Raw genomic sequence first — 57,671 nt, forward strand, 5'->3', positions numbered from 1 at the left:
GCTGTAACGGTCGACTTTGAGTAAGTCAGCCACGTGGCGAGTGCCTGCCTGAGAGATACGTGCTACGTCGTTACGTGCCAGGTCAACTAGCATCATGTGTTCGGCGTTCTCTTTCATGTCGGTACGCAGTTCAAGTTCGATACGGCTGTCGAGATCGAAATCGATTTCTCCATTCGGGCGTTTGCCACGACGGCGAGTACCGGCGATTGGGTATATCTCAACCTGGTTAGTGTCGGTTTCGTATTTCAATGCGCTTTCCGGAGAGGCACCAAACAGCGTGAATAGCTCGTCTTGCATGTAGAACATGTATGGGCTCGGGTTACTCTTCTTCAGCTCTTTGTATGCCGCTAGTGGGGAAGGGCAAGGAAGCGTGAAACGGCGTGAAGGAACAACCTGGAAAATATCCCCTTTCACTACGTACTCTTTTAAATCACTGACAATCTGGCAGAAGTCTTCATCCGAGATGCTTGGTTGAGCTGTCACATCGGTCAGTTTGGCCGCACTAGGCAGATGCTTAGGCGCGCTACACTGTGCACTGATCTCTGCAATACGAGTTTCTAATGTTGCTCGTTGTGAATCATCGACAAACAGCGTGGCTTGCAGGTGGCAAGACTCAGTCTGATGGTCAACTACAAGCAGGGTCTCAGCGACGTAAAAAACGTAATCTGGACATTGATTGGTTGCATCTGCATGGCCTAAAGGTTCGAAGCTTGCCACTAAGTCGTAAGCGAATAAACCACCGAGGAAAATCGCGTGCTTATCTTTATCTTCTAGATCAAAACTGTGTTGAACTAAGCGCAGTGCATCGAATGAAGAAGCTTCACGTAAGCGAGAGTCTTCATCCAGAGTGTCGCATGGCTGGGAAAATTCAAGTGTGAAAGTCTCACCATCAAATTGAGAAGTGACGTCACTACGTACGTTCTTATTGAGATGAGCAAGCAAGTTTTTACCATTGTCTGTTAATGCCTGCATGGTGACGGTATGGTCAAAACAAACGATGCGAACCGCAGAGTCAACGATCAAAAGTGACTTCAGGTCCTGTTTCGAATCAATTTCCGCAGATTCCAGAAGTAAGCTATCCGTCTTATTTTCACACAGAGTGTGAAACAAGCGGGTTGGGTCTTGAGTGTAAGGAACAGAAGCAGATAACACTTCCAGTTGTCCAAGATTCTTTATTTCAATGGCCTTGTTCACAAGACCTCCTTATAGCTATTTTAATCTTCCTGCTGAACATAGTGGCATAAACCAGGCGCAGTCCCAATCAAGAGTTTATGATATCCGATTAATGTTTGAGCAGTTGAACGTAAAAGGGCGACAAAATAAAAAGCCCGCTTTGGCAGCGGGCTTAATAACGTTTGAATTTCTATACTAGAAGTACACGTCCGCCCACCAAGAACTTGTCCAAGTGCGCCACCAAGCAATATCTGTCGAGCTTGTCTTATTCAGACAAACTGCAACTTTCGCTTTTTGGTTTTGGTTCAATTCTTGTAACATAGTGAGCCTTGAATGAAGTGTTCTGTATTTGTGTACTAGTTAACTAGTGCGGAGATAAAAAGTCAACCCCAAAACAGCATTAAAACGATAAAAATATGAGAATTGATTTACATAGCCATACCACAGCTTCTGATGGCCGACTGGAACCGAAAGATTTAGTGGATAGGGCACTGAGTTTTGATATCGAAGTTTTGGCGATTACAGACCATGATACCGTTGACGGTTTAGTGCCAGCGAAACAGTATGTAGAAGATAATCAGTTGCCGATCAAAATTATTAACGGCATCGAAATCTCAACCGTTTGGCAAAATAAAGATATCCATATCGTGGGTCTGAATATTGACCCTGATAATCCAGCATTGAAGACACTTATTGAACAACAAAAACAGCATCGAATCACTCGTTCAGAGCTGATCGCATCGCGTCTGCAAAAAGCAACTCGTGAAGGCGTTCTGGAAGAGGTACAGCAGATTGCAGGTGATGCGCCAATTACACGTGCCCATTTCGCGAAATGGTTGGTGGACAATGGCTTCGCTAAAAACATGCAAATGGTGTTCAAAAAGTTCCTTACGCGTAACAACCCTGGTTATGTGCCGCCGAATTGGTGTTCGATGAAAGATGCGATAGATGCTATTCACGCTGCTGGTGGCCACGCGGTGTTAGCTCATCCGGGTAGATATCAGTTGACAGCAAAGTGGATTAAGCGTCTTCTTGCGGCATTCGCGGAAGCAAATGGTGACGCGATGGAAGTCGCTCAGCCACAACAAGCACAACAAGAAAGACGCAATCTGGCGGATTATGCTATACAATACAAACTATTAGCGTCCCAAGGTAGCGACTTTCACTATCCGTCTCCTTGGATGGAGTTGGGTCGAAACCTCTGGTTGCCGTCAGGCGTAGAACCAGTTTGGAAAGATTGGGGCATTGACCCTTCGTTGGATCGCAACGAAGTCCACGCTCCATAAGGATATAGAGCCGAGAGGCTCGATAATGAGGAATTACAATGAGCCAGTTTTTTTACGTTCATCCAGAAAACCCACAGGCTCGCTTGATTAATCAAGCAGTAGCAATCATTCGTAACGGCGGTGTCGTGGTTTACCCAACCGATTCGGGTTACGCACTTGGCTGTCAACTGGAAAACAAACAGGCGTTAGAACGTATCTGTCAAATTCGTCGCTTGGACGATAAGCACAACTTCACGTTGTTATGTAGAGATTTATCCGAGATTTCGCTGTACGCACGCGTAGACAACGGCGCATTTCGATTACTGAAAAACAATACACCGGGGCCTTACACATTCATCTTCAAAGGTACAAAAGAAGTGCCTCGTCGTTTAATGAATGCAAAGCGTAAAACTATAGGTATCCGTGTTCCTGATAACCAAATCGCGCTTGATCTTTTGGAAGCATTGGGTGAGCCATTGATGTCTACGTCGTTGATTTTACCTAACAGTGACGTAGCTGAATCTGATCCAGAAGATATCCGTGACAAGTTAGAACATGCGGTTGACGTAATACTTAACGGCGGTTATTTGGGTGAACAACCGTCAACGGTTATCGACTTTAGTGAAGGTGACCCTGTCGTGGTTCGTCTTGGATCGGGTGACCCTGCGCCATTTGAATAAGTGTGGTGCTAGCTTGATGTGATAAAGGAGGCTGAGATGCCTCCTTTTTTGTATCTGGCGTATCGATTCGAAAACGAAGTACATTCTTTAAGCGAACTCGAAAAGATCGATGCCTTTGTGATCCGCATAATCGATGTAACTCGATGTGACGCCATTAAGTGTCACTTCAACATTGTACTCATCGCTGGAGAATACCGCCCAGCCACACTCATTGTATGAAAGGTCAAGATCTTCTGCTGAGTCAAGAAACGTATCGCGAATCCCATCCCCGTTAGTATCTCTTCCAAAGTCGAAAACCAACTTATCCGAGAAAATACTGAAATCCAGTACTTCTGCTCTCACTTCGATTTCATTAGAAGAAACAGGTTGATCAGGAACACCAATCGCCATTCTGTTGGTGAACACGAATGAATCTGCGCCAAAGCCACCACTTAATACGGACTCACCATCACCGATAACAATGGTGTCATTGCCCCAACCGCCACTAATAAAATTGTTGCCTGAATAATCGAAAATGATGTCGTCTCCGAATCCGCCGTACAGCGAGTCATTTCCTAAACCACCAGACAGATAATCATTACCGAAGCCACCAGAGATGAAGTCGTTTCCCCGCCCGCCGAACAAGCTGTCTTCACCCCAGCCACCGAAAACATAATCGTTCCCGTCGAATCCGACGAAATTATCTTTACCGCCAAAACCGAAGAAGATATCGGTTGTGTCTGTGCCTTTGGTACCAGTCATATTGTCATCGTCGCAGGTGCCAAATATCCAATTGAGAGTAAGCGCTGTGTTTGACATTTCATTGTCCTTTTTATCTGATTATCTTAGCGGGCAAGTCAGTAAGTTGTTGTTGTAACAACCGTGATAATTTTATCAGCTGAAGTTGGAACGCAGCGGGCGAGAGAGTTCTAAATTAGTACGGTTCTTCGCCAGAATATTGATGCCTAGTAGGAAAAAAGTGGTATATCGGAGTTCAATCAGGTTACAAGCAGAAGGCGGAGAATAGAGAGGATTTCTCTTACATTAAACCAGAAAGTTACGTATAATGACCGACTGAAAAAATCCCGTGAAGATGGGTAATTGCATAATACAGACCAATCCTGGTCTAGACGTCTGTGAAGACGACACATAGGTAGATAAATGAGCGAAAAGTTACAAAAAGTATTAGCACGTGCTGGTCACGGTTCTCGTCGTGAGATTGAATCGTTAATTAAATCTGGTCGCGTAAGCGTGAACGGTAATGTTGCTAAGCTTGGTGAAAGACTTGAAGATGAGAACAGCGTGGTTCGTATCGATGGTCACATTGTATCTGCGAAGATACAAGAAGAAGTGATCTGTCGTGTACTAGCGTACTACAAGCCTGAAGGTGAACTGTGTACTCGTCATGATCCGGAAGGTCGCCGTACTGTTTTTGATCGCCTGCCAAAGATTCGTGGCTCGCGTTGGATTTCGGTAGGTCGTCTGGACGCGAACACATCAGGTCTGTTGCTTTTCACTACGGATGGTGAATTGGCAAACCGCCTAATGCACCCAAGTCGCCAGGTTGAGCGTGAATATCTAGTACGTGTGTTCGGTGAAGTAACTGAACAAAAAGTTCGTAATCTAGTAAAAGGCGTAGAGCTGGAAGACGGTATGGCTCGCTTTGAAGACGTTGTTTACGCTGGTGGTGAAGGCATGAACCACACCTTCTATGTAGTAATCAACGAAGGTCGTAACCGAGAAGTCCGTCGTCTATGGGAATCTCAAGATTGTACGGTAAGCCGCCTGAAACGTGTTCGTTACGGTGATATCTTCCTGGACAAGAAACTGCCACGCGGCGGTTGGATGGAACTTGATCTGAAAGAAGTAAACTACCTGCGTGAGCTAGTAGAACTTCGTCCAGAGAAAGAAACCATGCTTGATCTGAACAAAGATAACACTTCACGTAAGCGTGAACGTGCACGTAGCCAAAAAATTCGTCGTGCAGTTAAGCGCCACGAAGAACGTGTAAATACGCCGAAAGGCCGCAGCAATAATCCTGCTCGTCGTAAGACAAAGAAAAGTGCGGGTGAGCAAGGCGTACGTAACAAACATCGTTAAGCGTTATTAAAAAATCAGAAAGGCTTGCCCATTGGCAAGCCTTTTTCTTATCTGAACATCGAGAGATGGAAGCTTCTCTGGTAGATAAGAAGTTAGATAAAAAAACACCAGCATAAAGCTGGTGTTTTTATTCATGATAGGGGAAGCGTTAGTCGCGCTTCCAAAGCATATGACAGAACTTATGGTCTGGGTCTCGGCTGATTAGCATACGAGCAAATACGTCATCAAGTACGTCATTTTCCTCGTTCACCAGGCCGATACGCACTTCTGCATACACTTCTTTGTCGATCTCGAAGCCTACATGTTCAACCCAGTCTTCACCGGTTTCGACAAGTTCTGCGGCACCACGATCTTCAAACTGTGCAGTAAACAGAATGACATCAGCTGGCTCAAGGTTATCTGGAGCCATTTCAAGAAAAATGTCGTACGCAGCGTCGATAACGTCGTCGTAAGAAATCAAATCAGACATGCTTATGCTCGGCTCATGTATTTGCGTTCTGCAGTGTTAATCACCACTCGGTCACCCGTTGCGATGTATTCTGGAACTTGAACAGTAAGACCAGAAGCAAAGCGGGCAGGTTTAGTACGTGCAGAAGCTGACGCACCTTTGATTGAAGGGTCAGTTTCTTCAATCACTAGCTCAACAGAAGATGGCAGTTCAAGGCCAACCGCTGAACCGTCTACCAAGATAACGTGAATACCTTGTGTGTCTTCGTTAATGAATAGCATCTCATCAGCTACGTCACTTTCTTTAAATGTGTATTGTGAGTAGTCTTCGTTATCCATGAAGATGTGTTCATCGCCATCTGCGTATGAGTACACAACGGCACGCTTGTTCATTTCTACCGTTTCAACAACATCATCAGACTTGTAACGCTCGTCTACACGTGCACCTGTTGTTAGATCTGTACAACGCATCTTGTAGATTTTCGCGCCGCCACGACCGCCTGGAGTCGTCACTTCGATGTCTTTAACTAGAAGAGTTTTACCATTAGACTCGATTGCGAAGCCTTTCTTGATTTCACTTGCCTTTGGCATTGTATTTTCCTATTGATACTTATTACGCAAAACTTGATGATTATAGCGTTAAGTTGTCTTGCTGGCATCAAAATTCATCGCTGAAATTGGCTTCATCTCTCATGAATAAACGCGTTATTAAGCTTGATCCAAATTCAGTGCTGGTAGATCATAATGTTCTTGAATCTTAAGCTTTAGATCGCGTTACTTTCAATGTCTCTTCCTGTTATCGACTCAAAACAACCTTTTCAAACCGAATTCGAACCTCTGATCAGAGAAGTTCTTACGTGCCTTAAAAGTGGGCTAGGGCAAAACTTACATAGTGTGTATGTCTATGGCAGTGTTGCGCGTAAAACGGCGGTGGCTGGTAAGTCGAACCTCGATTTAGTGGTTGTAACTAAAGTGGCATTTGAGTCTAACCGAGCCACGTTATTGAACACGATCAAGTGGCGTGCACAGCAAGGCTACCCGCAAGTAAACGGCGTTTTAGTCCGAACCGCACTGGTTAGTGATGTGGCGAACCTCGACAGTATTTTCACCTGGGGCTTTATGCTTAAACATTGCTGTGTCTGTATTTATGGTGATGATTTAGCGGACTGCTTTGGCGATTATGTTCCAAGCTGGGAGATTGCTAAACATTGGAACATGGATGTGGAAGAGTGGCTCTCTGTCTATCGTGCGAAAATTGCGCAGGCAAAAAGTATTGAAGAGCAAATTCAAGCTCAATCGGTAATAGCCAAAAAGTTGTTGCGGGCGTCGTATTCTCTGATTATGTACCGCGATAAACGCTGGTTTGACGAGCCTGTGGAGTGTGGTCAGGTATTTTTGACCTACCATCCAGAAATGCACTTGGAGATCGAACGTCTGGGTATATTGCTTGCGGGACGGGCTATCCCAAAACGCTCGGTGATAGGGCTTTTAGATAGTTTTGGCAACTGGCTGGTCAAGCAGTATCAAAAAACAGAGTTTCGCATCGGTTAGCTAAAGCCGGTTGTTAAAACAAGCCCATCTGCGGCGCGGACAGCGTTTCAAAATCAGTGCCGATAAAAGGTAGAATGGCATCAGCGACGGGCTTCAACTGCTTATCGATATAGTGTTGATAGTCAATTAAGCTACTGCGGTATTCATGTGGCTCTGGCCCATTAACGGTAATCACATACTCAATTCGACCTCGGTTTTGGTACTGTAATGGTCGACCAAGCTTGGCATTGATTTCGTCTGCCATTCGAGCGGCACGCACTTGGGGCGGAATGTTCTTTTGGTATTCGTGCAGTTTACGGCGCAGTCGCTTCTGATAAATCAATTGGTCATCGAATTCGCCGTTATTGGTTTTCTCAACCACTTCGCGCACATAGTCACTTGGATCTTCACCATGGAAGATCATGCCATAAAGTGTGTTTTGGAATCTTTGCGCCAGCGGTGTCCAGTCTGTGCGTGCGCTTTCTAGTCCTTTGAAAATAATCCGCTCGTTTGCACCTTCACCAATTAATCCTGCGTACCGCTTCTTTGAGCCAGTTTCCGCCCCGCGGATGGTAGGCATCAAAAATTTACGATAGTGGGTCTCGTATTCGATTTCTAGCATTGAAGTGAGATTGTATTCAGAACGAAGATGCTCCTGCCACCAGTTGTTAATGTGGTCGACTAATTGATTGCCGACTTTATCGGCCTCTGCCTGACTGTAGGTGCGGTTTAATGACACAAAGGTGGAGTCCGTATCCCCATAAATGACCTGATAACCTTGTTCTTCAATCAGCACTTTGGTCTGCTTCATGATCTCGTGTCCGCGCATGGTGATACTGGATGCCAGTCGGGTATCAAAAAATCGGCAACCGGAGGAGCCTAATACGCCATAAAATGAGTTCATGATGATCTTAATCGCCTGAGAAAAGGCTTTTTCATTGTTCTTTTTGGCAACGTCACGTGCTGCCCAGAGCTTTTCAATCATCTCGGGCAAAAAGTGTTTTGTGCGATGGAATTGGCCACCACGAAATCCGGGTACCGCTTGATTGTCTTGTTTGCCGATCTCAAGTTGTAGCCCTTCAACAAGCCCCATCGGATCTATCAAGAAGGAACGAATGATGGACGGGTACAGGCTTTTAAAATCCAGCACTAAAACGGAGTCGTAAAGGTTCGGAATTGAATCCATTACGTATCCGCCGGGACTGGCTATCCAGTTTTCTGGGTGTAAATTTGGCGCTACATAACCCGCGCGGTGAATTTGCGGCAGATAGAGATTAGTAAATGCAGCGACCGAGCCACCGACTCGATCCAGCTCTACGCCTGTTAATCGTGATCGTTCAATCGCGAAAGCGAGCAGGTGAGTGTGATCGAAGATCTTATTTACCAGCACACAATCCTGAAGATTATACTTTGCTAACGAAGGCTTATCAGAGCGATACATGCGATTGATCTCATCCATACGATCATGCACGTTGTGGATCTCTTTGCCTTCACCGAGTAATTCCTGAGAAACGGATTCCAGAGACCAGGAGCGAAAGTGGTATGCCGCGGTTTTTAGCGTGTCGATACCGTCCATCACCACGCGGCCGGGAATAGAAATGAACCCCTGTTGGCTTTGTGAGGAACTGCGGAAGAAACTCGCTTGATCCGCTCTGCCTAACTTGAGCTTCATGTTGTGCCATTCCGCTCTTTTGTGTAGTAAGCGGAAATCGAAGTCAATGACATTCCAGCCGACCACCACATCAGGGTCAAACTGCTTAAACCAAGCGACTAAAGCATCCAGTAAGGCTTTCTCGTTTTGTACCCACTCGATTGGGGTATCTGCAGGTTCAGGATCGCCTATCATAATGACGCGCGAGTCCATTGGACTGTCCAGACCAATAGAGTAGAGAATGCCTTTTTCCGAACACTCGATATCTAAAGAGACAACTTGCAGCTTCGGCTCATAGTCGCCAGAACGGCATTTTGCATGTTGAATGCGTTGGTATCTGTTGTAAGTTTGCTGGTTACCTGTAAATTCGATGCCACCTCTGATGAAGCGCTCCATCAAATAGCGGTCAGCAAGCCGAATGTCGCCTTCGTACGTGATAATGTCGTGATGTGTAAAGTGACCTTGTAACGACATGGCGTCTCGAGTAAGTCGTGTATAACAAGCCACAAGAGGGGTAAGCTCGAACGTTTTAATCTCTAACAAACGAAATTCGACGTGAATTTTGTTTGATTGGGCGAGCTCTCTCGCTTGCTCTAAGTCAGATTGAGCAATAAAGAACACTGGCTTTTCGCCATGAATCAGCAACTGAGTTGGTCCAGCTTCGGTTGATACCCATAGCTCTATCTGAGTCTGACCTTGGATATCTCGCGCCTGACGAGTGAGTAGGAAGCCTTGCTGGATGTTCAAGTGAGAAAAACCTTATCGATAATTTAAGCCGGATATTCTAGCACTAAGAGATAAGAAGGAAACGCGTAGTGATGGCTGTTGCTGGTTTTGTCGCCGAATCAGTTCAGGCATCGAGTCTGTATGCTAAAAATGTTCTGTTGCTAAGAATAGCGGTGAATTCAAACGATGACATTCCTGCATGATGGCACTTCGGCTCTGACCTGAGAGCATGGTATCTCGTTTATAGATTGACCATTTGGCCCTGATATTGAGTTGCGTTGGGCAATATAAAATCTAGTTGCTTGATTTATTACGATTAATGTTGTTAATTATCTTCAATTATATTTCGGTTCTGCGCAGTACGCTCTGAAATAACAGAGTGGTTTATGAATAAGTTCTTGCTAAAGTTTGCGTTTGAGCACATATTCATAGAAAGCAATTTTTCGTCAAATACGTTAGTATTAGGCGTCATACTGATATCCACATAGAACATCATGTGGGTGCAGAACCAATAGAAAGTGTGGAGATACAAGTTTGATAAATGTTTTCCTTGTAGATGATCACGAGCTGGTTCGCACAGGGATACGACGTATTATTGAAGACGTCCGTGGAATGAACGTAGCAGGAGAAGCTGACAGCGGTGAAGAGGCAGTAAAATGGTGTCGCAGTAATCATGCTGACGTCGTTTTAATGGACATGAACATGCCAGGAATCGGTGGCTTAGAAGCGACTAAAAAGATTCTTCGCGTGAATCCTGATGTAAAAATCATCGTACTTACCGTTCATACAGAAAATCCGTTTCCAACCAAAGTAATGCAGGCGGGTGCTTCTGGTTATTTAACCAAAGGTGCAGGCCCAGACGAGATGGTTAACGCGATTCGTGTGGTAAATAGTGGGCAGCGTTACATCTCTCCAGAGATCGCGCAGCAGATGGCATTGAGTCAATTCTCACCTGCCTCTGAAAACCCGTTTAAAGATTTATCTGAACGTGAATTGCAAATCATGTTGATGATTACTAAGGGTCAGAAAGTCACGGATATTTCTGAACAACTTAACTTGAGTCCAAAAACAGTTAACAGTTACCGCTATAGACTGTTTAGCAAATTGGACATTAATGGCGACGTTGAGTTAACACACTTAGCGATTCGTCACGGAATGCTGGACACTGAGACGCTTTAGTGTGAATCCTCCTTTTGATTCGGCTTCCTTTCTCAAGACAGTAACTCATCAGCCCGGCGTGTACAGAATGTACAACGCCGAGGCTGTTGTTATTTACGTCGGAAAAGCCAAAGACCTCCAAAAGCGCCTTTCGAGTTACTTTCGTAAAAAAGTCGACAGTGAAAAGACACGCGCACTCGTTCGCAATATTGCCAAAATCGACGTTACGGTCACTCATACCGAGACCGAAGCGCTGATCCTTGAACACAATTACATCAAGCAGTATTTACCGAAATACAACGTACTGTTGCGTGATGATAAATCCTATCCTTACATCTTTATCAGCGGACATAAACATCCGCGCTTATCGATGCATCGAGGTGCTAAAAAGCGCAAAGGCGAGTACTTTGGCCCGTATCCGGACTCCGGTGCAGTGCGCGAAACGTTACATCTACTGCAAAAGATATTTCCCGTTCGCCAGTGCGAAGATACTGTCTATTCAAACCGTACTCGTCCATGTCTGATGTATCAAATTGGGCGTTGCGCAGGGCCGTGTGTCAGCTCAATCATTTCAGACGACGAATATGCGGAGCTGGTGGGTTTTGTTCGCCTATTCTTGCAAGGCAAAGACCAGCAAGTACTTAAGATGCTAATTGAGAAAATGGAGCATGCTAGCCAGCAGCTACGCTTTGAAGATGCGGCAAAGTTTCGTGATCAGATTCAGGCAATCCGCCGTGTTCAGGAACAACAGTACGTTTCCGAAGACAGTATGGACGATATGGATGTACTTGGCTTTGCTCAGGAAAGCGGAATAGCGTGTATCCATATTCTGATGATTCGTCAGGGGAAGGTTTTGGGTAGTCGAAGCCACTTCCCTAAAATACCGCAAAATACCAGTCAGCAAGAAGTGTTTGATAGCTTCTTAACTCAGTATTATTTGAGTCACAACGAAGCGCGTACCATTCCCGCCCGGATTATTCTCAATCAGGAGCTGGCAGAGGATATTGAGCCGATTCAAAAAGCACTCTCCGAAGTCGCGGGACGTAAGGTTCGTTTTCATACATCACCCACTGGTGTCAGAGGGCGCTACCTCAAACTGTCGAATACCAATGCACTAACGGCAATTACCACTAAAATTAATCATAAGATGACCATCAATCAGCGCTTTCACGCCCTACGTGAAGTGCTGGATATGGAGTCGATAACGCGCATGGAATGTTTTGATATCTCTCATACGATGGGAGAGAGCACAATCGCGTCGTGTGTGGTTTTCAATAATGAAGGTCCGGTTAAACAAGAATATCGCCGTTACAACATTACGGGTATTACTGGTGGTGATGATTATGCCGCGATGGGGCAGGTATTGGATCGCCGATATTCAAAGCAACTGGATGTGGAGAAGATCCCAGACATCATTTTCATCGATGGTGGTAAAGGTCAGCTAAACCGTGCCCATGAAATCATTTCACAACACTGGGGAGATTGGCCAAAACGACCAATTTTGATCGGTATTGCGAAAGGAGTAACGCGTAAACCCGGGCTGGAAACGTTAATCACGGTAGATGGCCATGAGTTTAATCTGCCAAGTGACGCCCCGGCGCTTCACCTTATTCAGCATATTCGAGACGAAAGCCATAATCATGCGATTGCAGGACATCGGGCTAAACGCGGCAAAACACGACGCACGAGTGCGCTAGAAGGGATAGAAGGTGTTGGACCGAAGCGACGCCAGGCTTTGCTGAAATACATGGGCGGATTACAGGAACTTAAACGTGCAAGTGTCGAAGAAATCGCCAAAGTACCGGGGATTAGTCACTCTTTAGCAGAAATTATTTTCCAAGCATTGAAACAATAAGGAAAATCCCGCAACATTAGCACGCAATGTGTAAGAGAATAATAAAATGCGATTGAATATCCCGAACATTCTGTCTCTTCTTAGACTGTTCTTAATTCCAGTTTTTGTGGTTGTTTTTTATCTGCCTTATTCATGGGCGCCTTTTGCTTCGGCAATGGTGTTTTGGGTAGCAGGCTTTACCGATTGGCTAGATGGTATGTTGGCTCGTAAGCTTGGCCAAACATCTCGTTTTGGCGCGTTTATCGATCCGGTAGCTGATAAAGTGCTGGTTGCGACGGCGTTGATTTTGATTACAGAACACTACCACACCATATGGGTGACAATTCCCGCTGTTACCATGATTGCTCGTGAGATCATCATTTCTGCCCTACGAGAGTGGATGGCTGAAATTGGTAAACGTGCCAGTGTCGCGGTTTCTTGGGTCGGTAAAGTTAAAACTCTCGCACAGATGTTTGCGTTGTGGGTGTTGATTTGGCGTTATGATGAATGGATGGTTTGGGTTGGCTTTGCGGCGCTTTACATCGCTACCGTCCTGACGTATTGGTCTATGATCCAATATCTCGCAGCAGCAAAAGACGATTTGCTCGATGAGAAGCATCATTAATAAAAAGTATTTATACTGAGCAGGCACCCAATGCCTGCTTTTTTGTGCCCGTTAGAAATTAATAGCTATTGGCGTACAAAAAATAAATGTGACTTAGATCCTGTTTTTCTTAGTGTTGCTTATCCGATACAACGAATAACCTGATTATGAACGGTTGATGTGAGCTGATTCTCTGGTATCTCTGGTAGGGGAGTAGCCAAAGTTTCATGATAAACAAGTGTATTTGAGCAAGTTTTTGTATTAAAACTAATCAATCTAACGTCTTTCGCACAAATTCTAGTCAAACGATTTAAAAAAATAAAAATAGTGTTGACTCGATCGCTCGAATCCGTAGAATGCATCCCGTACCCAAGAGAGCACAGCTCAAAAGGGTGGTTAGAAAAGATTATCTTTTCTTGCAATGAGGCGCCTTGGCAGAGTGGCTATGCAGCGGATTGCAAATCCGTGGACCTCGGTTCGACTCCGGGAGGCGCCTCCATTATTCTTTTGAGAGCGAAATGGCTTTCGAGAATAAATGCGACACTAGCTCAGTTGGTAGAGCGCAACCTTGCCAAGGTTGAGGTCACGAGTTCGAACCTCGTGTGTCGCTCCAAAAATTTAAAGATATGGCGTTAAGCGGTATCAGATGGTGTTTTACTTTTCTGTAAAGGCATCACAAAGTATATTTGTGTGCCCTGGTGGTGGAATTGGTAGACACAAGGGATTTAAAATCCCTCGGCGTTCGCGCTGTGCCGGTTCAAGTCCGGCCCGGGGCACCATCTCATGCGACACTAGCTCAGTTGGTAGAGCGCAACCTTGCCAAGGTTGAGGTCACGAGTTCGAACCTCGTGTGTCGCTCCAAAATACGAAAACCCAGCATTATTATGCTGGGTTTTTTCGTTTCTCTCCCTAGAAAATAGCAGTTTCTAGGAACTCTCACATATTTCGCTTCCCAGCCGTACTTTCTGATCACATCGTTCAGTGTTATTCACGGTCTAATTTATTCGTATTTTCAGCTTGTTATGCGTATCTGTTGTGCGTCGCGATTACCTTATATAGGCTAAGGTTACAAGTTCTGCCGCCATTGGAAAAATACAATTGCGTCCGAGATCAATAAATCAATGATGAAAAATCATTGCCATGAGATTTTATTTTGTGATAAATTCGCGCGCAATCTCGGAGCGTAATTTACGCCTTTGGTTCTCTGGGGGATACGCGTAGTGAACATTCAAGCTGATTGTGACACTACGTAGGGTAGGTATCGGCAAAGCCTTTTGTTGATAGACGGGATACTAATGCTGTAAGTGCAGCATATTAATGGGAAACCCAACATTGCAACCTTTGAATAAACACACACTAATCAGCTTCATACTGCCGAAATGTCCTGTTTTACAAAACGGGTGCATTACGGAACCTTGATTACGTCCCAGCGCATATAGAAGTCACGAATGTCGTGACAGGATTATCTGTGTTTGTCATCTCAGCCATGACAAATGCGGAGGTTTACTTATTTCTCCTGTAACTTTTTTCTAATGATAATTAAAACAGGATGAAGAACTAATATAATTCAAGGGATTACCTAGTATGACCACTGCCTTTGAAGTCGATAACAATATCGCAAACATTTTTTCATCACAGGTTCCAGTTGTTGAGGGAACGTACGACTTAACTCCAGACCAAGTGTTACTTGATCAGGCTGAGCACGAATCAGCGGTTCGCTCTTATCCTCGTCGCTTGCCGATTGCTATTAAACAGGCTTATGGCTGTTTAGTAGAAGATACTCGAGGTCAAATCTTTTTGGATTGCCTTGCGGGTGCGGGTACTTTGGCACTGGGTTATAACCACCCAGAAATCAATCAAGCATTGAAAGATCAGCTAGATTCTGGCCTGCCTTATCAGACGCTTGATATTGCTACCTCGGCGAAAACGCATTTCATTCAGTCTGTGAAGTCTTTTCTTCCTCAAGAGCTGGGTGATAATTGTGTGATTCAGTTCTGTGGACCATCTGGTGCCGATGCAGTTGAAGCGGCGATCAAACTGGCGAAACAGACGACTGGCCGTAACACTATGTTCGCATTCCGTGGTGCTTACCATGGTATGACTAACGGTACGATGGGCATGATGGGTAACTTAGGTACTAAGGCTCGTCGTACAGGTCTGATGTCAGACGTACATTTTATGCCTTTCCCATACAACTTACGTTGCCCGTTTGGACTTGGTGGCGATGAAGGTGCGAAAGCGAGTATTCGTTACATCGAGCGTCTTCTAAATGATGACGAAGCAGGCATTATGAAGCCGGCGGCAATCATCGTTGAACCAGTACAAGGTGAGGGTGGTGTTATCCCTGCACCAGCATTCTGGCTGCGTGAGCTTCGCCGTATCTGTGATGAACACGGCATTCTGTTGATCTTCGACGAAATTCAATGTGGTGTTGGTAAATCTGGCTACAACTTTGCTTTCGAAGAAGCCGGAATCGTTCCAGACGTGTTGTGTTTGTCGAAAGCGATCGGTGGTGGTATGCCGATGTCGCTTCTTGTTATCAACAAGCAGCACGATACCTGGAATCCGGGCGAGCACACGGGTACGTTCCGTGGTAACCAGCTTGCAATGGTTAGTGGTGCGAAAGCGCTAGAAATTATTCAACGTGACAACCTTGTCGAGCATGCAAACATTGCTGGCCAATACCTTCGTTTTGGTCTGGAAGGCATTCAGAAGCGCGTTAACTGTATCGCAGAAGTTCGCGGCAAAGGTTTGATGCTGGGCGTTGAAATTAAGAACCCTAATGGCGAATTGAACAAGTTCGGTGAGCCTGTGGCTGATGGTCAGCTGACGCTTGCGATTCAACGTGCGGCGCTAGAGCGTGGCTTGATGGTAGAGAAGGGTGGCCGTGAAGGCTCTGTAATTCGTTTCCTTCCACCACTGATCATTTCATTTGAGCAAATCGACTTTGCTCTGCGTGTGCTTGAAGAAGCCATCATTGCTGCTGGCGGTAGCCATGTTGAAGCTTCACCACAGGAAGAGTGGAAAAAGCACTTCGTTCACACTGGTGAATTAGGTAGCACTGAGTTTGCATCAGTGATGAACCACACGACTGCAGCTATGAAGTCTGTATTCGAACAAGTAAGTGCACCATATTCAGGTATGGACCCTAAAGCGTTAGAAGAAGCGATCAATGCTGTCGACCTAGACAACAAAAATGCGCCTCTTAAATCAGTGATTGACGACGCTGCAGAGCTTGTTGCAAAGAATGCGATCTTTACACAGCACCCTGATTGTATTGCGCATTTACACACGCCACCGCTCATGCCTGCGATTGCGGCTGAAGCGATGATTGCAGCTCTGAACCAGTCTATGGACTCTTGGGATCAAGCGTCTTCTGCGACTTACGTTGAGCAAAAAGTGGTGAACTGGCTTTGCGACAAATACGAGCTAGGCGAGCAAGCTGACGGTATTTTCACTAGCGGCGGCACTCAAAGTAACCAAATGGGCTTGATGCTGGCGCGAGACTGGATCGCAGACAAACTAAGCGGTCACTCTATTCAGAAGCTAGGTCTTCCTGAGTACGCCGACAAACTGAGAATTGTGTGTTCGAAGAAATCACACTTCACGGTTCAAAAATCAGCGTCTTGGATGGGACTTGGCGAAAAAGCAGTCATGACTGTTGATGCTAATCCAGACGGCACGATGGATGTGAACAAACTGGATGAGGTGCTGACTCAGGCAAAAGCGGAAGGTTTAATCCCATTTGCGATCGTTGGTACAGCTGGTACAACCGATCACGGCGCGATTGATGATCTAGACTTCATTGCAGACATGGCTGAAAAACATGAACTGTGGATGCATGTCGACGGCGCATACGGCGGTGCTTTGATTCTTAGCAGCCAAAAAGCTCGCCTAAAAGGTGTTGAGCGTGCGCAGTCTATCAGCGTTGACTTCCACAAGTTGTTCTACCAAACAATCAGCTGTGGTGCGCTTCTTGTTAATGACAAGTCAAACTTCAAGTTCCTGCTTCATCATGCAGATTACTTGAACCGCGAACACGACGAACTACCAAACTTGGTAGATAAGTCTATCGCAACAACTAAGCGTTTTGATGCTTTAAAAGTGTTTATGACAATGCAAAGCGTAGGGCCAAAAGCTCTAGGCGACATGTACGACCATTTGCTTGATCAAACGCTAGAAGTAGCAGATATGATCCGCGATAACGACAACTTTGAGTTGTTGGCGGAACCATCACTATCTACGGTTCTGTTCCGTGCGACACATGAATCCGCAGATCTTGATGAACTAAATAAAGCGTTGCGTTTAGAGGCGCTGACTCGCGGAACCGCAGTACTGGGTGAAACCATTGTTGACGGTAAAACCGCACTTAAATTTACGATTTTGAACCCGTGTCTAACGACGGCGGACTTTGAATCTTTGCTCTCAAAAATCCATATGCTAGCAGTTGAGCTAGTTTAACAAAGGTAACGGAAAACTATGGCAATTCTACAGATTGGTGCAGGCGGCGTTGGCTGGGTAGTTGCACACAAAGCAGCACAAAACAACGACGTTCTGGGTGATATCACAATCGCATCACGTACCGTAGGTAAGTGTGAGAAAATCATCGAATCTATTCAGAAGAAAAATAACCTGAAAGATTCAACTAAGAAATTAGAAGCTAGAGCAGTTAATGCTGACGACGTAGATTCTCTTGTTGCTCTTATTAAAGAAGTTAAGCCTGATCTTGTTATCAACGCTGGTCCTCCATGGGTAAACATGCCAATCATGGAAGCATGTTACCAAGCGAAAGTGTCATACCTGGATACATCAGTAGCAGTTGACCTGTGTTCTGAAGGTCAGCAAGTACCTCAGGCTTATGATTGGCAGTGGGGTTACCGTGAGAAGTTCGAAGAAGCGGGCATCACAGGTATCCTAGGTGCTGGTTTCGATCCAGGCGTAGTATCGGTATTTGCAGCGTACGCAGTTAAGCATCTGTTCGATGAAATCGATACTATCGACGTAATGGACGTAAACGCTGGTGACCACGGTAAGAAGTTTGCGACAAACTTCGACCCAGAAACCAACATGCTAGAGATCCAAGGCGACTCTTTCTACTGGGAAAATGGCGAGTGGAAACAAGTGCCTTGTCACTCTCGTATGCTTGAGTTTGAATTCCCTAACTGTGGTTCACACAAAGTGTACTCAATGGCGCACGATGAAGTTCGTTCAATGAAGGAATTCATCCCTGCAAAACGCATTGAATTCTGGATGGGTTTCGGTGACCGTTACCTAAACTACTTCAATGTAATGCGTGATATCGGCCTATTGAGCCCAGACCCACTAACGCTGCACGATGGTACAGTAGTACAGCCTCTGCACGTATTGAAAGCGCTACTACCAGATCCAACTTCTCTTGCACCAGGCTACACCGGTCTAACTTGTATCGGTACTTGGGTTCAAGGTAAGAAAGACGGTAAAGAGCGCAGTGTCTTCATCTACAACAATGCTGACCACGAAGTGGCATACGAAGACGTAGAGCACCAGGCGATCTCTTACACCACAGGTGTTCCAGCGATCACAGCGGCACTGCAATTCTTCCGTGGCGAGTGGGCGGATAAAGGTGTGTTCAATATGGAACAGCTAAACCCAGATCCGTTCCTGGAAACCATGCCTTCTATCGGTCTGGATTGGCATGTTCAAGAGCTTGAAGCAGGTCAGGGACTTCCAGTTATCCACGAACTTAAAAAGTAACTATTTAAGCTCGTAGCAAACCTGGAATTAACTTAAATCTAAGCCGATGCGAATGCGTCGGCTTTGTTCGATTTTATAGTGCCTTCGTTTAGGCGAGGGGACTCAAGGTATTACAATGCAACACAACGAACTAAAAACCCCGTACTTCATGATCAATGAAGACAAGCTGGTAGAAAACCTAGAGAAAGCGAAACAGCTGAAAGAAATCTCAGGTGTGAAGCTGGTTCTTGCACTGAAGTGTTTCTCAACTTGGGGTGTTTTCGACATCATCAAGCCTTACTTAGACGGAACAACAAGTTCTGGCCCGTTTGAAGTGAAGCTTGGTCATGAAACGTTTGGTGGTGAAACGCACGCTTACAGTGTGGGTTACAGTGAAGACGACGTACGTGAGGTTGCTGACATCTGTGACAAGATGATCTTTAACTCTCAATCTCAGCTTGCTGCTTACCGTCATATCGTTGAAGGTAAAGCGTCAATTGGTCTGCGCTTGAATCCAGGCGTGAGCTATGCAGGTCAAGACTTAGCGAACCCTGCACGTCAATTCTCTCGCCTTGGTGTACAAGCGGATCACATCAATTCAGAAGTATTTGACGGTATTGATGGCGTGATGTTCCACATGAACTGTGAGAACAAAGACGTAGATGCGTTTATTGGGTTACTGGATGCGATTTCAGAACAGTTTGGTGAGTACCTAAACAAGCTTGACTGGGTAAGCATGGGCGGTGGTGTATTCTTCACGTGGCCTGGTTACGATATTGAAAAGCTTGGTCTTGCGCTGAAAGCCTTCTCTGAGAAACACGGCGTACAAATGTACTTAGAGCCTGGTGAAGCGATCATTACTAAGACCACGGATCTGGTTGTGACTGTGGTTGATATCGTAGAGAACGTTAAGAAAACTGCGATTGTTGACTCTGCAACTGAGGCACACCGTTTAGATACGCTGATTTACAACGAGCCAGCATCGATTCTAGAAGCGTCTGAGAATGGCGAGCACGAATACGTGATCGGTTCATGCTCATGCCTAGCGGGTGACCAATTCTGTGTGGCGAATTTTGAACAGCCGCTAGAAATTGGCCAACGTCTACACATTTTAGATAGTGCAGGCTACACCATGGTGAAACTAAACTGGTTTAACGGTTTGCGTATGCCTTCTGTTTACTGTGAGCGTTCAAACGGCGAGATTCAAAAGCTGAACGAGTTTGATTATTCAGATTTTAAACGTTCACTATCTCAATGGTCAGTGAAATAAGCGTTCTGGCTTTCTGTACTATATCAATGCAAAAGAGCAGCTGAGGCTGCTCTTTTTTATAAGAGGCGGGGCAGGTCAATAGACCCTAGTCTTCTATGATAACTCGAGTATCCTCACTCAGCGCTTCTAGCTCATTCGCTACATCTTCAATTTCCATTTCGCTTGGCAGTTTAATCGCGATTTTTGCACTGAACAGGCTTGAGCTGACGCCGCCACCTCCAGCAATAAAGACACGTTGACAGTCCATATCTAAAATCGAGATGCCTTGATCATCAAGAATATGGGTTATCTCATTTACGATGCCAGCTCTGTCGTTGGCGTCGAGTCTGAGCTGGAAGATCGTGTCAGCACTATGCGAGTAAGGTTCGGAATCGACGAATTTAACCACTAATGTCTGACATGCGGAAAATGCGTCTTTAACGATATCGGCTTTTTCTTTTGGTAATTCAATTTTAATCACCCCCGCCACTTGGTCTTCAATAAAGTTAACTTTACTGATTAACCATTTACCTCCATTTTCATGAGTGATGGCAGCAAGTTCCTTGATGGTCGCAGGTGATGCTTGACCAGCAAAATTAACGATAAACACAGTGTTCATATGGTCCCCTCCTGGAAAAAGGTTTGGACGCGGCACGGGATTACGTAGCGCTTAAGTTATTGGAATAAATCCTTTTATTCAGTGTAGGTGTTAGGTGGGGGATATGTTTGATGAAGGTCAATTTTTTGGGCTAATTCTTGACGCGAATATTTAAAACTGTGTTTGAACCACAAAAAAGCAGCCAGTCGGCTGCTTTATTGGTTTACGTCAGATTAGAACGTGACTTTTAATTCCATACCATAGAACTGGCTGTCGTAACTGGCACCTGCGTTCATCGCAAACTTGGCTACATCCTGATTACCAAACCAAGGGGATGAACTAAATTGAAGTTCGGCACTGCCACCCCATGCGTCGGTGACCCAGTAGTGGACATGACCAACTGGGTTTAGGAAGAAAAGTGATATATCACCCACCGTTTCTGAACCCAATACTTCACCACCATTTGCCAGGATATCTTGCTCAGCGGTTACCATCATCTCACCAACGACAGCACCAAAAAACGGCGTAATGAAAAGGTCTTGCCAAGAAGGCACTTCAGCAAAAGCTTCCACACCATACTCCCAGAAGAACGCTGACATCGTAGCGGAATACAAGAACGATTCAAATTCGTTATAACCAGAGTGGCGGGCCGCGGTATAGTAAACACCACCAAAATAAGGGTGCATAATATAGTTGAGAACATGCTCATCTCGGTCCCAAACCGGACCATCAGAGACATTGTCTTTCCATTTCTGACCCAGCTTACTCATATCACGGTCTTCTTCATCCCACTTAGTGATACTTTCTGGAAGGAAGGTCATCAAACCGACAGTCGCAACACTCAAGCCAAGAATGGTGTACGTTTGGCCCATGAGGTAATCCCAGTCTTTATCTTGAGGAACGATAAGATGTTTGGGTTGAAGACCAGCGTCAAGATTTAAAGAATCATCATTATCCTGTTCAAAAGCCAGACTGCGGTTTTGAGCTTCAAAGGTGTATAGATTGGTCGTTGCGCAGTAGCCGGACAGGCAATCAGGGGCGTACGAAAACTCCGAATGTCTGGCCATATCGTATTGGCTTGCATTTGCAACGGTTGTTGTTACAAAGCCGAGTCCTGCTAGAGTCTTCTTGAATATGGATGATTTTGACACAAAGGTCTCCGAGTAATTGATTTGATGATCTAACTCAAATTATCCCTTAAATAAAAAACCATTTAAATACTTGATGTTAATTTATATCAAAATGATTTCATTACACTAGCTTGCACCTTGAGGTGATCGGCTCACATTATCAACGTGATTAGAGCGTCGGCACGTGTCCTTTTTCATCACCCTCAAGCTCTGTCGTGGTGGCTTCTTTTGTTCCGGTTACCCAGTTTGAACCATGCAATTCGAGCGGATTTGTGTATAGTTAACACCAGTGCAGGTAAAACTAATTCAATAAATAGAACATGATATGAGTACAGCATACAAAATTAGAAATGTGCTCATGGTGAGGAGTCAGTTGTGAAAATTGCAATGCTTAGTACCGGTGAAGAAGTTCTTCACGGGGATATGCACGTTTCCCCAATCAACAATATATTGTCATTTTCTCACTAACTTTGGTTACTAAAAGGCTCCCGCCAAGAATTACATTAATTTATGTCGCCAATATAATTGACAACTGTCAATAGTGAACAATACTGGGTATTAATACAGTGCTGTTGATTTGTGTTCGAGGCGACATGATAAATCCTATACATCTTGTAAACTACCCAAGACATCATTTGGAGCCATCATTAATTGATTGGTTCAACTCTGTCAATGCACCTTCGCGTCGTGATTACAGGTCGCCTTTGGCCTTACCTTTTAACGCCTTTCTTGACATCACCTCAACAAAATTTCGCTTCCTCCACACCAATGATCGGGAACTCACCGAGCATGTACTTAAGGGATTTGTGGGATTTATTTATACTGAACTCAACATCAGCATAAGTCTAAAATACCATCTGACATCACAGGTAAAGAGACTTCCTCGAACCAACCTACAACTCGGCATTTCAAATACAAAAGTAACGGACGACGCGAGACTTGCCATTAATTACTACCAGATGGAATTTAATGTTGATAACAAGACCCGATGCTTCTATCAGGGCTGGTTTGTTGAGAGCAAGCAACGCGACTCTCTGTTTTTGAACCTAACGACTATCTATCTCACTTATAGTGAAGAGCTTATTTCACACATACATGGGTCAGTAAAACGCTGTGCAATAAAAGAGGCCACCGAAACTCTCAAAACTATTTTGAAGGCTATAAACCTAATCATTGCAAAACTCACCGTTGTTGCCAGTGATGACACGACTTTTTTCGATGTGATGTCATCAAAAAACATCCATAAAACGATAAGTTGTATTTACAAACTCTGCCTCAATGACGCTGTGCAGTCAGGTAATTGCCTTAAGGTATTCCATCAAAAATGGCGATCTGGAGTTAGAGTTTTTAAAGAGGTGTTTGTTGAGGGGGGGATTGTCGGACGGCCGCGACTTGAATTGTTGGCTCCCGCTTTCAAAACCACTGGAAAGCAGGTGACGGCAAGGACAAAAGAGCGATCTGATAATAATGGTAATGTGTTTAATCACAAACTCGTTGCTCCCATCCCGCTGAGCTACGCCGACTCTAAAGCGAAAAAGCAGATTTTTGAATCCATTAGGCTAGATATTGAGCACGTTACAGTTAACTGTCGTGAGCTTTGGAGAGAGGGGCAAAAAAAACTAAATAATTTCAGAGCGCTTGCCAAGAAGGGAAAAGTCAGGCCGGAAGAAAGTTTAACAGGCTTTCCTGTCCCTGTTGAAATGAAAAGCCCCGAAAATTTTTGTGCTAGCTTCATGCATTATGGTTTCCGATACCCAAAGCCTGATTACGATAATTGGCTACATATGGGGAAAGTTACAGATTTAACACATCTAATTTCACTACCTACGATAACCCTAACACAGGCATTTTGTTATCTGCTCATTGAAATACACCCTTGCATTACCACCTCCTGGCTTGTGCGATGGGACCTGTACGATGCCAAGGGAAACTTTTATGGCTACCGCGAGTCCAGTGGTGCGTGGATTGCGGTAAGTAAAAAAGAGCGCAAAGGAAAATCACTAGCACAGCAGGAGGTAATCCTGACTGCCGAGTCGAAGAAACTGATAGATGAATATCTGGAACTCACGAAACAACTACGAGAACAGTTGAAAAAGGAGTCGAATAAAATGTTTCGAAAAATGATCATTTCGGCTGACGGCATACAATGCAAAGCAAAAACAATAAATCCAAAATGTAAGCTCACTGACCAACTAAAAAGTCTATTGGTCGAGCCATCAGTGTATCGAACGGCAAAGCAGGCGACTTGTATTGCTAACCATGTAACTTATGCCCGTATGAGAGGGGCTGTTGGTGTTCGTGTGTATTTCGAAACTAATAGCGTCCACGCGATGGCGGAGGCTCTGGGGCACGAAAAATATGTTCCTGCCTTGATCAACCATTACCTGCCAAAACCGTTATGGAGCTATTTTACTAACCGTTGGATCCGTCAGTTCCAGAACGCGATTGTGTACGAGGCTATGAAGGATTCACCTTACCTCTTTGATGCTATTGAACTTCAACCAAATGAACTGGAAGAGTTCTTGGTAAATCATCGTCTGGGTAATTTGCCTCGGCACATTCGCACCGGTAAAGAGAAAGCGAAAGACCTTACAATTGACGAACTATGCGCAATTGATGATGGTGTCATTTTGGTATCAACATCTCTGCTACAGTTGTTCATGTCATTAATAACTATCGTTGATAATGCCCCGGAGGGCGCAACACTGAAGGAGTTTGCTCGAGAGTGGTACGAGACCGCTAAGTTTGTGATTTCACATATTGCAAAATCACTTGAAAATCGCAGGGGCAACTATGTGGGTAGTGCGGAGAAGATTTCGAATGAAATTCGAGATATGTACCTTACTGCAATAAAGAACCCATTAGACCCTGAGTTGATTAGGGGGAACATTCTATGCCCGTAAGGTTAGTCGTTGATAATACGGAGCTGAAAAAACAGGTGTTAAGTGGTGAAAAACACATGGGTAATTTCACTCAGGTTGAATTTGAGGCATTTAATCAGTTGGTCGCCAGCATGTCATTGAACGAAATAGATGCGTTTACAACAGCGGCGGCAGCGCCAGTGTGTGAGGTATTTGGCTATGATGAGCTGAATCCGAGTTGGTTTGTTCATGGCACCAAATTTGAGCATGACGTATGGCAGATCAAAGTGGGCCAGAACGCACTCACAATTGATTTTCACGTGCCGTTGAATGATGGTAATTTGTTAGTGTCAATTAGGCACAGACCGTTGCTGAACACCCTCAAGCATTGGCTAGTTCAGGCGGGGAATCCGTATGTAAATGGAGGGAAATTACTAAAAGCAGAAACCACTTATATTCAGTTAAAAAATAGGTTACTACTCATTGATGGGATATTGGCCCGCGCTGATGAACTCAATCTAGCCCAGAGACATATGTTAGTAGTCAATAGCGATTTTATTCAGGAGCTGATGGCAGAGTACGTCGAAGGTACGGGGCATAAACTCCGTCGTTATCACGAAAAAGTTCGCGGCTATCTTCTAAAAAAAATCGAGACAGTGTCTGATGAAGCCGCTGCCGCTTTCGCTGAGCAATATCCTCATATAACAAGAAATATCGATGTCGAAGAAAATGAGCTCCTATTGACAAAAGATCAAAGAATTAGAGCCTGTTGTTTTTTATATAGTAATTGGGCATACGGGAATAAACCTAGAAATAGAAAATATATGTATTCCACGCCAAATTCAAATTATTTCAGAGATATTCTATTCAAACACAAAACCCTTAATGTTAACGATTGGCGGCTATCACGGTTAAGATCCTTAGCGATAACTCCTGAAGAAGATTCTGCAGAATTCTTCCGCGTGCCTATTTCCGATTATGTAAAGGATGGGGTAGGTCTAAATGCCCTAAGTCAAATGCTGACTGCATTTAGGGGATTAGCGTCCATCGATACTGCCGATGCAAGCCTGTGCCCTGACGGTGCTTTCGATGACATCACAGTAAAGAGCATTAATGAACAGGTAATTGTACGCAACGTAGGCCGTTACACTACACTCCCCACTGATATTGTATTTACAGCTATTCGAAATGCATTTGAATTTTGCTATCAGTACGCTGATGTCATCTTGGATTCGATGCATCAGTTCTTGAAGCACGTGCCTAAAAATAATAAAAAGCTTAAAGATAGTAATAGAAGAAGCCCATTAAGCATCTACAAATCCGGAGGATTCCTGGAATACGTTTCACCCGAATTGGTCGAATTAGGTGTCTGCCAATGGTGTATCGACAATCGTGACCCAGATCGATTTGAATTGCGCCGCCAGAACTGGGGATTGTTGGATTTGTTCAATGTGCTCAGTGGGTGCATTCAGGTAATTATCGGAGCAACCATGGCTAGGCGAGTGAGTGAGTTGATAGAGTTGCCGCCGAAAGAATGCTTATTGCCATCGGGGGTTAATCCAAATTTGGAATCTTCTAAAGATGTAGAGTTTGAGCTGATTTTTGACAATAGAAAGTCCGGTGTTGGCGGTGAAGAAGAGCTTCGCGAGACGGTTTCAAGACCGATACTTCGAAGTGTGGCTGTATTCATATACAAACTCGAAGAATTCAATAAAAAACTGTTTGCGGATAAATTAATTACAACAAAAAAAAAAGACTTTGTTTACTCGAATTGATCGCCAGCGCGCTGTTGCACTGGGCATACAAAAGCAAGGCTACAGCAGAAACCTAGACAGCTTTTGTGATTATTTTGAATTGCCGACGGTGGAATATGCTGAAAACGATGTGCGTCGATACTACATTCGACAACATCAGCTGAGACGCTTCTTCGCCATGGTGTTTTTCTGGTTGCGGGGCGCTGCCAGCTTGGACACTCTTCGTTATTTCCTCTGCCATACAGACTCTGAGCACTTGTATCACTATGTAACCGAAGGACTTCAGGGAGAAGTTCTAGTGGGTATTAAGGCACGAAGTATTCGTGAGGGGTTAACGAGCGGACACGTCCAAAATATTGAGAAATTACTACCAATATTGAGACGACGATATGGTGTGGATTACCTGAAACTTCGAGGATTCCGTGAGGTTTTGTCTGACTATGCCCACTATGATGAAGATGAGGCTCAATTTACCCCTCCACTAGAGAGGATTCGAGAGCAGTTTGAGCAAGAAATAATTGATTTTGAGGCGGATATTTCTAGGCTCCTTCTGGAAGGCACCATAGATTTACAGCCGGAATTTTTTACTGTGATGGATGCAGACGGCCATGTCATTACCGACTACAAAATAATCTTGCGTGTTACGGAGGAGGTTTAATGACCAAAAATGAACAAAATCAGCAATCTGTTCAGTCATTATTCATGTTTCTACTTGAAGTCATCACCACTCCTGCAGACTTTGCAGAGGATGAATTACTGCTGAAAGCCCTAAATAGTCAAGGAGGGCTGGCTAGGTATGAAAATATCAGTAGGGGCATCACACCCTGCGCTTTGAACACACAAAAAACGAACGCTGATGAGGTGCTTAGTGATATGTCAGAGGTGCCAGCGGAAAAAGGTGGCTATGATAAGCTCAACTTTCTCAGGCAAAGTGCAAAAAATCAATTGGATAAGGAGCAAGATAAAGATAAAGAACTTAAGCCTGGCCGAAGAACAAAAGGAGAGTTACAAAGACTTGTGAGTGAATTAGAAGAAGATCTTGCTATTGTAGAGCAGCACAATCTGATGATGATTGCTCTGTTATCTAACCTCATGAATACAACAGCTAACTATGTTAAAACATCCGGAAACAGTCAACTACAAGCCGATTGGCTCGAGGAACGTAAAGCCATCAGTGCGAAAACCAGTTTTATCAACAACCAGGCTCTTTTGAGGTCTATGTCTGAGGGGCGGTCTGATGAATCATAAGCAACTTTACAAAGTGCTCGATGATGACTTCAAGATGTGGGGCTCTTACAATCCGATTACAAAAAATCTTCGCATAAAGGAGGCATCACGTATCCCTTTTTTACGATACCCTGACGGCGTTCCGTGCACAGAAGCCAATATGTATATGTTAGGGTACTATAACCGTGGTTATTCGAGGAAGGTTGATGGCGGAACCCTTAAAACCTATGCTCAACAAATATCTCCCCTAATCCGTTACTGTTATAACAACGGGTTGGCGTTCACTGCTTTAACAGATAGTCGATTCGAATTATTTATTCGAGGACTAGAAGCTGAACTCGATGAGAAAGGCGACCGGATAAAGAGCGCGAATACGGTTATCGACATTGGTAAGAGATGCATTGAATTTCTAATGAGTGTTGCTAGCTTTCATGACGACGGAACCTTGATTGGCGAAGAAGAATTTCATGCTATTCAGATAATAAAAAAGACGAAAGAAAAAAAACTGAAAGATGGTAAGACAGAAACGGTAACATACTACTGGCATAATTCATTTCCGAAGCCCGACTCTAAGAATCGACGCCTACCTCTGTCGCACAAAGCCGCTGCTGCGATAAAAGAACAAATTTATAAAAAAGAAAGCCCGGATGTCAGAGAGCGTGACCTGATGCTCTACGAGACCTACGAGCAAACCGGGGCTAGACGCACTGAGGCGGTTTTGCTGCAATTAAAACATGTCAGAGCCGCGTTAAATAAGGTAAAGGAAGGTAGGTTTGAAGGTGATACCGTTGGGTTGGAATTCACTACGCTTAAAAAGCAGGGTGGTGAGACGACACGCCTTGTTCCTGTGACAGTTACGTACTTATTTAACCTGAAAGACTATATCCAAAAGTGCAGAAAAAAGGTAATTAAGCGCGCAATTCGTCACACAAAAGACCGTTTAGCAAAAGGCGAAAAAGTAAAAAAACCTTTATTTGAAGATCACGGGTTTGTCTTTATCGATGTTAATAATGGCACGATTCTTAAATCCGATACCATCAGCACAATCTTCAACAACTACAAACGTGGATCAGGTATTGAAGATGGTTTTTTTGCACACCTGATCCGCCATGCATTCGTGACTGAGCGCATGAAGGATCTCATCGTTCTGCACGATTTCAACACTCCGGATGAGTTTAAGAAAGCATTGTTCAATACCGAGCAATTCAAAATGCAGCTGCAACAATGGACAGGTCATGAAGCGTTAGAATCGCTTGACACTTATATACATATCGCTTTTGGAGATTTGGCAGAAGTAAAGAAAGTTTACAAGGCAGTAGCGTTGAAATCAGCTGTTACTGTCGTTAAGGGGCGACTTGGTGCGATGGCTGCCGATCTAAAGGAATCAAGAGTGAAACCTAACGAAATTCTTGAAATGATGAGTTCACTCATCGAAGGATTCGAGATTGACATTGACAATGCTATCGAGCGTAATGCAGAAACCCCAAATAATAACGATAGTGAAGAAGAACGTAACCCATGCTTAAATTTACAAAGATGACACTCGATAGATGCTCTACTCAACGGAAGGACAGTGCTTGGACTAAGAAGCAAATGCTGGAAGCTGGCTTTCTTATACTTTGTGAAGATAAGAATTTAGTGTACGGAAATACATATCAACCGATCATCTTAAATTATAAGCAAATCGTTTCTTTTTCGTTAGAAAGTTCCACAATGGTCTTTCTTGGCTATTCTAGCCACCCGCTATACGCTATTGATGTGACAGACATGAAGAAGGTTGAAGATCAATTGTTAGAGTTGGGGCAATTCAGTGAGTTAAGGCAAGTCGCCTCACGCCTAGATAACGATACCGCGTCTGCTTTGATGCTTAGCCGAGGGTTATGTCATTGGCACAGGAACAATCGCTTCTGTGGGCGTTGTGGCCATCCTACGGGCTCTATTGAGGCTGGAAACGCACTGGTTTGCTCTGGATGCAACCACCAAACCTTCCCTAGAACCGATCCTGTGGTCATTATGCTGGTTACTAAGCAATTTGAAGATGGAATTGAGCGGGTCTTGTTGGGCAGACATAAACACAGGGCAAATGATGTTTATACCTGCCTAGCAGGGTATGTCGATCAATGTGAGACTCTTGAGCAAGCCGTACAACGTGAGGTGTTTGAAGAGTCAGGTATTAGGGTTGACGATGTTCACTATGTCGCTTCTCAGCCATGGCTGTTTCCATCTAGTTTGATGCTTGGATTTACTGCTCATGCGACGACAGATCAAATCAATGTTGATAAGGATGAGCTAGACACAGCGGATTGGTTCTCTCGTGATGAGCTGGTACGATTTTCTGAACGTGAAGATGGTTGTAAGTTACCTAACGAGGATACGATTGCTCGTTATTTGATTGAGCAATGGATTCAAATGACACCAATAGAGCGGAATGTTAGCTGACATAAATAATGTCAATGACATAAATTCCTTATGATCATTTTGTATAGAACTAAAAGTAATTAGTTTTGCTCTAACTCAACTTATTTAAAGCTAGCAGCTTAGGGCAATAGTTCTAATCTGCTTCTGTCCAATGCGATTCGCACGACTGGTGTGGTGGAATTTGTGCGCTTGTTAACTCAATGATGCACTTACTATTCACCCTAATGCAAACAAAACATAATCAGTGATCTTGAGCCTGAGATGGGTAGTACGGCAAAATGGATTTCATAGAAACGCTGCGATTATCCTTTCTTTGAACTTCCCTAGCTTTAATTCATTGTAACTGGGTAATAAGCCTTGTGTAGTATCTAAATTCTTTGGTTCTGCACTTCCTTGCCAGAGAAGCGTTGGTTTATCTTTTGCTTGTCCAAAAGACCTGCCCTTTGTGTCATTTTTGTTTTCAGAAAAACTAAGTTCTTGAGCTCTATTCTCACTGGCCTTAATAAACAAGCAAGTGTTTGGTATGTCTTTTTCTACTTGCTCTGCGAACGCTATTAAGTTCTCTTCTGCAAAAGTATAAAGCCAGGCTACCTGATTTTTAGCATCGTTAACCCGTAGCACTCTCCCAAGTACTTGTCGGAAGTAGAGCTCAGTTTTGATAGAGCTAAGATGACAACAAACTTGTAAGCGAGGAATATCGGTACCTTCACTGATCATACCTACACTGATAATCCATTGGGTGTCGCCATTTCGAAATTGTTCAATAGTTCCCAAAGGGTTGTCGTGATAATAAGTCACAATGAGTGTGCTTTGTTTAAAGACTTCAGATAAAAGGCTCTGTATCTGAATGGCATGGCTAACAGAAGAAGCAACAACAATGCCACCTGCCTTACGGCTTTCAGCTCTTATCTCTTTTAGTTTCTGACAGGCCAATCCCAATAGATAGAGAATCGCATCTCTGTTGTTCAAGATGCTTTGATAAGATGTCGAAGTCTGACTTAAAAGTTCATGGATTGAAGAGAAGCTTTTTGAGTCTGTACCTTCAGAAACACAAAGATGCTCATTATCAACCAGCACAATCCTGGGTGCCCGACAAACACGGTCTTTAATAGCTTGCTTTAGACTATATTTGTAATCACACTTGATGTATCCGTCTGCTCCAACGTACTCAGCTAAAGTGATAGGCATTAAATCAGAACGCCAAGGAGTTCCGGATAAGCCTAATGTATATTTCGCTATGCCTTGTATTTTAGTAAGAATTTGTTCCCCCCAGACATTAGCCTGTTGCACTTCATCACCTGAGCAATGATGAATTTCATCAAAAACAGCCAGAACACGGTATTTTTTTAACGTACACCAAAAGCTATCTGGTAGATATTTCATTGATTGATAAGTGAAAGACGCACCTAGATCGCCAAGCCCACCGCTAAAAGCACAGTTTAATTTCCATGCAAATGTACTTTTTATACCTTGAGCGATGGCTGTCGAAGGAGAAAAGCAAAGCACTAAGTCTATCTCATTAGCATCAAGAAGCTGCTTAGCAACTTCAGCCGCCATGACCGTTTTGCCCGCCCCTGGTGTCGCCTGAACTTGAAAATGACTTTCTCCGGTTCGGTATTTTTGCAATGCGGTCTGTACGGATTCTCTTTGCCATGCCCTTAGCATTTAGCGGCTCCGTTTTGGTTAAGTTCAATCGCATAGATTAATGCCTCTAGTTTGACTGTATATTGTACGGAGCGCTCTCGAGCTAATTCAGATTTAGCTAGTAGCTCTGACTCAAAAGTCGGTAGCTTCTTTGCGAGATTACGGTATTCATCAATTCCCGCTACCGCAAACTCAAGCTCAGCAGAGCAGCGAGCCTTCTCGTGCACCAATTCATCCAAAACACTATCTTCTAACACTCGGCGTTGGAATGTTTTGGTACGTACATTATTCTCGGACTCTAGAACCAGTTGCAATTCATGAAAACGGTCAGTCTTATGGTAGATTTTTCCTCTTCCAGTCCCTGTTGTACTGAGTAAACCTTGTTTTTCTAATTGTAGTAATTGTCGATATACAAATTTTCTGGCTTTGGGAGCATTACCGTAGTTATGCGTTAGCTTAAGTAGCTCATCCCTCAAACTCGTAACAGATACCCCGTTTAAGTTCTTATCTACAAGTAGGATATGAATATATTCGTTGAGTGTTAATGTTTTGTTCATGGGGTTTCAGGTTTATCTCTAAAAAATGCGGATTATAATCCGTGGTTATATATACCGCAATACAGGATAGTCTTTCATTTTAAACAGCGTTTATAATGAAAGACTTAGCAGAAAAGTTTGGTGCAAATTTACGTAGAATTCGAAAAAGTAAAGGGATATCACAAGATAAGCTAGCACTATCTGCAGACATAGATAGAAGCTATATGGGACGTATTGAACGAGGTGAGGTAAACATCACCCTTGAGAAGGCATATCAGATAGCAAGCGTACTCGATTGTGACGTTCGGGATTTATTGCCGTAGGTAAATTCGGGGTTGATTAGCTAAGAGTAGGTGTGGCTATATAATTGCTCTTCACACCGTGTAGCGGCTTCGCTCAACTAAACTTTTACACAGTATCAAGCTAGCTGACGCTAAAGCCGACATTTTGTCAGCACAGAATCGATTGGTGATCACATGTCAGAACAGTATCGGCTGACACGAGTCTACCCCAAAATTGCTTTTGGTAAGTTGTGGTAAACGATTTACCACAACTTACCACAACTTGAGATTTTGGTGAAAAATCCACCAAAGGGCGTGTCAGGCCGATCTGTTCACAGTTGGCACTTGGTAAGTCAAAAGTGCCCCGAAGTGAGTTTGCGCAACACAACGAAGGTTGGATGAAAAATAGGTTTCTAGATTCAAATATCGAACGACTCATATCGAGATTGTCTCGCTTTGCATTTTTGTGTGACTTTATTGTTAAATTTTTATATTGTGATTGTAATTAATATGCTCTAGATTGAGTAATGATAATTTATTAATTTAAGAGGCAACTATGTTTCCGATCTCTTTCATCATAATTCCATTGTTCTTGCTGTACCTGTTATTTAATGTAATCGTCGGTTATCGTTTAGGAAAAAGTAAAGTTAACAAAGGAAAGCTAGGTGCCATTTTCTCATTGATCTTTGCGTTTTTCCCTCCAGTAAATTTTGTTTTCTTCGCGTTTTTAGCATTTAAAAGAACCTCTAGTGTAAGCGCATCATAATGCCAACATTTTAACCACATATCATTGAACTCAGTTACAACTGAACTGTACAACGAAAACCAGACAGCGACTTTTCAATACCTGAGTTATTTGTAAACTTCTAATTTATCAAAGTGACTAGCAAGGTTTTGTCCATCTTCGATTCAGCTTGATCTGAGCTGAATCATTTGTGCCCCTTTCCTTGCTACTTCATAGTTTAAGACGCATTTCTTTTGTCGCAAATTGGCCTAATTTTAGTAATGCTAAAAGCAACTACGATACTGGTGGGTAATCACATTTATCATCATACGATGCTAAACAAAATCGAAAATTCAGCTAGTTATATGTTTTTATGTGGTATTTTTCATTTAACGCTGAATTGGTTCAAGCGAGTAGGATCTTGCTCGCCTTCTCGGCAGTATCTAGGAGAAAGTGTTCTGAGTACCACAATTAGTTTGGGGGAATCTTAGTTGTTTTGCTCAGAACACTTAATTTGTTTTATTTTTGGTTTTTTGTATGAACCAGTAACGGCTCAAAATTGGCCTTATTCATCATCTCAGAGCCACTTTTAAGTCAGATACAACTGCTCGAATCGGTGAAGTTATTTAAATACTTTTTTTGTCAGCCATCCGAAGGGATTACTTCTTTTCCTTCTTAAGGTACAGCTTTTGGTAGTACAGAGTTTGCCACTGTTACTAACACTATCATGACTAACACGACCGGCCACAATGTATCGTTGTGCAACCAAGTAGTAATGCCACCCATGATAGCCGCAGTAATAAATTGGCATGCGCCTAATAACGCTGATGCAGAGCCTGTATGTTCCGTATATTGACTCATAAATAAAGCGTTGGTGTTCGGTTGAATGGCACCTAAAATCCCTACTGCGCCAATAATACCTATGGCAAATACCACAACGTTTACATCCATTTTGGTCATAATGATCAGTAAGACGACAAAAAAGGCCTGAACTAAGAGGGCAACTCTCAATAGCTTATGAACTGGTACTTTGTTAAGAAAAGACGAGTTAAATCGGTTTACGATGATGTTAAACACGGTATTCAGAGCAAATACAAGGCCGAAGATTTGTTGAGCTAGGCCAAAGTGGTTTTGATAGATGAATGAAGAATTTGTCACAAATACCATCATCACGCTGTATCCGCACGACTGCACAATTAGGTAGCGCATTGCGGTTTTGTTTCTTAGTACGATGCTATAACGTTTCAGTGCTGAGATAGCTTGTGGTTTTTGCTTCACGTCTTGTTTCGGTAGGCTGAGCGCGACAAATATCATCACGAAAACCGCATAAGCTGCCATAAAATAGAATATATGCTGCCAAGTACCAAACTGTAAAATGAATGCGCCAACACTAGGAGCAATAGCTGGGGCGATGATAAAAATCAGAGCGATTAATCCAAACAATTTTGCGGCAGCATTTCCCTGTTCCCTTTGGCGTACTAGAGGGGCAACACAAACTATGGCAAAGCCCGCCCCAATGGCTTGAATTACGCGCATAGCCTTAATCACGTAGATGTCACTGACGGACGCAATAATCAGACAGGATATAGAAAAAATAGCTAACCCTATGATGATAAGGGAGCGTTTTTCAAATCTATCGGCTAAAGGGCCACCAATTAGCTGACCGAGAGCCATACCAAAAATATAAAAACTGACAGTAGATGCTACTGTAGATCCGGCGACATTCAGTTCTAGTGCCATATCGGGAATGCCCGGCAAATACGCGTCAACAGCAAACGGTCCTGCCGCCATTATCATTGCCATTAAAAACACAAACTTCTGTTTAGTCATTTACATACCTTGAGGAGAGGATCCTATGTCTTAATTTATCTTTCTGGAAAGATATTATAGTTTGAAAATACCTTTCTGGAAAGGTATATTTGTGTGGTTACTTATCTAGGGGATGTATTATGCAGGCTGTGAACTTTGATACCTTTTTGAGTTTGATGGAAAAAAACTGGCCAGAAGCACATAGTGCCTTGATGAAGAGTTTCCCATTGATTGACAGAATTTCTGCCATTCATGATGGTGTCCGTGCTAAGGTACTCGCTGAGCATTCTCTGCAAGGTGGTGATTTCGGCATATTGACCGCGTTAAGGCGAATGGGAGAGCCATATGTACTTAGCCCAACCTTATTGCGCCAATATATGTTGGTCAGCTCCGGTGGTTTGACGAAAATGCTACACCGATTAGAGTCGTGCGAGATGATTTCGCGAGTAGATTCTCCCGACGATGGAAGAATTAAGTTGGTCAAGCTTACTGCTAAAGGTAAGCAAACTATCGAAGCGGTGGTAGCTCAGGTTCAAAAGAGTAACCGAAGAGTACTTGCACATTTTGACGCAGAAGAAATTGAAAAACTCGATAGCTTGCTCTCTAAGCTCTCACATCTCCTTGAAGATGAGCTAAGGATCTAAGCACATATCCTTTCAGACTGTCAGTCTTTCGAGTGGAGTGTAGACATTTTTCGATGTCATAGTTTATGAACATCGCGCTTTGCGGCGTAGTAATGTCCACCACTTTTAAAATCTGCTTCTGAAAATAACAAGCATAACCCCACTTGAATCACCCCATATAATTAGAAAAGTCGTTCTCAACTAACTTAAGTACGACTTTCTTAATTTAGTGCAATTAGATATCAAGCATTACTTGGTTTTTCGTGCTGCATCAACTAAACCGTCTAGCCAATCCTGATGACCATTAATCATTGGATTAGGTTTGGCCACAGCCAGTTCTTTGGCCGGATTACCATTTTGGGTTTCCTGAGTCAGGATCCTAACTCTGTTACCTGATAGATCTTCAATTAACCATGCATGGTGTACATCTAAACGTGTGTCACCTTCACCTGACCACCCATGCCACGCTATACGTGCTGGTTGTCCTTCTACCGGCGCAACATGTTCAACACATTGAGATTCAACCGGGAAGCCGAAAGTTTCGAAATAGAAACGAACATTATTTTCTAACTTAGGGCCTTTGTCGTCGTGAAAACGTGGATTTGCAGAGTTAGCATAGTAGGTCGGCCATAATGCTGGTGTGTTAAGTAGGGGCCAGATATCTTTTGCCGAAAGACCAGCGATAATTACTTCATTCGAACAGAAGTTGTCAGTAAAACCGGGAACAAAGCCTTCCGGCCAGATGATGTCACTCAAAATGGATTCCTCATGTTTGAACATTTTCTTTGGTGGTAAGATCATCCGTCTTTTCCCTTTATTACTCCAATCACAAAAAAAGATATGAGCTATAAATATGACTTATATCTGAATGCTGTTCAACAATGAGGTTTTCATTAAAGGGACTTGGGACATAAACTAGAAAAGCGTTAGCATAGTATTTTACAAGTGAAGATAGCGGCAGTGCAGGAGTATCAACCTTCAGTGAATAATAACATTCGAAATCTAGATCTGAATTTGCTTAAAGCATTCGATGCGTTAATGGATGAAGGGAGCGTCACCCGTGCAGCCCAACGTTTAATGTTAACTCAACCAGCAGTCAGCGCTATGTTGACTCGTCTGCGAGATAATTTTGATGATCCACTTTTTGTGCGGTCTCAGCGTGGGATGGTTCCGACAGAGCGGGCGATAGCGTTAGCAGATCCAATTAAACGGGTTTTGGCCGATATAAACCTGCTGCTACAACCAGTCCATTTTGATCCTTTGACTACACAAATGACATACACCATAGCGGCAACAGATTATGCTCTCAAAGCCGTTATTGTCCCTTTGATGGCAGAGCTTAAGAAACAGGCACCTGGCGTTAGGGTGGCGGTAATTAATGTGAATAATGACAACCTTGCACAGCAGATGGAACAGGGTGACGTTGATTTGGCTCTTGTGACTCCGCAAACTACGCCGGAGGAGTTACACAGCCGTGCTTTATATGAAGAACAGTATGTTTGCATGATGAGCGCAGATCATCCGGTAGCAGCCTCAGGTAAGATAACGTTGGAGCAATTTTGTTCTTTAGAACACATATTAGTTTCTAATAAAGGCAGTTTCTGGGGGCCAACTGACGATGCCCTGGCAGCGATGAAGATAAAACGCCATGTTGGGCTGTCAGTAAATAGTTTTTTGGTTTTGCCGGAAATTTTAAGGATCACCGATATGATTGCCGTCGTGCCAAGGCGCTTAGCATGCCGTCATGATAACCTGGTCATTATGGATACACCTTTAGAGGTCAACGGCTTTACCAAAAGCATGGCGTGGCATGAGCGTTCCCATCGGGATCCTTCCCATCAGTGGATTCGGGCTCTCTGTCTGGAAGTCAGTCAGTTACCGCACCTCTGATATAAATTTCATTTATATCCATCATAAATCAATCGCTATTCCATTTATAGTACCCAATCTCTAGCATGGCACTGTTACTTTATCCCTTCTGAAAATTTAGGAGAAATGTCGAATGGCAGTGCTTTTTGATGATTACGTTTTGAACGGTAAAACTCTGAAAAACCGAGCGGTTGTTGCTCCGATGACCCGTGCCAGAGCACCAGGTAATGTGCCAAATGAAAGTACGGTTCGTTATTATGGTCAAAGAGCAGATGCCGGGCTTATTGTTACCGAAGGAACACCAATCAGTCAGCAAGGAACTGGATTCGTTGATTGCCCTGGGATTTGGGATCAGACTCAGATCGATGCCTGGAGCAAAGTGACGGCACACGTACATGATCTTGGTAGTCTTATATTTACCCAAATTTGGCATGTGGGTCGTATCAGCCATACATCATTGCAAAAAGAGGGCGGTTCCCCTGTCAGTTCAACGGATAAGCAAGCGGTAAATAGCAGTGCCTTTGGCTATGATGCGAATGGAAAGGCTGGTTTTGTACCCGCAAGCAAACCACATCGCCTAACGACAGAAGAAGTAAAGGAAGTCATCACAGACTTTGCCCAGGCTGCTGAAAATGCAGTACTGGCAGGCTTTGATGGTGTAGAAATTCACGGTGCAAACGGCTATCTCATCGAACAATTTATTAACGCTGCGGTCAATGATCGCCAAGACGAGTATGGTAGTGAAACTGTTGAGAATCGTGTACGTTTTGCTCTCGAAGTCGTTGATGCATGCATTGAACGCGTTGGTGCAGAACGCGTTGGCATCCGGCTTTCACCATTTGGTCGACTGCACGAACTGGGTGATTTTGAAGGAGAAGAAGAGACTTTTCTTCATCTGGCTCACGAACTCAATGACCGGAGTATCGCTTACGTTCACATTATGGATCAGGCTAGTCGCGGCGCACCTGCAATGCCGGATGGATTTTTGGAAAAATTCCGCCAGACTTTTAACGGAACATTGATTTTGGCGGGAGGGTTGGATTTAGACAAAGCCAATCAGCTGCTGACCAATGACACTATTGATTTGGCTGCATTTGGTGCGGCTTATATTGCTAATCCAGACTTAATTGAACGCTATCGTCATGGCTGGCCTATCTCGGAGCCGGATCAGTCGCTCTACTATGGTGGTGATGAACATGGCTATACTGACTATCTACCGTATAGCGCTGTTGCCCGCTAATAAATATCTATGACCAGGCGCACCTTACTATCCCGCTCAATAGGTAAGGTGCTCACAACATTCCATTTTCTCGCCAACCCATTTTATAGAGGCTATCCATGTCTGTATCATCTCATTCAATCAAACCCGTCCTTTTTGTTCTGACCAGCCATAAAGATTTAGGGCAAGGACACGAAGACTCCGGTTTCTATTTACCGGAATTAACGCACCCACTGCATGTTTTGGAAGAGGCTAACATTGCGACTGAATTTGCATCTATTCAAGGTGGCCTTCCTCCTGTTTATGGTGTGGATTTAACAGACTCTATCAATGCCCACTACTGGAATGATGAAACATTTCAGGAAAAGTTAAAGGGTTGTCCTGCGTTATCTGACGTTAATTCGAGCGACTACAGTGCCATTATGTATGTAGGTGGTCACGGCACTATGTGGGATTTCCCACAAAGCCCTGCCGTTCAAAGTATCACTCGCGAAATGTACGAGCAGGGACAAGTGGTCGCGGCGGTATGTCATGGACCAGCCGCCCTAGTGAATGTCACACTGAGCGATGGCTCGTATTTAGTCGCTGGCAAAAAAGTGGCAGCATTCACGGATTCTGAAGAGCATGCGGTAGGTATGGTCGATGCCGTACCATTTTTACTAGAGAGTAAATTGAAAGAACGCGGTGCTCTGCATCAGGCATCAGATGACTGGACGAGCAATGTTATCGTTGACTGTATTTTGATTACAGGACAGAACCCGCAATCCGCTACTGGTGTCGGTGAAGCAATTCGTGATGCGTTACTGAACTAAACCGATCAGGAAAGCCCTTATTTCATCATTATTGAAATGTGATCTGCTCAAGCGAAATTTCCGAACCAACAAAATCTTCAGGGTGGGTGAAAAGAGCGATGGCAAAACCGAAATACTCAAACTGCAATCAAAAGCATAGTTGCGAACAGATTTTCTTATTGGTGCAATTCATCTTGGGCTATCCATTACCTTAGGCCATAGTAATTCATAGCGTTAAGTGAAGATGTTTTGGTTAGTTGCGGTATAAAGGCTCAATGAAGGTGAAGAATGTAAAAGGTTGTATTCTGGTTGCAATAATGTAAAGAAGTGTAAACCCCAATTAACATTGCATTTGCGTCGTTTATTCTTGGATAAAAGTTCTATCGGCAGAAAAGACAACTCTTCAATAAGGAAAAACGTATGACAGCAATCAAACGCGAAAGCCAAGGATTAGAACCAAGAGCCATCCCTCAAGAAGCATTTGACTGGTATGACGAATACGCCCACGGATTGATTAGTCGAAGAGAGTTTATGAGTCGACTTTCTGGAATAGTTGCACTGGGCTTTACCATGACAACGCTAACTTCGATGTTTATACCTAACTACGCTAACGCTGAACAAATCTCTTTCAATGATCCTTCTATCAAAGCAACTTACGTCAAATTTGATTCACCAAAAGGTAGCGGTGAATGCCAAGGGTACCTAGTAGTGCCAAGTGGGTTAAAAGATAAAGCACCTGTGGTTTTGGTTGCACATGAAAACCGTGGTCTAAATCCATACATTAAAGATGTCGCTCGCCGATTAGCAGCAAAAGGGTTTATTGCCTTTGCTCCAGATGCGCTCTATCCGCTTGGAGGTTATCCAGGAAACGACGACGAAGGGCGGGCTATGCAAAAAAGTATGGAGCGCAGCAAAATTGAAGAGGATTTTATTGCCGCCGCCAGTTTTTTGAAGTCTCACGAGCTAAGTACTGGAAAACTGGGAGCTGTTGGTTTCTGTTTTGGAGGGTACATTGTCAATATGCTCGCTGCTACCATTCCTGAGGAGATTAATGCAGGTGTGCCATTTTACGGGACTCCTGCTGCACCGGATTTGAGGAAAAATATTAAAGGGCCTTTATTGCTTCAGTTTGCAGGCATGGATGATCGCGTTAATGCTACTTGGCCTGATTATGAAAAAGAATTAAAACACAACGGTGTAACTTATACCGCGCATATCTACGAAGGGGTCAATCATGGCTTTCACAATGACTCGACTGGTCGTTACTCTAAAACTGAAGCAGAGTTAGCTTGGGAGCGTACACTTGAGTTTTTCGAACTGCATCTAACTTGAAATAGGGAGTTGTGATTTTCAATATCAAAACTCATCATTATTGAAATGCAATGAATATAGCTGAAATTAAGACGGATTTCGGCCTTTTCTAGGTGCATTTGAATATGAATATTGTCTTTGGAAGAGTAATATCATTTTGTCCCGATAGTATCTATAAGTGTCCTTATAGCCACTTATGTGGCTATATTCCCTTGCATAAAATAGCTCCGTAAAAACAATTCTGGAGCAATATGATGAAAATCACTCAAATTCGTAACGCAACTCAAATTATCGACTACGCAGGGAAGCGATTCCTTGTTGATCCAATGCTGGCACCAAAAGGCACTTACCCTGGGTTTGGCGGGACAGTGAATTCTGATGTGCGCAACCCGACGGTTGAGCTGCCACTCTCAATTGAAGAGATTATTGATGTTGATGCTGTGCTGCTGACCCACACTCACCCGGATCACTGGGATGAAACCGCTGTCAATGTCATTCCTAAAGACAAGCTGATTTTTGTGCAGCACGAAGGTGATGAGCAAATTCTGCGTTCTCAAGGTTTTACTAATCTCCAGATTTTCTCTGAAGAGACCGACTACAACGGCATTTCTTTCACTCGTACTGCTTGTCAACATGGTTCTGACGCGGCTTACGAAAACAAGGAGCTGGGAGAAATGCTGGCTGAAGTAACCGGCGTAATACTATCTCATTCAGATGAAGAAAAGCTCTATCTGGCCGGAGATACTATCTGGACGCAGACGGTAGAAGAAACAATGAAACGTGAACAGCCAGACGTGGTCATTCTGAATACTGGCTGGGCTCACGTGATTGGCTATGGTTCGATCATCATGGGTAAAGATGACGTGTTAAAAACGCACGTTGTTCTTCCTCAGGCAAAGATTGTTGCTACTCATATGGGCGCAGTAAATCACGCACTCGTGACAAGACAGGAGCTTCGCGACTATGCTGAAATCAATTTACTGACTGATTTCGTGTATATCCCGGAAGATGGTGAGACTGTCATTCTGTAGTTTCCAATTGCACTATGCAGGGTTACCATCATTGGTAGCTCTGCAATCAGGTTTAAGCGAATGTCTTCCAGAATTCTACCTCCTAAAACTCTAACTCCCAAAACTCTATCGCCCAAAAGAACGCAGCACATACCTAATGTTTCGGTCATCGTTTTTAATGGATTCAGCCCGTTTCATATTTCGGTCCCAAGTATCGTGTTCGGGCGTGACACTATGGATGAAGCCTTCTTTAATCTACAGTTTGTTGCGGGGGAGGAAGGTCCAATTCTGTCTGACATCGGGATGGAGATTCATACCCGAGCCAAGCTCGACTCGCTAGAGAAGGCGGATATCATTATTGTTCCTTACTGGCGGACTGTTGATGAACGACCAAATGTTCAGCTTATTGAGGCGTTACGTCTTGCTCACTCCAGAGGAGCATTGATTGTCGGCCTGTGTCTCGGAGGTTATGTACTGGCGTATGCTGGATTATTAGCTGGAAAGCGTGCCGCAACTCATTGGGAACTGGAGCGAGATTTCACCCAACGTTTTCCGGAAACGTCACTCGATACCAATGCGTTATACGTAGAAGATAATGGAGTGATTACCTCTGCTGGTACGGCTGCCGGTATTGATTGTTGTTTGTATGTTTTTCGCAAGTATTACAGCAGCGCAATCGCGAACCGTATTGCCCGAAGAATGGTGGTTCCACCCTATCGAGACGGAGGGCAGGCACAATTCATTGAACAACCCATACCGATAACAACATCCGATTCACGCATCAATGAGTTGATGGAACGAATCAGAAATGATATCGGCCGTAAATATACTCTTGATGAACTCGCGGAGTCAGTGATGATGACTCGCCGTACCTTTACCCGAAAATTTCATAAGGCAACAGGGATGGCGTTTGGAGAGTGGCTGGCTTCTGAGCGACTCAACCTCGCTCAGGATTTGCTTGAATCTACTGATCTAACTATTGACCAAATCGTGGTTAAAACAGGTTTCAGTTCGGTGTTGATCTTCCGTGATAAATTCAAAGAACGTTATGCGGTCACTCCAAACCGATGGAGAAAAACATTTCATGAGCAGAACTAAGTATTGGTCTTAGTCGATATCATACGATACGTACTGGCTTGGTAAAAATTCAAACTATGGCTGATTTTTGCCACCGAGTTAAAACAACCAATGTGTATTTTGCAATACTAAAAGTAATTCGTCTGGAACTAATTTAGCAAAGTCACTGACACGGAAATGTCCAATTCCGAGTTGAGACCACATACTGACCACGGATGATAGTTGTCATTTTTACTGAAATTTTCTTATGGCTATATGATGATATTATCGTTCTCACAGACTCTAAAACGACCTATGTGATAGTCTAGATTTTTCGAATTTCCTGATGTTTTAAGTGAGCCAAGTAATGAGTTCTTCAATCATTTCAATGTTTCCGAATCTTATCCGAGTTGGGCATGTCCACCACTTTAAAAAGAAAGAAACGTTGCTCAATGAAGGCGATATCTGCGATTCGGTCTTTATTATCGAGAAGGGCTGTGTGAGGTCTTGGTTTAATGATGATGGTCATGATGTGACTTTTCAGTTCTTCTTTGAAGGAGATATTGTCACTTCTTTTGAAAGCCTTAAGCATAATCTTCCTGCTCTATACAATATTGAAACCATCACAGAAGCTCGTCTACGCGTTATAAATAAAAGTGAATTAGTTCATCTATTAGATAGTGATACTAACATAAAGCAGGCTATTGATGACTACATTGCAGAGCGTTTGTACCATTATCAAGCGCTATTCATATCTCGAATAAAGAATAATCCACAGCAACGATACGCAGAGTTACTCAACCTTCAACCAGATATATTTGATAAAGTTCCGCATCATTACATAGCGACGTACCTAGGTATGACTCCTGTGTCGTTAAGCCGAATCAAAGCAAAAAATAGGTGATCTGTTAACAATTGTTAAGGTTGTAAATCTGCATACCGATAAAGTGTTCCCAACTCATGATAATAAAACGGTGAACACAATATGAATACAAAAAATCTGAAAGTAGGTTTTATAGGTCTTGGTAAAATGGGATCAGGTATCTGTGAGAATATTCAAAAAGCTGGATACCAATTAACGGTTTACAATAGAACGATATCGAAGGCTCAGCCATTTCAAGAGCGAGGCGCAACTGTAGCTAACAGTATCAAGGAACTCGTAGAGCGATCTGATATCATTTTTACCAGCTTGTTAGATGACAATTCTATTCTCGAGCTATGCCTTGATGAAAATGGAATTCTTGATTCTATGACAACTGGGAAAATCCATGTTGGATTAACGACAATTCAACCTTCTACAGCAGATAATCTAAAATCAGAACATGAAAAACGTGGTTGCCAATATATTGCAGCCCCTGTTGTTGGACGTCCTGATGCAGCGGCGGCTGGTAAACTTATTACCTTCCTTGCAGGCGACCCACAAGCTATAGAAGTAGCCAAACCGATAATAGAGTCCTATATAGCGAAACAAGTACCCGTTGGAAGAGTCGCTAGCTCAGCTAATGGGATGAAAATATGTGTGAATTATATGGCTATGGCACAACTGGCAATGTTGGGTGAAGTATTTACATTTGCAGAGAAAAGTCAGTTAGATAAAAGACAAGTATTGGCTATCACCCAAATGTTTTTTGCCGGAAATGAAGCAATGAGTTCATATGCTGAAAAAATCGCGACTAGAGATTTTGACACTGTTGGTTTCGATCTTACTGCGGGTTTAAAAGACGCATTAATATTTGAAACCGCGTTCACTGCTTGTGGCGTAAAACCATCAGCGATTCTGGGTGCTAAAGACAACTTAGTCGCAGCAAATGCAAACGGACTTGGACAAAAAGACTGGAGTGCATTGACTGAGGTATCTCGAAAACTAGCGGGATTAACTGACTAATGTGTTTCTATTAACTACGTTAGAGGGACAGATCTAACGTAGTTATGTTCAAAGATATGATAAGCCATAGTTTTTGAAATCATAGTTTTTGATGTGATTATCAATTTGGGGGAGCTTCTGCACGGTAAGCTTACAACGACCACTTTTCGATTCCTTTAAATAATGACGATTTTATATAGCTAAGTTATGCGGTTAGTTGCTTTTTTAAGAGTAAGAGTGTAGTAAGATTAGCTCCAAATAAATGAAATGTGCGACGAAAAGTCAATGCTATCCTGCGGGTATTCCATTCTCGAGACTAATTTATGCATATTTTGCATAAATTAATTCACTTTTTATCATTTGTGTCATTCCCAAATCCTTTCTACACTTCGCGCTAATTTTTCACTTGAGCGATAAATACCTATTTTTCCAGTCCATTTTCGCTAGGTGGTGGGGTTGTTAACCATGTTGCGCCTGTCATTAATCTCTGTTCATAACTCACCAAGGATAGAAAAATAGTGGCAGCGCAAGCCATTAACAGTGGCGGTCATGAATCCATTGGTGGCAATGAAGGACACTCTCATCACTACAATCACTATTAAGAGCAGTTTATGATTATTTTCCGATTTCCACTCCTAGTTTGGCTGGGAATAGGGATCTTGATTATCAGTCTAGGGATCAGACAGTCCTTCGGTATTTTCATGACACCTATCTCAGAATACTTCCAAACTGGACGAGAGTTCTTCAGCTTTGCTATTGCATTGCAAAACTTACTGTTTGGAGCGTTCCAGCCATTTGTTGGTATGGCCGCCGACCGCTGGGGGGCGAAGCGAATTATCATTTTAGGTTCTGCCTCTTACGCAGCGGGTCTGTACCTAACCTCGATCACTGTAGAGCCAACTATGATGAACCTAACGCTAGGTGTGTTTGTAGGGCTTGGCTTAAGTGCAACTAGCTACGTGATCGTACTTGGTGCAGTTGCGAAAGTGGTACCAGCGCAACATGCGGCTAAAGCTTTTGGATTGACCACAGCTGCTGGATCATTTGGCATGTTTGCAATGATCCCTGGTGCACAAGCTTTGTTGAGCGTTTCTGATTGGCAAAGTGCAATTCAAACGTTCGCTGTTCTGTGCAGTTTTATGGTGGTGTTTGCTCTATTCATTAATACGTCAAAGCTGAAAGAAAATGCCGAAAACTATGCGCAAGAAGACAATCAAACGCTAAAAAGTGCTTTGAAAGAAGCGTTTGTGCACAAAGGTTACTGGTTGATTCATGCTGGTTTTTTCATGTGTGGTTTCCACGTTATGTTTATCGCGACTCACCTTCCAAGTTATTTGGCGGATAAAAACTTACCAGCATCAACAGCGGCAATGGCTCTGGCTTACGTAGGTATATTTAACATCTTTGGTTCTTACTTCTGGGGGGCAATGGCAGACCGCTATAGCAAACGTCATGTTATGTCTGCGCTGTATTTAATGCGCACGGTTGTGATCGGTGCTTTTGTGACACTGCCTGTCACCGAGTACACTGCTGCTATATTCGGTGGAGCTATTGGTTTCTGCTGGTTAGGAACGGTGCCACTTACATCTGGTCTAGTTCGTCAAATCTTTGGGGCTCGTTACCTATCGACTCTATACGGTTTGGTTTTCTTCACTCACCAAGTAGGCAGTTTCTTGGGGGCATGGGTCGGCGGCTATATCTACGATTATTACGGGTCATACGAACCAATTTGGTGGTCAGCGGTCACGTTGGCGCTGGTTGCTGCATTGATTCATCTTCCAATCAATGATAAGCCAGTACCACGCTTGAGAATGGCAACAGCATAACTCTTAAAGGCTCCTTGCGTGTAATGTTGGGAGCTTTACTTTGTTACCGTTATCTATAACTCAAAATCGCCCATCCCTTCTTTGAACCACATTGTTAGCTTGAATGAAAGTCATCTTTTGGCAAAAGAGACAGAGATATTAAAAACCTTGAATTTTACTATGTGGTAGCCTGAATCTGGTTAGCTTTCTTGTATTTTTACAGGGGAGGCTATGAGTTCATCGCGAATTGATATCGGCTCTAACCAAATTAGAGCCGATATATAGGCATAGTTATTCTTATCGATTATTCAACATCAATATCTATTATAGAGTCATCGATGATTCCCAAAGACCCTGGTGAGGTTTGGGCTACAACAATCTCTTCACCTATATCAAATGATATTGGTGATGTATTAGATATGTCAGATGAGTTTGATATGTAAACATTATATGTGCCAGGTTCAATGATCCACGCATTTGAACTAGGGTCAAAGCTAGCGAGCTCAAATGACGAAATATTGAATGTCAGAGTCTCAGATGTTCCCGGGGACAACTCAGATGTTTTGGCAAAAGCTTTTAACTCGATAGTCGGCTTCTTCAATTTAACTTCTGGAGCGGTTACATATACCTGTGCTACTTCTTTCCCTGAAACATTGCCTGTATTGGTCACTGATGCAGAGAGTGTCAGATGCCCTGAATATCCATCACTCAAATCATTATTACTTATTGCAGCAGAATCTATCGTAAAGGTCGTATAAGAAAGGCCGTATCCAAATGGGTAAGATACATCTACACCTTTTGAAGAGTAGTAACGATAGCCAACGTAAATACCTTCGTTATAGTAAATCTTATCTACTTCTCCATCATTATCTTCATCGATGCCAGGGAAGGAGTCAGAGTTTGGAACATCGGTATAACTTTTAGGGAATGTTTGAGCCAATTTACCACTTGGGTTTACATCTCCGGAAAGCAAGTCTGCGACTTGATAGCCCATTTCTTGTCCACCCATATAAGCGATTAAAATCGAGTCTACTTTATCACTCCATCTGGACGTATCGATAACTCCATTATTGTTAATGACAACGACCACTTTCTTATCTTGCTCATGAAATGCTGCTGAAACTTGAGTAATCATATCCATTTCATCTGAAGTAAGGTAATAGTCCCCTTCGGTAGCAGTTCGATCAGCCCCCTCACCAGCCTGGCGGCTTATAGATATAACAGCGATGTCATCAACCAACGCAGATTCAGAGACTAAAGCTTCAAGTTCACTATTACCGGAAACAGGAGCTTCATCGATTTCGTAATAGGCTAATGGACCCCAGCTATCATTATGGGCAATTTTATTGGAGTCAAAATAAGCTTGGTACCACGTTTTCAAATCTTCGTTTACAGTAAATCGTTCTGAAAGCCCCGTTGCTATATCAATAGTGTATTTTGACAATACATTGCCGCTGCCTAGTCCTCCTTTATAAGTAGCATTTTGTGCTACTCCAAACATCGCTACACTTTGTGTATCACTATTGATTGGCAAAGCGCTCTCATTTTTTACAAGTACCATACCTTCGGCACCCGCGCGGCGAGCAATTTCTATGCTCTGCTCAGAATTGGGTACGCCGCTATAATCGTAGTCATTGTAAGATAGTGTTTTTTGCGCTTGAGTTAGAATTCTTACTACATTTTCATCGAGTGTACTTTCATCTAAATCACCGTTTTCAATAGAAGCTTGGAGTGCTTCTTTTATATGGTCGCCTCCAGCCATGACCAGATCGTTACCTGCGTTCATAAGTCTCGCTGGAGAATCTGTGTCATTGTTTACGTCATCTGCCCCCCAGTCAGTCATGACAAATCCGTTAAAGCCCCATTCTCCACGCAGCATGTCAGTAGTTGCATCTTTGCGATGGCCGACGTAAGAACCATTCACTTTGTTATAGCTGGACATAATTGACCATGGTTGAGACTCATCTATCGCGATTCTGAATCCCTTTAGATATATTTCTCGCAGTGTCCGTGGAGTAGCAATAGTATCTACGTATAAACGATTACTTTCAGACTCATTACCAAAGAAGTGCTTTAGTGTTGCTCCAACACCTTGAGATTGAACTCCATTAACGATAGCGGCTGCCATTTTCCCTGAAACAATAGGATCTTCTGAGAAGTATTCAAAGTTTCTTCCCGCCAGCGGATTCCGTTGAATGTTCATTCCTGGTGTAAGAAGAAAATCAGTGCCAAGCTCTTTTGCTTCATCACCTAAAGATTTAGCAAGCTCCTCTACTAAAGCTACGTCCCAGGTTGACGCTAGCAATGACCCAATAGGAAATGCGGTGGCATAAGAATCGGACAATTCTTCATCAACGAGATAAGGGGCGGATTTTACTCCTGCAGGACCGTCAGAAAGTTTTACTGCGGGTAAATCGAGTTCTTCATTCAATACGCCATTGATAGTACCTACTGATCCCCACGCACTTCTTTTTAAGTTAATTGGATTAGCAGAAAGCCCAATGTCTGATCCCGATACAACGTCTATTTTTTCACTTAGTGTCATATGAGATAGGTAGTTTAAGGCAATACTTTTGTAATACGCATCTCCGGTAAGTTCCGTTTTATCCGTACTGGAGTCATTACATCCGAGCATTAGACCGCTAATAGCGATAACTACAGCAATCGAACATTTATGCTTTGTAAATAAAGGTGTTATGTTCATTTGAACTCCTACAATGTAACCGAGTAATTCGCTTACATATGTTTTGTGATATACAAAAATAAATCTATTTTGGGGGGTGGTGTGGGTATCTTATATGGTCGAAAATAAAGTGGAAAATTCTGATATTATATCCATGCTCTACATTTCTCCTATAAAATACGGAATTTATAATACATAGTCTTGAGTGAGTGTTTTTTTCATTTAAGGACAGATTTTTACCTTAAAACAACAGTAGGCGCATTGTTTGAAAAAGATCACAATCTCAATTTCTATTGTGTTGTCCATTTTTAACACTAGTGATATTGTTAATTTTTATCTTGACGTATTATTCAAAATGGCTTTTGTTCCTTATTTTTTATGCAAACAAATTATATATAAATCTATGGGTGATGAATTTACATACCATGATGTAGTTGACATGCTTGATTTTAAAAATGATTTGATTTACAAGAAAAATGATAGGGTGCCAATTTTGGAGTATTATGACTTAATTTATAGAGCCGAAAAATCAGGATTTAATATATTAAAGATATATGATAAAAAAGAAGATGTTTTATCTAACTTTTCAAGCGTGTTTCCACAGTTTGGGCTAGTGTGTTTGAATAGTGAGAGTTTGATGACTGCAATTAAATCTTATCTATTGCTTAGCGGAGGAAGTGAGCATAATAAATGCGAATTACGACGCTTAAATGATAATAAAATAGAAATAACCTTCTTTCCACCACATGAAAAATTAAATAGTAGTATTTATCTACCATTAGGAAATATGATCATCCTCTTGGGGTTAGTCCGATTTTACATATCAAACCCTAATAACTATAAAGTAACAATGAACTTTGTATCAGGAAGCCAACCATCATTTGAAAGAGAAATAACTCGAGATCTAAAATGCGAAGTGAATTTTAATAGGATTAAAACATCAATAACTATAAATACACCTAGCTTGAATGATAGGTTTAAAAACTATAATCCAGCTCTTTCCCAAGTGAAGGAAAGGTGTAACTTGAAACCATTTATAACCCAAGAGATGGATATTATTAAAGATGTTGATTTTATTGAGAGTATAGCAGTTGTAATTCGTGGTTTTTATCATTCTAACTTTGATGGGAAGTGTTCAATTGAATATGTGTCCTCTAAAATAAATATCCCTGTATGGACTCTGCAGAGACAACTTTCAAAAATAAAGAGAACATATAGCGAAATACTCAACAATGTATTGCTTGAGTTATCAATGAGTCATTTATACGAAGGCAAGCATTCTATAAGGTACATTTCAGAATTGTTAGGTTTTTCATCTCAAGCGTCTTTCACGCGGTTTTTTAAGTCAATGACAGGGATGACTCCATTGGTCTATAGAAAAGAGTGTAATGACTGATTCCTTTTTAACGGTTAATATAATCTAAGATTATATGAAGATTAATAAAGTCATAATATCTATTATCTTTGGAGTTGCTACCTCAGTAATTCCACCGGTTTTATTAACCTATGGTGTGGGTCAATTTAATATCATACGTATTGTTGGGCAAGAACTCGCTAATTTTTGGTTTCCAATTTCATTAGGAATTGTTAGTTTATCTATATGTATATTAAACCCTATTGGAGGATATTTATTTGATAAATATAATTCAAATGTATTTAATAGTAGAAAATTGATTCTAATAGGGAGTATGACAGGATTCTTATCCATGCTCTTTCTGTCATATGCTAATAATATAATTATACTAATAACATTTTGGGTTCTGTCTAATCTTTCATATGGTCTAGTATCATTGTTATACTTTGTGCTTATACCAAAAATATTCAAATCTAGTAACTTTGGAAAAGTATCTGGATTAACAGGAAGCCTAATACCATTAGCTGTAATGATTATTAGTATAATTATTATGGGAGGATTTTCTGGTATATCTATTGAAAATAAGATACTTCTAATCGCTTCAATACAATTATTTTGTAATTTGGCTATTTGTAGGTTAGTTGATTTAGATTTAATAGGTGGTATATCTATTAATAATAGGCGTAAAGATAGAACTTCTTTTAAATATTTTTATCCAAACTTTTCTCTATATCCAAATTTCACATGGACTTTACTGAGTAGATTTTGCATCCATGTTGTAACTTCTGGTTTGAGTATGATGACACTATTTTACATAGCTAGATTTAACCTAACAGAAGAGAAAGTGTTTGAGTTACAAGCAATCACATCATTAGGGATTATTTTAATGATCGCTTCTGGAATAGTGTGTGGTTATTTATCTGATAAAAAAAGAGTAAAAAAACCTTTCGTTGTTTTTTCCTCCATTAGCATAGCCATTTGCATGTTCTGCTACTCTTACTCTGAATCGATAATATATGTAATTATTATTTCATTCTTTTATCAATTCTTTTGGGGTATTTTTAATTCAGTAGACCTAGCTTTAGTTAATCAAGTATTACCTTCTAAAGATAATTACGCAAAAGATATTGCTATAATGAATACAACTAATAACATAGCAAAATCTTTAGTCAGCTTTATCACACCTACAATTTTATACTGGGGGACAGCATGGATGGGAGATGATGGCTATACACTGTTTTTTCTAATAATGGCTATTTTTTCTATTCTTTCAGCTGTGCTCGTTAGTAAGGTTGATGAAAAAACAAACTAATTATGATGTGGATACTATCTTAATTATTTACTGATTCACTAAGAGCATGTTAGAAATAGTTCAGGTTTCTAGATGATTTTTAACGTAATGTATCTAAATCAACATAGCTCGTTGGTCTGTTCTCTTCCATTACAACGTGTGATTGAATAGTCGCTGAGTACTCTGAGTTACTTATGAGTCGATCATTGATTTCCAGGTAAGCTTGCATATCGCGGCAGATAATTTTTAGGATATAATCGCATTCGCCACTTACGGTATAAAAATCGACAATTTCTGGGATTGATGTTGCCATAGCCTTGAAAGCTAACAACTCTTGGTAGGAGTGGTGGCGCAGTTTTACGGTGGCGATACAGGTAACAAATCGGCAGACATTTCTAAGATTAACATGAGCATGGTATCCGTCGATAAAGCCTTCTTCTTCCAATCTTCGGACCCGCTGTAAGCAAGAGCTTGGTGCTAACGCGACTTGATTGGCTAATTCTTGATTGGTGATTCTTCCATTCCTCTGCAGGATATCAAGAATACAATAGTCCGTTTTGTCTAATTTTTTCATATAATATAAAGTCAGGTAAAGCCACTGAACATTGTGCTACTAATTCAATTCAAAGATAGTATTAGATTTTCTTTGGAATTACTAGAAAGAAGAATATTAAGCTTAATAGGCGTTAAGCCTTGCCTGCATCTTACATAGACTGTAGTCGATTTGGATAATTAACCTGTCAGCCCAGATATTCTATAATTGTCATCGCTGACTGATTTAATTTGGTGGTCATTAAAGCGCTTATTAAAGCCAACGGAGCAAATCTAATTTTGCTCCGTTGTGGACTAGCTAAGCAACCTGTTGGATATTTGATTTGCGCTTATTAGTCATGATACCGAACAAGTCTTTTGGATCTTCCATTTTAGGAATTAGTTCTACAGCTTCCCCTACGTTTAATTTTACCGCTACATCATATATGTAGCGTAAAACGGACAAATCTTCTAAGGCGAATCCTACCGAATCAAAAATAGTAATCTGATGTTGGCTATCTCGCCCGTGCTCTTCTCCCGAAATGACTTTCCATAGAGGGTGTACAACATGCTCAGGCGGTAGCTGTTGGATATCACCCTCGACCCTTGTTTGTGGCTCGTGTTCTACAAAAATCTTTCCGGCTTTTAGCACATCTATATGTAGCTCTGTTTTTCCTGGGCAATCGCCTCCTACGCCATTGATGTGCATGCCTGGCTCAACCATATCAGGCGTTAGAATGGTCGCATAGGCTTTATCAGCAGTGACCGTGGTGACAATGTCTGCGCCTTTTACACATCCCTGAGCTGAATTTGCTTTGATCACTTTAAGCGTTGGGTAAGCTTTGAGATGCTCTACGACCTTGTTCATTGATTGAGCGTCAATGTCAAAAATGCGCAGCTCTTTGATCCCCAGAATGGTATGGAATGCAATTGCCTGGAACTCACTTTGGGAACCACAGCCAATCATGCCCATTATACTTGCATCTGGGTTAGCCAGCGCTTTAGCTGCCATGACTGATGTCACCGCAGTCCGTAAAGCCGTTGAAATGGTTAGTTCGCTAAGCAGACGTGGAAAACCAGTAGCAACATCGGATAAAGCTCCGAATGCCATCACGGTCGATAAACCTTGTTGGGGGTTGGATGGATGACCATTGACATACTTAAACCCGTAATTAATGTCATCTGCGACTGGCATTAGTTCGATGACACCGATATCACTGTGTGCTGCAGTGCGGGGTGACTTATCAAACGCCTCCCAGCGGCGGAAGTCATCTTCCATATAGGTCAAAAGGCCCTTCATAAATGTTTCGGTGCCGTGATTATTGACCAATGAACTTAGCGCATTAACATCTAAAAAAAGTGTCATCCTTAACCTCCAATAGTGTGTGAATTTTTCACTTACTTTTCTTTCAAATATTAACCGTCAAGTAAGCCAACAGAAAGTCAGATAAATGTACAAATATTTAAAGAAAACTAGCATAATGCTAAGTCAATGTTGCATTGTGACTAAACTCGTACGGTTAGGGTAAAATTCATGGATGATACGGATAGACGACTGTTAGCTCTTCTTCGAAAAGATGCGCGTACTCCGGTAATTGCTTTGGCAAAAGAGCTAAAAGTATCGAGGGCGACAGTCCAAAATCGAATTAATAAACTTGAACGAGATGGCGTTATTCTCGGTTATACAGTAAAGCTTAATCATCAGGCGGAAAGTCATGTTGTTAAGGCAATGATGAGTATTTCTGTAGAAGCGAAAAATGAATCTAATGTGTTGGATCAACTGCATACATTTCCAGAAATATTGTCCATTTATCATACAAACGGACACTGGGATCTTATTGCAGAAATACAGGCTGAAAATCTCTCGTATCTCGGCGAGCTACTAGGACGGATACGTTCGGTAGAGGGTATTGTTCAGACTGAGGCGAGTTTATTACTTGATTTAATTTTCTAAAACTTAAGTAAGAATCTAGAGAACACTTTTGAAGAATTTGGGGTAGGAATTCGAAGGCGAAAGTTTTTAATGCCATGTCATCGCCTTGTTAGCGGAAGTTTTATGGGGCCAGAGTTTTAGTGATTGAGCACCAAATGATCTGGCCCGGATTGCACTTTAGCTAACGATAACGATTCGCGAAATTAGTACTTCTAATTATCTCGTTTTTTTAAGTGGATCCCAGCCAGCATACAGCGAACGGAGCCGCCCGCTAGTTCTATTGTAGGAATAGAGATAGGAATGATTTTGGCGTACTTTTCTATGGTATTAATTTGAGTAGTGGAGAGTACGTCATAAGCTCGCTTGGAGATAGCCAGAAGTGTTTCGCCTGTTTTACTCGTCAATTCAAGCGCATTACCAGCAAAATTATCTATCTGGTCGAAGCTTAGTTCAATGACCTCTCGGCCACTATCCAGCAAGCGATTTTTTATCTCTTCGCGTCTTGCAACGTCAACAATCATATCCAGACATATTAAGGCGTAGTTCGTTCCTATCGCCATCATTACATTTGTGTGATAAATCGGGATGCCTTGTCTATCCGCGCTGTCAAATGCCATTGGTTCATATCCGAACATAGTACAAAACCTTTCTAGGATAATATCGCTCGCTCGGTTGGACTTGGCTGTGTACGCCACTCTCTCTATATGATCTAAAACCATTGCGCCTGTTCCTTCTAAAAACAGGTTGTCCCACTCCAGACCAGAAAAATCCACAACAGATTGGACTCGATATTCTCGTTTTAAGGTTTCTATAATGTCGTCTCTGCGTTCGCGCCTACGACTAGGCGAATACATTGAATGAATGGCAATATTGCCCCCAGAATGAGTAGTGAACCAGTTGTTTGGAAATACACTATCTGGTGTTTCCTTGTCTCCGTAATCATGGAAAACATGAACTTTGACACCATGGCTTTCTAATGTCTGAACCATAGTGTCGAACTCTTGTTTGGCGAGCCCGCTGATATCCTTGTTGGTATTATTGTTAATATTCTGAAAAGCATTGTCTCTTGAAGTTTCAGGATTGGAATAGAAGTTCCATGGACAAACCATTGCAACGGCATTTGGTGACTGAACTAGAGCCATAATTTACCTCAATAAAAAGTTATAGATATCATTCTTAGAGCTCCTCTTTAAGGAAGCTAGAGTGTCCGATTAAGCGCATTAAAATGTGACGACCAGAAGTATCAAAACATGCTTGTAAACGTTAATAATCACTTACCTGTTGAATTAGCGCGCTTACTTTACTGGTTGATACTTGTTTATAAATAGTGGATTACGTCACGGTTCTAGAGCACAGCATTAGTCGTGCCAAAAAGTATGAATATTTCTTTTATGGTAATTAATTGAACCGGGTTTTGTATAATCAATAAAAACGAAATATAATTAGATTAATAAATATTTAATCGAATATAATTTTGTTAGGGTAATTAGCTAACGTTTGTTTTTTAATAATTTGCACCATTTAGGTGTAATATTATGGTGCATCACGATCTAAATTGGTGCATTATATTGTTTGGTCTAATATTATTCGGTTAAGTGTCTTTATAAAATTATTGGTTTGACGCAATTCAGAATAAAATATCGTGATAATAGTGTTTATATAATTGACAAGTTATTACGAATTTATGCATAAATTATCGAGTCGGAATGAGCATATATTGAACCGTTTCACTTTTCCTCTATATAGGGAAAGTTTAAAAAATAATTTATTACTAGCATAAAAATAAATTTGATTGATTGATTTATGATGCGTCTAGTAGACAAGTTAAACTTACATTGGTTGATGCATTATTCTTAAAATAACTTAAATAATTTGAAATTATAGAATAAAGCTCTGCTCATTGAATTTGATTTGTTTCTTTGTTCTTGCAATAAAAGAAAAAAATCAACATGGATGGAAAATAAATGAGTAATGAGTTGTTTGTAGGTTCTGAAATCGGTCAATTGCGAAGAGTACTATTGAGCAGGCCAGAAAGAGCAATTACACACCTGACCCCGTCTAACTGTCAGGAGCTTTTGTTTGATGATGTACTGGCAGTAGAAGAAGCGGGACGAGAACATGACGCTTTTGCTGAAACATTGAGATCTCAGGATGTCGAGGTTTTATTGTTGCATGATCTGTTAGTTGAAACGTTAAGAGTTGATGAGGCGAAACAGTGGCTGTTGAAAACACAAATCTCGGACTTTAGGTTTGGCCCTACTTTCGCTAAAGAGCTACGAAATTACTTGTCTGCGCTGGATAACGAGCACTTAACCAGTGTCTTACTTGGAGGTTTGGCTTATTCGGAATTAGAGTTTAGCTCTGCATCTATGCTTCCCAAGATGAATCAACCTTTGGATTTTGTCATTGAACCTCTACCTAATCACTTATTCACTCGTGACACGTCTTGTTGGGTCTACGGTGGTGTATCTCTCAACCCAATGATGAAACCAGCAAGACAGAGAGAAACTAACCACTTAAGAGCAATCTATCGTTGGCACCCAGCCTTTTCTGGCGGTGATTTCATTAGATATTTTGGTGATGATGATCTTCACTATGACAATGCAAACATCGAAGGTGGAGATGTTTTGGTTCTTGGTAAAGGAGCGGTACTTATTGGCATGTCCGAACGAACTACGGCTCAAGGCGTTGAAAACTTAGCAGCGAGTTTATTCAAATCTCAACAGGCAACTCAGATCATCGCATTGGAGCTTCCGAAACACCGTTCATGTATGCACCTTGACACGGTTATGACACACCTGGATACCGATACTTTCTCTATTTATCCTGAAATTATAAAGCGTGATTTGGTGACTTGGCAGTTAACTCCGAAGTCTGACGGGAGCGTTAACGCGAAACAGCTACCTAACTATGTTGAAGCTGTCGAATCTGCTTTGGGGATTGATCAGCTAAAGTTCATTACAACTGGTGGTAATAGTTATGAAGCTGAACGTGAGCAATGGAATGATGCGAATAACTTATTAACGGTCAAACCGGGAGTCGTTATCGGTTACGAACGAAATGTGTACACGAACGAGAAGTATGATAAAGCTGGTATTGAGGTACTGACCATTCCCGGTAATGAGCTAGGAAGAGGGCGCGGTGGTGCTCGCTGCATGAGTTGCCCTATAGAGCGAGATGGGATTTAATATTTCTATTTATATCTCCACTTTATTTAATTAAAAGTAATACATCAGAAAAT

General features: G+C 42.4%; 47 protein-coding genes, 4 tRNA genes and 1 other annotated feature (1 of these 52 running past the window's edge). Of the genes, 35 read left to right on the forward strand and 16 right to left on the reverse strand.

Translation table 11 applies throughout. The annotated features are described in order from the left end of the window. Positions 1 to 1,194, reverse strand: partial view of an anthranilate synthase component 1 gene (locus V1U08_RS17570; protein ID WP_330471115.1) — the 5' portion only. The gene continues 369 nt to the left of window position 1, outside the view; only the first 1,194 of its 1,563 coding nucleotides appear in the window; its start codon is at positions 1,192 to 1,194; the stop codon falls past the left edge of the window. Positions 1,195 to 1,318: 124 nt separating this feature from the next. Continuing rightward, positions 1,319 to 1,422, reverse strand: a sequence feature (Trp leader region). After that, a complete protein-coding gene (locus tag V1U08_RS17575) occupies positions 1,369 to 1,494 on the reverse strand; it encodes a Trp operon leader peptide (RefSeq protein WP_317589313.1) in 126 nt (41 codons plus the stop codon). Its footprint overlaps the feature before it by 54 nt. A 95-nt stretch (positions 1,495 to 1,589) precedes the next feature. Between V1U08_RS17575 and rnm the strand changes: the two genes are divergently transcribed. Continuing rightward, complete coding sequence (rnm, locus tag V1U08_RS17580; RefSeq protein ID WP_243974136.1) at positions 1,590 to 2,459, forward strand: RNase RNM; 870 nt, start codon at positions 1,590 to 1,592, stop codon at positions 2,457 to 2,459. Between the two features lie 38 nt (positions 2,460 to 2,497). After that, a complete protein-coding gene (locus V1U08_RS17585; RefSeq protein ID WP_014232403.1) occupies positions 2,498 to 3,118 on the forward strand; it encodes an L-threonylcarbamoyladenylate synthase in 621 nt (206 codons plus the stop codon). Between the two features lie 87 nt (positions 3,119 to 3,205). On the opposite strand, the gene V1U08_RS17590 is transcribed toward V1U08_RS17585, so the two are convergent. After that, positions 3,206 to 3,916 (reverse strand): calcium-binding protein, encoded by a 711-nt coding sequence (locus V1U08_RS17590; RefSeq protein ID WP_243974135.1) that lies wholly within the window; start codon positions 3,914 to 3,916, stop codon positions 3,206 to 3,208. A 342-nt stretch (positions 3,917 to 4,258) separates the two neighbouring features. Between V1U08_RS17590 and rluB the strand changes: the two genes are divergently transcribed. Continuing rightward, entirely contained in the window at positions 4,259 to 5,197 is a 939-nt protein-coding gene (rluB, locus tag V1U08_RS17595; RefSeq protein ID WP_014232401.1) for a 23S rRNA pseudouridine(2605) synthase RluB, read from the forward strand. A gap of 148 nt (positions 5,198 to 5,345) precedes the next feature. On the opposite strand, the gene V1U08_RS17600 is transcribed toward rluB, so the two are convergent. Then, a complete protein-coding gene (locus tag V1U08_RS17600; RefSeq protein ID WP_014232400.1) occupies positions 5,346 to 5,666 on the reverse strand; it encodes an HI1450 family dsDNA-mimic protein in 321 nt (106 codons plus the stop codon). A 2-nt stretch (positions 5,667 to 5,668) separates the two neighbouring features. Further along, positions 5,669 to 6,235: an elongation factor P-like protein EfpL gene (efpL, locus tag V1U08_RS17605; RefSeq protein WP_014232399.1), complete on the reverse strand. Its 567-nt coding sequence runs from the start codon at positions 6,233 to 6,235 to the stop codon at positions 5,669 to 5,671. 192 nt (positions 6,236 to 6,427) lie between these two features. Here efpL and V1U08_RS17610 point away from each other — a divergent pair, with 192 nt between their 5' ends. Then, the gene (locus V1U08_RS17610) at positions 6,428 to 7,195 is read left to right on the forward strand and encodes a nucleotidyltransferase domain-containing protein (protein ID WP_330471116.1); all 768 of its coding nucleotides are present in this window, start codon (positions 6,428 to 6,430) and stop codon (positions 7,193 to 7,195) included. A gap of 13 nt (positions 7,196 to 7,208) precedes the next feature. Here the strand turns inward: V1U08_RS17610 and V1U08_RS17615 are convergent, their stop codons facing one another. Beyond that, positions 7,209 to 9,572 (reverse strand): DNA polymerase II, encoded by a 2,364-nt coding sequence (locus tag V1U08_RS17615; protein WP_330471117.1) that lies wholly within the window; start codon positions 9,570 to 9,572, stop codon positions 7,209 to 7,211. Positions 9,573 to 10,085: 513 nt separating this feature from the next. On the opposite strand from V1U08_RS17615, the gene uvrY reads away from it, so the two are divergent. The 10 genes from uvrY (at position 10,086) to nspC (ending at position 20,129) form a co-directional block, all read left to right on the forward strand. After that, a complete protein-coding gene (gene uvrY / locus V1U08_RS17620; RefSeq protein WP_014232396.1) occupies positions 10,086 to 10,730 on the forward strand; it encodes a UvrY/SirA/GacA family response regulator transcription factor in 645 nt (214 codons plus the stop codon). A gap of 1 nt (position 10,731) precedes the next feature. Further along, on the forward strand, positions 10,732 to 12,564 hold the full coding sequence (gene uvrC, locus V1U08_RS17625) for an excinuclease ABC subunit UvrC (protein WP_014232395.1): 1,833 nt from the start codon (positions 10,732 to 10,734) through the stop codon (positions 12,562 to 12,564). A gap of 46 nt (positions 12,565 to 12,610) precedes the next feature. After that, a complete protein-coding gene (gene pgsA / locus V1U08_RS17630) occupies positions 12,611 to 13,168 on the forward strand; it encodes a CDP-diacylglycerol--glycerol-3-phosphate 3-phosphatidyltransferase (protein ID WP_014232394.1) in 558 nt (185 codons plus the stop codon). A gap of 404 nt (positions 13,169 to 13,572) precedes the next feature. Then, a tRNA-Cys gene (locus V1U08_RS17635) sits at positions 13,573 to 13,646 on the forward strand. Between the two features lie 38 nt (positions 13,647 to 13,684). Further along, positions 13,685 to 13,760, forward strand: a tRNA-Gly gene (locus V1U08_RS17640). 79 nt (positions 13,761 to 13,839) lie between these two features. Beyond that, positions 13,840 to 13,926 (forward strand) — tRNA-Leu (locus tag V1U08_RS17645). A gap of 6 nt (positions 13,927 to 13,932) precedes the next feature. After that, positions 13,933 to 14,008: transfer RNA gene (locus tag V1U08_RS17650), tRNA-Gly, on the forward strand. 723 nt (positions 14,009 to 14,731) lie between these two features. Beyond that, positions 14,732 to 17,608, forward strand: a complete 2,877-nt coding sequence (locus V1U08_RS17655; RefSeq protein WP_065302587.1) for a pyridoxal phosphate-dependent class III aminotransferase — start codon at positions 14,732 to 14,734, stop codon at positions 17,606 to 17,608. 18 nt (positions 17,609 to 17,626) lie between these two features. After that, entirely contained in the window at positions 17,627 to 18,880 is a 1,254-nt protein-coding gene (locus V1U08_RS17660) for a carboxynorspermidine synthase (RefSeq protein ID WP_014232392.1), read from the forward strand. A 115-nt stretch (positions 18,881 to 18,995) separates the two neighbouring features. Continuing rightward, the gene (gene nspC / locus V1U08_RS17665; RefSeq protein ID WP_014232391.1) at positions 18,996 to 20,129 is read left to right on the forward strand and encodes a carboxynorspermidine decarboxylase; all 1,134 of its coding nucleotides are present in this window, start codon (positions 18,996 to 18,998) and stop codon (positions 20,127 to 20,129) included. Positions 20,130 to 20,214: 85 nt separating this feature from the next. Here nspC and V1U08_RS17670 read toward each other — a convergent pair whose 3' ends face one another. Both V1U08_RS17670 and V1U08_RS17675 read right to left on the reverse strand, forming a co-directional pair. Then, on the reverse strand, positions 20,215 to 20,727 hold the full coding sequence (locus V1U08_RS17670; RefSeq protein WP_020335558.1) for a glycine cleavage system protein R: 513 nt from the start codon (positions 20,725 to 20,727) through the stop codon (positions 20,215 to 20,217). Between the two features lie 212 nt (positions 20,728 to 20,939). After that, positions 20,940 to 21,842, reverse strand: a complete 903-nt coding sequence (locus tag V1U08_RS17675; RefSeq protein ID WP_024372913.1) for a DUF3943 domain-containing protein — start codon at positions 21,840 to 21,842, stop codon at positions 20,940 to 20,942. A 587-nt stretch (positions 21,843 to 22,429) separates the two neighbouring features. On the opposite strand from V1U08_RS17675, the gene V1U08_RS17680 reads away from it, so the two are divergent. Genes V1U08_RS17680 through nudC form a run of 6 tightly spaced genes read left to right on the forward strand, consistent with a single transcriptional unit; the run spans position 22,430 to position 30,117 of the window. Beyond that, positions 22,430 to 24,739 (forward strand): hypothetical protein, encoded by a 2,310-nt coding sequence (locus tag V1U08_RS17680; RefSeq protein ID WP_330471118.1) that lies wholly within the window; start codon positions 22,430 to 22,432, stop codon positions 24,737 to 24,739. Further along, a complete protein-coding gene (locus V1U08_RS17685) occupies positions 24,730 to 26,472 on the forward strand; it encodes a hypothetical protein (protein ID WP_330471119.1) in 1,743 nt (580 codons plus the stop codon). The genes V1U08_RS17680 and V1U08_RS17685 overlap by 10 nt, the downstream gene beginning before the upstream one ends. Continuing rightward, on the forward strand, positions 26,456 to 27,109 hold the full coding sequence (locus tag V1U08_RS17690) for a hypothetical protein (RefSeq protein ID WP_330471120.1): 654 nt from the start codon (positions 26,456 to 26,458) through the stop codon (positions 27,107 to 27,109). Before V1U08_RS17685 ends, V1U08_RS17690 begins: the two co-directional genes overlap by 17 nt. Further along, positions 27,109 to 27,699 (forward strand): hypothetical protein, encoded by a 591-nt coding sequence (locus tag V1U08_RS17695; protein ID WP_330471121.1) that lies wholly within the window; start codon positions 27,109 to 27,111, stop codon positions 27,697 to 27,699. Before V1U08_RS17690 ends, V1U08_RS17695 begins: the two co-directional genes overlap by 1 nt. Continuing rightward, positions 27,689 to 29,218, forward strand: coding sequence for a hypothetical protein (locus V1U08_RS17700; RefSeq protein WP_330471122.1), 1,530 nt, complete (start codon positions 27,689 to 27,691; stop codon positions 29,216 to 29,218). Before V1U08_RS17695 ends, V1U08_RS17700 begins: the two co-directional genes overlap by 11 nt. Further along, positions 29,197 to 30,117: an NAD(+) diphosphatase gene (gene nudC, locus V1U08_RS17705; RefSeq protein WP_330471123.1), complete on the forward strand. Its 921-nt coding sequence runs from the start codon at positions 29,197 to 29,199 to the stop codon at positions 30,115 to 30,117. Before V1U08_RS17700 ends, nudC begins: the two co-directional genes overlap by 22 nt. 264 nt (positions 30,118 to 30,381) lie before the next feature. Here the strand turns inward: nudC and V1U08_RS17710 are convergent, their stop codons facing one another. Beyond that, positions 30,382 to 31,761, reverse strand: a complete 1,380-nt coding sequence (locus tag V1U08_RS17710) for a DEAD/DEAH box helicase (RefSeq protein ID WP_330471124.1) — start codon at positions 31,759 to 31,761, stop codon at positions 30,382 to 30,384. Then, positions 31,755 to 32,297, reverse strand: coding sequence for a phage tail tape measure protein (locus V1U08_RS17715; protein WP_330471125.1), 543 nt, complete (start codon positions 32,295 to 32,297; stop codon positions 31,755 to 31,757). Before V1U08_RS17715 ends, V1U08_RS17710 begins: the two co-directional genes overlap by 7 nt. Positions 32,298 to 32,392: 95 nt before the next feature. Between V1U08_RS17715 and V1U08_RS17720 the strand changes: the two genes are divergently transcribed. Continuing rightward, a complete protein-coding gene (locus V1U08_RS17720; RefSeq protein WP_330471126.1) occupies positions 32,393 to 32,599 on the forward strand; it encodes a helix-turn-helix domain-containing protein in 207 nt (68 codons plus the stop codon). A 1,357-nt stretch (positions 32,600 to 33,956) separates the two neighbouring features. Here V1U08_RS17720 and V1U08_RS17725 read toward each other — a convergent pair. After that, positions 33,957 to 35,111, reverse strand: coding sequence for a multidrug effflux MFS transporter (locus V1U08_RS17725; RefSeq protein WP_330471127.1), 1,155 nt, complete (start codon positions 35,109 to 35,111; stop codon positions 33,957 to 33,959). Positions 35,112 to 35,230: 119 nt separating this feature from the next. On the opposite strand from V1U08_RS17725, the gene V1U08_RS17730 reads away from it, so the two are divergent. Next, entirely contained in the window at positions 35,231 to 35,734 is a 504-nt protein-coding gene (locus tag V1U08_RS17730; RefSeq protein WP_330471128.1) for a MarR family winged helix-turn-helix transcriptional regulator, read from the forward strand. A gap of 228 nt (positions 35,735 to 35,962) precedes the next feature. On the opposite strand, the gene V1U08_RS17735 is transcribed toward V1U08_RS17730, so the two are convergent. After that, the gene (locus V1U08_RS17735; protein WP_330471129.1) at positions 35,963 to 36,514 is read right to left on the reverse strand and encodes an SRPBCC domain-containing protein; all 552 of its coding nucleotides are present in this window, start codon (positions 36,512 to 36,514) and stop codon (positions 35,963 to 35,965) included. Positions 36,515 to 36,694: 180 nt separating this feature from the next. Between V1U08_RS17735 and V1U08_RS17740 the strand changes: the two genes are divergently transcribed. The 9 genes from V1U08_RS17740 to V1U08_RS17780 all read left to right on the forward strand — a co-directional run bounded on the left by V1U08_RS17740 (position 36,695) and on the right by V1U08_RS17780 (position 46,659). Next, a complete protein-coding gene (locus V1U08_RS17740; RefSeq protein WP_330471130.1) occupies positions 36,695 to 37,603 on the forward strand; it encodes a LysR family transcriptional regulator in 909 nt (302 codons plus the stop codon). A 112-nt stretch (positions 37,604 to 37,715) separates the two neighbouring features. Continuing rightward, the gene (locus V1U08_RS17745) at positions 37,716 to 38,822 is read left to right on the forward strand and encodes an alkene reductase (RefSeq protein WP_330471131.1); all 1,107 of its coding nucleotides are present in this window, start codon (positions 37,716 to 37,718) and stop codon (positions 38,820 to 38,822) included. A gap of 98 nt (positions 38,823 to 38,920) precedes the next feature. Further along, the gene (locus tag V1U08_RS17750; protein ID WP_330471132.1) at positions 38,921 to 39,613 is read left to right on the forward strand and encodes a type 1 glutamine amidotransferase domain-containing protein; all 693 of its coding nucleotides are present in this window, start codon (positions 38,921 to 38,923) and stop codon (positions 39,611 to 39,613) included. Between the two features lie 399 nt (positions 39,614 to 40,012). Beyond that, complete coding sequence (locus V1U08_RS17755; RefSeq protein ID WP_330471133.1) at positions 40,013 to 40,924, forward strand: dienelactone hydrolase family protein; 912 nt, start codon at positions 40,013 to 40,015, stop codon at positions 40,922 to 40,924. A 233-nt stretch (positions 40,925 to 41,157) separates the two neighbouring features. Further along, positions 41,158 to 41,934, forward strand: a complete 777-nt coding sequence (locus V1U08_RS17760; protein WP_330471134.1) for an MBL fold metallo-hydrolase — start codon at positions 41,158 to 41,160, stop codon at positions 41,932 to 41,934. A 60-nt stretch (positions 41,935 to 41,994) separates the two neighbouring features. Then, positions 41,995 to 43,011, forward strand: a complete 1,017-nt coding sequence (locus V1U08_RS17765; protein WP_330471135.1) for a GlxA family transcriptional regulator — start codon at positions 41,995 to 41,997, stop codon at positions 43,009 to 43,011. Positions 43,012 to 43,336: 325 nt separating this feature from the next. Next, positions 43,337 to 43,873 (forward strand): Crp/Fnr family transcriptional regulator, encoded by a 537-nt coding sequence (locus V1U08_RS17770; RefSeq protein WP_330471136.1) that lies wholly within the window; start codon positions 43,337 to 43,339, stop codon positions 43,871 to 43,873. Between the two features lie 81 nt (positions 43,874 to 43,954). Beyond that, on the forward strand, positions 43,955 to 44,854 hold the full coding sequence (locus tag V1U08_RS17775) for an NAD(P)-dependent oxidoreductase (protein ID WP_330471137.1): 900 nt from the start codon (positions 43,955 to 43,957) through the stop codon (positions 44,852 to 44,854). A 590-nt stretch (positions 44,855 to 45,444) separates the two neighbouring features. Beyond that, a complete protein-coding gene (locus V1U08_RS17780) occupies positions 45,445 to 46,659 on the forward strand; it encodes an MFS transporter (protein WP_330471138.1) in 1,215 nt (404 codons plus the stop codon). 283 nt (positions 46,660 to 46,942) lie between these two features. Here V1U08_RS17780 and V1U08_RS17785 read toward each other — a convergent pair whose 3' ends face one another. Then, entirely contained in the window at positions 46,943 to 49,342 is a 2,400-nt protein-coding gene (locus V1U08_RS17785) for a glycoside hydrolase family 3 N-terminal domain-containing protein (RefSeq protein WP_330471139.1), read from the reverse strand. Between the two features lie 244 nt (positions 49,343 to 49,586). Between V1U08_RS17785 and V1U08_RS17790 the strand changes: the two genes are divergently transcribed. Together V1U08_RS17790 and V1U08_RS17795 are read left to right on the forward strand one after the other, a co-directional pair. After that, on the forward strand, positions 49,587 to 50,717 hold the full coding sequence (locus V1U08_RS17790) for a helix-turn-helix domain-containing protein (RefSeq protein ID WP_330471140.1): 1,131 nt from the start codon (positions 49,587 to 49,589) through the stop codon (positions 50,715 to 50,717). A 34-nt stretch (positions 50,718 to 50,751) separates the two neighbouring features. Then, on the forward strand, positions 50,752 to 51,987 hold the full coding sequence (locus V1U08_RS17795) for an MFS transporter (protein WP_330471141.1): 1,236 nt from the start codon (positions 50,752 to 50,754) through the stop codon (positions 51,985 to 51,987). Between the two features lie 79 nt (positions 51,988 to 52,066). Here V1U08_RS17795 and V1U08_RS17800 read toward each other — a convergent pair whose 3' ends face one another. Both V1U08_RS17800 and V1U08_RS17805 read right to left on the reverse strand, forming a co-directional pair. Beyond that, a complete protein-coding gene (locus tag V1U08_RS17800) occupies positions 52,067 to 52,540 on the reverse strand; it encodes an Lrp/AsnC family transcriptional regulator (protein WP_081281067.1) in 474 nt (157 codons plus the stop codon). Between the two features lie 276 nt (positions 52,541 to 52,816). Beyond that, on the reverse strand, positions 52,817 to 53,863 hold the full coding sequence (locus V1U08_RS17805) for an ornithine cyclodeaminase (RefSeq protein ID WP_330471142.1): 1,047 nt from the start codon (positions 53,861 to 53,863) through the stop codon (positions 52,817 to 52,819). Positions 53,864 to 54,031: 168 nt separating this feature from the next. Between V1U08_RS17805 and V1U08_RS17810 the strand changes: the two genes are divergently transcribed. Beyond that, positions 54,032 to 54,451 (forward strand): Lrp/AsnC family transcriptional regulator, encoded by a 420-nt coding sequence (locus V1U08_RS17810; RefSeq protein WP_330471143.1) that lies wholly within the window; start codon positions 54,032 to 54,034, stop codon positions 54,449 to 54,451. Positions 54,452 to 54,642: 191 nt separating this feature from the next. Here V1U08_RS17810 and ctlX read toward each other — a convergent pair whose 3' ends face one another. Further along, positions 54,643 to 55,572, reverse strand: coding sequence for a citrulline utilization hydrolase CtlX (gene ctlX / locus V1U08_RS17815; RefSeq protein WP_330471144.1), 930 nt, complete (start codon positions 55,570 to 55,572; stop codon positions 54,643 to 54,645). Positions 55,573 to 56,394: 822 nt separating this feature from the next. Here ctlX and arcA point away from each other — a divergent pair. Then, complete coding sequence (arcA, locus tag V1U08_RS17820) at positions 56,395 to 57,618, forward strand: arginine deiminase (RefSeq protein WP_330471145.1); 1,224 nt, start codon at positions 56,395 to 56,397, stop codon at positions 57,616 to 57,618. Positions 57,619 to 57,671 lie beyond the last annotated feature (53 nt).

The sequence above is a fragment of the Vibrio sp. YYF0003 genome (assembly GCF_036350715.1).
GTDB lineage: Bacteria > Pseudomonadota > Gammaproteobacteria > Enterobacterales > Vibrionaceae > Vibrio > Vibrio natriegens.

Bases quoted from the DNA above. Each gene is read 5' to 3' on its own strand.
- V1U08_RS17575 (WP_317589313.1), bottom strand. From the start codon at position 1,494: ATGTTACAAGAATTGAACCAAAACCAAAAAGCGAAAGTTGCAGTTTGT.
- rnm (WP_243974136.1), top strand. From the start codon at position 1,590: ATGAGAATTGATTTACATAGCCATACCACAGCTTCTGATGGCCGACTG.
- V1U08_RS17585 (WP_014232403.1), top strand. From the start codon at position 2,498: ATGAGCCAGTTTTTTTACGTTCATCCAGAAAACCCACAGGCTCGCTTG.
- V1U08_RS17590 (WP_243974135.1), bottom strand. From the start codon at position 3,916: ATGTCAAACACAGCGCTTACTCTCAATTGGATATTTGGCACCTGCGAC.
- rluB (WP_014232401.1), top strand. From the start codon at position 4,259: ATGAGCGAAAAGTTACAAAAAGTATTAGCACGTGCTGGTCACGGTTCT.
- V1U08_RS17600 (WP_014232400.1), bottom strand. From the start codon at position 5,666: ATGTCTGATTTGATTTCTTACGACGACGTTATCGACGCTGCGTACGAC.
- efpL (WP_014232399.1), bottom strand. From the start codon at position 6,235: ATGCCAAAGGCAAGTGAAATCAAGAAAGGCTTCGCAATCGAGTCTAAT.
- V1U08_RS17610 (WP_330471116.1), top strand. From the start codon at position 6,428: ATGTCTCTTCCTGTTATCGACTCAAAACAACCTTTTCAAACCGAATTC.
- pgsA (WP_014232394.1), top strand. From the start codon at position 12,611: ATGCGATTGAATATCCCGAACATTCTGTCTCTTCTTAGACTGTTCTTA.
- V1U08_RS17655 (WP_065302587.1), top strand. From the start codon at position 14,732: ATGACCACTGCCTTTGAAGTCGATAACAATATCGCAAACATTTTTTCA.
- V1U08_RS17660 (WP_014232392.1), top strand. From the start codon at position 17,627: ATGGCAATTCTACAGATTGGTGCAGGCGGCGTTGGCTGGGTAGTTGCA.
- nspC (WP_014232391.1), top strand. From the start codon at position 18,996: ATGCAACACAACGAACTAAAAACCCCGTACTTCATGATCAATGAAGAC.
- V1U08_RS17670 (WP_020335558.1), bottom strand. From the start codon at position 20,727: ATGAACACTGTGTTTATCGTTAATTTTGCTGGTCAAGCATCACCTGCG.
- V1U08_RS17680 (WP_330471118.1), top strand. From the start codon at position 22,430: ATGATAAATCCTATACATCTTGTAAACTACCCAAGACATCATTTGGAG.
- V1U08_RS17685 (WP_330471119.1), top strand. From the start codon at position 24,730: ATGCCCGTAAGGTTAGTCGTTGATAATACGGAGCTGAAAAAACAGGTG.
- V1U08_RS17695 (WP_330471121.1), top strand. From the start codon at position 27,109: ATGACCAAAAATGAACAAAATCAGCAATCTGTTCAGTCATTATTCATG.
- V1U08_RS17700 (WP_330471122.1), top strand. From the start codon at position 27,689: ATGAATCATAAGCAACTTTACAAAGTGCTCGATGATGACTTCAAGATG.
- nudC (WP_330471123.1), top strand. From the start codon at position 29,197: ATGCTTAAATTTACAAAGATGACACTCGATAGATGCTCTACTCAACGG.
- V1U08_RS17710 (WP_330471124.1), bottom strand. From the start codon at position 31,761: ATGCTAAGGGCATGGCAAAGAGAATCCGTACAGACCGCATTGCAAAAA.
- V1U08_RS17715 (WP_330471125.1), bottom strand. From the start codon at position 32,297: ATGAACAAAACATTAACACTCAACGAATATATTCATATCCTACTTGTA.
- V1U08_RS17720 (WP_330471126.1), top strand. From the start codon at position 32,393: ATGAAAGACTTAGCAGAAAAGTTTGGTGCAAATTTACGTAGAATTCGA.
- V1U08_RS17725 (WP_330471127.1), bottom strand. From the start codon at position 35,111: ATGACTAAACAGAAGTTTGTGTTTTTAATGGCAATGATAATGGCGGCA.
- V1U08_RS17730 (WP_330471128.1), top strand. From the start codon at position 35,231: ATGCAGGCTGTGAACTTTGATACCTTTTTGAGTTTGATGGAAAAAAAC.
- V1U08_RS17735 (WP_330471129.1), bottom strand. From the start codon at position 36,514: ATGATCTTACCACCAAAGAAAATGTTCAAACATGAGGAATCCATTTTG.
- V1U08_RS17745 (WP_330471131.1), top strand. From the start codon at position 37,716: ATGGCAGTGCTTTTTGATGATTACGTTTTGAACGGTAAAACTCTGAAA.
- V1U08_RS17750 (WP_330471132.1), top strand. From the start codon at position 38,921: ATGTCTGTATCATCTCATTCAATCAAACCCGTCCTTTTTGTTCTGACC.
- V1U08_RS17755 (WP_330471133.1), top strand. From the start codon at position 40,013: ATGACAGCAATCAAACGCGAAAGCCAAGGATTAGAACCAAGAGCCATC.
- V1U08_RS17760 (WP_330471134.1), top strand. From the start codon at position 41,158: ATGAAAATCACTCAAATTCGTAACGCAACTCAAATTATCGACTACGCA.
- V1U08_RS17765 (WP_330471135.1), top strand. From the start codon at position 41,995: ATGTCTTCCAGAATTCTACCTCCTAAAACTCTAACTCCCAAAACTCTA.
- V1U08_RS17770 (WP_330471136.1), top strand. From the start codon at position 43,337: ATGAGTTCTTCAATCATTTCAATGTTTCCGAATCTTATCCGAGTTGGG.
- V1U08_RS17775 (WP_330471137.1), top strand. From the start codon at position 43,955: ATGAATACAAAAAATCTGAAAGTAGGTTTTATAGGTCTTGGTAAAATG.
- V1U08_RS17780 (WP_330471138.1), top strand. From the start codon at position 45,445: ATGATTATTTTCCGATTTCCACTCCTAGTTTGGCTGGGAATAGGGATC.
- V1U08_RS17785 (WP_330471139.1), bottom strand. From the start codon at position 49,342: ATGAACATAACACCTTTATTTACAAAGCATAAATGTTCGATTGCTGTA.
- V1U08_RS17795 (WP_330471141.1), top strand. From the start codon at position 50,752: ATGAAGATTAATAAAGTCATAATATCTATTATCTTTGGAGTTGCTACC.
- V1U08_RS17800 (WP_081281067.1), bottom strand. From the start codon at position 52,540: ATGAAAAAATTAGACAAAACGGACTATTGTATTCTTGATATCCTGCAG.
- V1U08_RS17805 (WP_330471142.1), bottom strand. From the start codon at position 53,863: ATGACACTTTTTTTAGATGTTAATGCGCTAAGTTCATTGGTCAATAAT.
- V1U08_RS17810 (WP_330471143.1), top strand. From the start codon at position 54,032: ATGGATGATACGGATAGACGACTGTTAGCTCTTCTTCGAAAAGATGCG.
- ctlX (WP_330471144.1), bottom strand. From the start codon at position 55,572: ATGGCTCTAGTTCAGTCACCAAATGCCGTTGCAATGGTTTGTCCATGG.
- arcA (WP_330471145.1), top strand. From the start codon at position 56,395: ATGAGTAATGAGTTGTTTGTAGGTTCTGAAATCGGTCAATTGCGAAGA.